The organism is Streptomyces sp. NPDC008150, assembly GCF_042956945.1.
GTDB lineage: Bacteria > Actinomycetota > Actinomycetes > Streptomycetales > Streptomycetaceae > Streptomyces.
Genome location: NZ_JBIBHJ010000021.1, coordinates 57,672 through 114,951, shown reverse-complemented (window position 1 = coordinate 114,951; position 57,280 = coordinate 57,672). Strand labels below are relative to the sequence as shown.

Here is a 57,280-nt window from a genome sequence, read left to right as displayed (position 1 = left end):
CGGTGTGCGGGTCGGGCGGCCGGTGGGGCGCGGGTGGTGATGGTGGTGGTGACGGCGGCCGGTCGCCGTCGGCTCCGGGGTCGGGGTCGCGGTGTCCGCCGCCGGGCCGTGACCGTCGATGGTGACGACGACGCCCGCGGGGGCGATCGCGACGTGGGCGGTCCAGTGGCCGGTGGGTTCGCGCAGCGGGTCGACGCGGATCTGGACGGTGACCGACTCGCCGGGCGCGAGGGTGCCGGAGGAGCGGCTCAGGTAGAGCCAGGACGCGCCCGTGGACGCCGACCAGGCGACCGGCGCGTCCCCGGAGGCGGTGAGCGTGACGAGGGTGGTGTCGCCGCTGGTGGCGGCGGTCACGCCGAGGTCGCCCGCCCCCTTGGTGGCCGCGCCCTTCTTGCCGGTGGCGACACTGGTGACCTTCACCGTCACGTCGTTCTTGGCGGGGCTGCCCGAACGGGACTTCGCGGTACGGGAGTTGCCGGTGTTCTCGTAGCCGCCGCCGTTCTCGCCGTCCAGCGCGCCCGGCCCGTCGGCCTCCCGCGCGGTGGCGGTGCGGCCGTCCTGGCCCTCGCCGGTCGGGGTGGCCCGGTAGGCGGCCCACAGGGCGAGCACCGGGGCGGCGACGACGGTGGCGACGACGGTCGTGGTGACGGCACGCGCGCGCAGCCGGTCCCGGCGGGCGGCGCGGTCCTTGGGGTCCATCGGGAAGCCGCGCCGGTCGAAGCGCGGCGCGGCCCGGCGCGGCCGGGAGCCGGACGCCATGGCCTCCCGCAGCGCGGCGCGCGGCGCGGCGAGCACCGGCAGTTCGGCGGGGGTGACGGCGGCGCCGGGCCAGCGGCCGGGGACCGCGCGCTCGGCGGTGCGGCGGCAGCGGGGGCAGTCGTCGACGTGCCGGACGAGTTCGCGGCGCAGGGCGGTGCTGAGCACGAGGCGGTTGTCGCCGGTGAGCCGGGAGACGCTCGGGCAGGTGCCGGTCTGGACGACGGCGAGCGCGGCGCGGGTGCGCTCCACCTCGCACGCGGCACCGGCGAGCAGCTCCCTCGCCGCGGCGAGTTCGAGGCCGAGGACCGAGCCGATCTCCTGGGCGGAGAGCTGGTGGCGCACGGCGAGTTCGAGGGCCTCGCGCTGCTCGGGCGCGGTGCCTGCGGCCTCCGGCCAGGCGAGCCGGGCGAGTTCGCGGCGCTGCCGGTCGCGCTGTTCGTCGTCGGCGGGGTCCGCCGCCACCGGGTCGCCCCCGGGCCGCTTGCGCAGCCTGACGCCGGAGTCGCCGGCCGCGGGACCGGGCGCGGCGTCGGGCGCGGCCTCGGCCGCCGGGGTCTCGCCGGGCACGGGTGTGGCGCTGACGGGGACCGGGGCGGCCGGGGTGTCGGTGCCGTGGCGGCCGGCCGCGTGCTCCGCCTGCCGCTTGCGCTTCGCCTCCGCGAGGGTGCGCAGGCAGACCCAGCGGGCGAGCGCGTAGAGCCAGGCGCGGAGTGCGGCGGGGGCCTGCGGGACGCGCTGCCCCCGGCGCTCGGCGATGGAGAGGGTGTCCGCGAGGGCCGCGGTCGCCGCGTCGTGGTCGCACAGCACGGACAGGCAGTACGTGAACAGGCCGTCCAGGTACGGCTCGTGGCGTGCGGACGGGCGTCGCGCGAGAGTGTGCGCAGCGGCGCGGTCGCGCGCCTCGCCGTGCGCCCGGTGTGCGCCGGTGGTGCGGTTCGAGGTCTCCGTACTGCTGCTCATCACCCGTGCGACCGTAGGCGGCCGGACGCGGGCACTTCCTCCACCTTGAGCGCTTTTCCTCCGTACGGGTGAAACGATCCCTCATAAGGGGACAACAGGGTTTCGCTGCGTAGTGCTCTCCCGTCAGATACCGACCGGCGCGGGCCCGGCGGCGCGTACGGGCGTACGGGCGCACCCCCGCGGCGGGCGTCCGCGCGGGCGGTCGCGGAGGCGCCGGCGCCGGGCGGTCGCGGGGCCCCGGCGGCCCGGTCGCGGGACGGGGGACCGCGCTGTCGGTGGCGGGGGCTACGGTTTCGGCATGGCTGCCCGTACCAAGACCACCAAGGACCGTCCGTCCTACCGCTGCACGGAGTGCGGCTGGCAGACGGCCAAGTGGCTCGGGCGCTGCCCCGAGTGCCAGGCCTGGGGCACGGTCGAGGAGTACGGCGTGCCCGCGGTGCGCACCACCTCGCCGGGCCGGGTCACCACCTCCGCCGTGCCGATCGGCCAGGTCGACGGCCGGCAGGCCACCGCGCGCTCCACGGGCGTGCCCGAGCTGGACCGGGTCCTCGGCGGCGGTCTCGTGCCCGGCGCGGTCGTGCTGCTGGCGGGCGAGCCGGGCGTCGGCAAGTCCACGCTGCTGCTCGACGTGGCGGCCAAGGCGGCCAGTGACGAGCACCGCACGCTGTACGTGACGGGCGAGGAGTCCGCGAGCCAGGTCCGGCTGCGGGCCGACCGCATCCACGCCATCGACGACCACCTCTACCTCGCCGCCGAGACCGATCTGGCCGCCGTTCTCGGCCACTTGGACGCGGTCAAGCCGTCCCTGCTGGTCCTCGACTCCGTGCAGACGGTCGCCTCCCCGGAGATCGACGGCGCCCCGGGCGGCATGGCCCAGGTGCGCGAGGTCGCGGGCGCCCTCATCCGGGCGTCCAAGGAGCGCGGCATGTCGACGATCCTGGTGGGCCACGTCACCAAGGACGGCGCGATCGCCGGCCCGCGCCTCCTGGAGCACCTGGTGGACGTGGTGCTCCAGTTCGAGGGCGACCGGCACGCGCGCCTGCGGCTCGTACGGGGCGTCAAGAACCGCTACGGCACGACCGACGAGGTCGGCTGCTTCGAACTGCACGACGAGGGCATCACCGGACTCGCCGACCCCAGCGGCCTGTTCCTCACCCGCCGCGCGGAGCCGGTGCCGGGCACCTGCCTGACGGTGACCCTGGAGGGCCGGCGTCCGCTGGTGGCCGAGGTGCAGGCGCTCACCGTGGACTCGCAGATTCCCTCGCCCCGCCGCACCACGTCCGGCCTGGAGACCTCCCGCGTCTCGATGATGCTCGCGGTCCTCGAACAGCGTGGCCGGATCAGCGCCCTGGGGAAACGGGACATCTACTCCGCGACGGTCGGCGGCGTGAAGCTCACCGAGCCGGCCGCGGACCTGGCCATCGCGCTCGCGCTCGCGTCGGCGGCGAGCGACACCCCGCTGCCCAAGAACCTGGTCGCGATCGGCGAGGTGGGCCTCGCGGGCGAGGTCAGACGGGTCACCGGGGTCCAGCGCAGGCTGGCCGAGGCGCACCGGCTCGGCTTCACGCACGCGCTCGTACCGACCGATCCGGGGAAGGTCCCGGCCGGCATGAAGGTGCTGGAAGTCGCCGACATGGGAGACGCCCTGCGCGTCCTTCCGCGCTCCCGTCGCCGAGAGGCCCCACGGGAGGACGAGGACCGCCGGTAGACTTTGCCCTGGTCTCGTCCCTCCGCACACCTTCGCGTGTTCCGTGCGTACGCGGCGGGGACGTCCCAGAACCTGCGACCGGAGGAGTGCAGTGGCAGCCAACGACCGGGCGGCAGCGCCCGGAAAGTCCGGCGGGAGTTCCGCTGCCGACGCCCTGATGCGCGCCTCCCTGAGCGCCGTCGCACCCGGCACGGGCATGCGCGACGGCCTGGAGCGGGTGCTCCGCGGCAACACCGGCGGGCTCATCGTGCTCGGCTCGGACCGGACCGTCGAGGCCATGTGCACCGGCGGGTTCGTCCTCGACGTCGAGTTCTCGGCGACGCGCCTGCGAGAACTGTGCAAGCTGGACGGCGGGATCGTGCTCTCGTCCGACCTCTCGAAGATCCTGCGCGCGGGCGTGCAGCTCGTCCCGGACCCGACGATCCCCACGGAGGAGACGGGCACCCGGCACCGCACCGCGGACCGCGTCAGCAAGCAGGTCGGCTTCCCCGTCGTCTCCGTGTCCCAGTCGATGCGCCTGATCGCCCTGTACGTGGACGGTCAGCGCCGCGTCCTGGAGGACTCGGCCGCGATCCTGTCCCGCGCCAACCAGGCGCTGGCCACCCTGGAGCGCTACAAGCTGCGCCTCGACGAGGTCGCCGGCACGCTGTCCGCGCTGGAGATCGAGGACCTGGTGACGGTCCGCGACGTCTCGGCCGTCTCGCAGCGCCTGGAGATGGTGCGCCGCATCGCGACCGAGATCGCCGAGTATGTCGTCGAGTTGGGCACGGACGGACGTCTTCTGGCGCTCCAGCTCGACGAGTTGATCGCCGGTGTCGAGCCCGAACGCGAACTCGTCGTGCGGGACTACGTGCCCGAGCCCACCGCCAAGCGCTCCCGCACCGTCGACGAGGCGCTCGCCGAACTCGACAAGCTCAGCCACGCCGAGCTGCTCGAACTGCCCACGGTGGCAAGGGCGTTGGGGTACACGGGCTCGCCCGAGGCGCTCGACTCGGCGGTGTCGCCGCGCGGGTTCCGGCTGCTGGCGAAGGTGCCGAGGCTGCCCGGCGCGATCATCGACCGGCTCGTCGAGCACTTCGGCGGTCTCCAGAAGCTGCTCGCCGCGAGCGTCGACGACCTCCAGACGGTGGACGGCGTCGGCGAGGCCCGCGCCCGCAGCGTCCGCGAGGGGCTGTCGCGGCTGGCGGAGTCGTCGATCCTGGAGCGGTACGTCTGACGCGCCCGGAACGCGAAGGAGCCGGGGCGTCCGGCCCCGGCTCCGTTCCCGTCCGGGCGCCCGCGCCCGGGACGCCCCGGCTCAGTCCTTCGCCAGCACGAACGACGTCTGCGCCTTCTCGAACCCGGCGGCCTTGAGCTGCACCAGATACGTGCCCGCCTTCGCCGAACCGGGCGGCGGCGTGGCGCACTGCGGTGAACTCGGCTTGCGGTCCCAGGTGACCGTGGTGCCGGCACTGCTTCCGGCGGACACCCGGTACAGCACGCTCCCGGACGTCTTCGGGCAGTCGGCAGAGGACCAGTAGTCGTCGCTGCTGTCGGCCTTCGTGATGGTCAACACCGCGTGCTTGGGCCCGAGATCGACCTTGCAGTCGCTGCCGGAGGAGTTCTTCGCGGTGATCTCGAACGTGGGCTTCTGGCCGGGCTGGTAGGAGTTGTGGACGCTGCGCAGCGTCAACGAGACGGCGTTCGCGGCGCAGTTCACGAGAGTGGTGCCGGCCGGGAGCGTGCCTCCTCCGCCGCCGCCGCCCTTGGCACCGTCGTCCGAACCGCCCGCCGAACCCGTGGTCGTACCGCCGTCGCCCCCGGCGCCGGAGGTGTCGCCCGAACCGCCCGCCGAGGAACCCGAGCCGGACCCGGACCCGGAACCCGACCCGGCGTCGTCCCCCGAGCCGCCCGTGTCCGATCCGCCCGACTCGCCCCGCCCGCCCGGGTGTTGACTGATCGCCGGGCCGGACCCCGAAGGGCCCGGGGTGATCGTGGGAGCGGGGTTCTTGCCGTTGGAACCCCCCGCGTGGTTCCCGCCACCGCCGCCGTCCCGCGAGACGATCCAGGTGACGAGCAGCGCCAACAGGACGATCACGGACAGCAGTAGGACCCTCCGGCGCCAATAGATGGAGGAGGGAAGCGGCCCGATCGGATTGCGCAGAGATCCCACGGCCCAAACCTTACGAGAGAACCCTGTCTTGTTCCGCGCCACCCGCCGCTCGGACCACAACTTTTCCGGATCATCATCCCGGGAGGGTCCGGAAGGGGGACGCCGGAGGCCGTCCGGGGGTCGCCCGGGAGCCGTCCGGGTGATCCCGCAGCACCCGGGGGGCGCGCGGCCGGATCCACTGCGCCCGGTCCGGCGGGGTGGCGGTGTCCCCGCGGACGGTGCCGCGCGTGGCAGGATCGGAGGGTCATGACTGCGCCCACGAAGCACCCGCACAGCAGCCCTGCCGCCCCCGACGTCCACACCGTCCCCAGCCCGTACGCGGGCGAGGACGCGGTCCCCGGCCGCGAGGCGGCGGCCGGCCGGGCCCTGCACTCCCCCGTCATCGAGTGGTTCGACGAACACGCACGCGACCTGCCCTGGCGCCGCCCCGAGGCGGGCCCGTGGGGCGTGATGGTCAGCGAGTTCATGCTCCAGCAGACGCCGGTGGCCCGTGTGCTGCCCGTCTACGAACAGTGGCTCGCCCGCTGGCCGCGCCCCGCCGACCTGGCGAAGGAACCGCCGGGCGAGGCCGTACGCGCGTGGGGCCGGCTCGGCTATCCGCGCCGTGCGCTGCGGCTGCACGGCGCGGCCGTCGCCATAACGGAACGCCACGGCGGCGACGTACCGGCCGACCACGCCCAGCTCCTCGCGCTGCCCGGCATCGGCGAGTACACGGCCGCCGCGGTCGCGTCGTTCGCCTACGGGCAGCGGCACGCCGTGCTGGACACCAACGTGCGGCGCGTGTTCGCGCGCGCGGTCAACGGTGTGCAGTACCCGCCGAACGCGACCACCGCCGCCGAACGGCGGCTCGCCCGCGCCCTGCTGCCCGAGGACGAGGGGACCGCCGCCCGGTGGGCCGCCGCCTCGATGGAACTCGGGGCGCTGGTGTGCACGGCGAAGAACGAGTCGTGCGCGCGCTGCCCGGTCAGCGCGCAGTGCGCCTGGCAGCAGGCCGGCAAGCCCGAGCACGTGGGGCCGCCGCGCAAGGTCCAGACGTACGCGGGTACCGACCGGCAGGTGCGCGGCAAGCTGCTCGCGGTGCTGCGGGAGGCCCGCATGCCCGTGTCGCAGACCGCGCTCGACCGCGTGTGGCACGAGCCGGTGCAGCGGGCCCGCGCACTGGACGGCCTGGTCGCCGACGGCCTGGTGGAACCCCTGCCGGGCGGTCTGTACCGCCTGCCGCTGGCCTGACGGACGCCACCGGACGCGGCCCGCGGAACGGATCCGCGGGCCGCGTCCTTGCGCGCGCCCCCGTGACGACCGGGAACGGCCCCGGCGCCGAACGTCCGCCGGGCCCGTCCGCGGGCCGTACGCCCGTACCGCACGCAACCCGGACGTTCCCCCCGCGCCCACGGGCGCGCCCCGCGTTCCGTTACACAACCGCCGGACAGCCGCGCGCTTCCCGCAGGCCGGCCCGCACAGCGCCGTGACAAGCCGTCCGTAGCTTCGGTCGTACACCCCGGACGGCACCCGGCGGCCGCGGACCGGCGGACGCGGACGTCCCGGGCGCCGGCGGCGGGACGGAGCCGGCGGTGACACGGCCCCGCGCGGGCGGCCCGGATCGCTCGGCGATCACGACCACGGGCGGCACGGCACGCGCGCGGCCGGGGGCAGGGCGACTCACAGGCGGTCCGGACCGCCGCCGCCGCGACATCGCGGCGGGCGGCCCGGAGACGGGGAATTCGGAGGCGGTTGGGGATGGCGCAGCGCGAGGGGCTCGAATTCGAGGAGTACGTGCGTACCAGGCAGGAGGCGCTGCTGCGCAGCGCGCGCCGCCTGGTCCCGGACCCCCTGGACGCGCAGGACCTGCTCCAGACGGCGCTGGTCAGGACGTACGGGCGCTGGGAGGGCATCGCCGACAAGCGGCTGGCGGACGCCTATCTGCGCCGCGTCATGATCAACACGCGGACGGAGTGGTGGCGGGCCCGCAAGCTGGAGGAGGTGCCGACCGAGCAGCTCCCGGACGCGGCCGTCGACGACTCGACCCAGCAGTACGCGGACCGCGCGCTGCTGATGGAGGTGCTCAAGGTGCTGCCTCCCAAGCAGCGCAGCGTGGTCGTACTGCGACACTGGGAACAGATGTCCACGGAAGAGACCGCCGCGGCCCTCGGCATGTCGGCGGGCACGGTCAAGAGCACGCTGCACCGGGCGCTCGCCCGCCTCCGCGAGGAGCTGGCAAGCCGGGGCGCCGGGGCGCGCGGGCCGGAACACGGGGAGCGGGAGCGTTGCGTGGCCTGAACGGCGCCGAGGCGCAGGCGTCGCCCCGCCCGAGCGGCGCGGGCACGGCCCGGCACGGGCGGCGCGCGGCGGTCCGCGCGGCCGCCCTGTCCGCCGTCCTGTGCACGGCGCTGGCCGCCTGCGGCGCGGACGGCACGGGCGCCCGCGACGAGGGCCCGGCGCACACCGGCTCCGGCGGGAGCACCACGGCACGGCCGTCCCCGTCCGCGTCCGCGTCCGGTGCCGCTCCCTCCGCGACGCCCGGCCGGGCGGACGCCGTGCGGCTCGTGAAGGACGACCCGCGGATCGCGGCGGCCGTGAAGCGGGACCTGAAGCCGTGCGTCGGCGACGAGTACCCGGTGGACGTGTCGTACGGGAACCTGACCGGCGCAGCGGCGGACGACATCGTCGTCAACGTGATGACCTGCGGGGACGCCGTCGGCGTGGGCAGTTACGTGTACCGCGAGGAGAACGGCGCCTACCGGGACGTCTTCCGCGCGGAGGAACCGCCGGTCTACGCGGAGATCGACCGGGGCGACCTCGTGGTGACCAAGCAGGTGTACGAGAGGGGGGACCCGGTCTCCAGCCCCTCGGGTGAGAACGTCATCACGTACCACTGGACGTCGGGCACCTTCGCGGAGGAGTACCGCACGCACAACGACTACAGCAGCGCGGTCGAGGGGGACGTGTCACCGTCGCCGTCGCCCACGAGGACTTGAGAGCACGGGGAACCAGGGGAAACAGGGCATGGCAGACCACACGCACGTACTGTTCGTCGAGGACGACGACGTCATCCGCGAGGCCACCCAACTCGCCCTGGAACGGGACGGATTCACGGTGACCGCGATGCCCGACGGGCTGTCCGGCCTGGAGGCGTTCCGCGCGGACCGGCCCGACATCGCGCTCCTCGACGTGATGGTCCCCGGTCTCGACGGGGTCAGCCTGTGCCGCCGCATCCGCGACGAGTCGACCGTCCCGGTGATCATGGTGTCGGCGCGCGCCGACTCGATCGACGTCGTGCTCGGCCTGGAGGCAGGTGCCGACGACTACGTGACCAAGCCGTTCGACGGCGCGGTGCTGGTCGCCCGCATCCGGGCGGTGCTGCGCCGGTTCGGGCACGCGAGCGGCGCCGGCGGACCGGCCGAGCGGGCGGGCACGGCGGACGACGGCGGTGTCCTCACCTTCGGCGACGGCGACCTGGAGATCGACACGGAGGGCATGGAGGTGCGCCGGGCCGGCCGCACGGTCGCCCTCACGCCCACCGAGATGCGGCTGCTCCTGGAGTTCTCCGGCGCGCCCGGCACCGTCCTGTCCCGCGACAAGCTGCTGGAACGCGTCTGGGAGTACGGCTGGGGCGGCGACACCCGCGTCGTCGACGTCCATGTGCAGCGGCTGCGGACCAAGATCGGCCAGGACCGCATCGAGACCGTGCGCGGCTTCGGCTACAAGCTGCGGGCCTGAGCGCGGTGGGACGCGGCGCAGTGGAGGCGGGACCGGACGGGGTGCGGGACACCGGACCGGGGAGCACGCCGGCGGACGTGCTGGACGCGGGAGCCGGGGACACCGCCGGGGCCGGGCCGGCGGCCCGCACCGGGTCCGGGGCCCGGAACCGGGTCCGGGCCCTGTTCCGTGCCAGGTTCCGCACGGGTCTGCGGTGGAAGCTCAGTGCCGCCATCGCGCTCGTGGGCGCCCTGGTGGTCCTCGCCCTGAGTCTCGTCGTGCACAACGCGGCACGGCTGTCGATGCTGGACAACGCCCGCGACCTCGCCGACGAACGCGTCCAGATAGCCCAGCGCACCTACGAGTTGTCCGGCCGCCCCAACTTCCCCAACATCCGCATCGACGACCCCCAGTTGCCCGCCGCGCTGCGGGAGAAGGTCGAGGAGGGCCGGCGCGCCACGTACGTCAGCGACGACGCGGGCGGTGTCCCGGACATCTGGGCGGCGGTGCCGGTCAAGGACGGGCACGTGCTGTCCCTGCACACCGGGTTCACCGACCGCAGCTCGGACATCCTCTCGGACCTCGACCGGGCCCTGGTCGCCGGTTCGATCGCGGTCGTCCTCGGCGGCAGCGCGCTCGGCGTGCTCATCGGCGGCCGGCTCTCGCGGCGTCTGCGCAAGGCGGCCGCCGCGGCGAACCGGGTCGCGCAGGGCGAGCCGGACGTGCGGGTACGGGACGCCATCGGCGGCGTCTCGCGCGACGAGGTGGACGACCTGGCCCGTGCCGTGGACGGCATGGCGGACGCGTTGCAGCAGCGCCTGGAGGCGGAGCGCCGGGTCACCGCCGACATCGCGCACGAGCTGCGCACCCCCGTGACCGGGCTGCTGACCGCGGCGGAACTGCTGCCGCCGGGCCGCCCCACCGAGCTGGTCCTCGACCGCGCGAAGGCGCTGCGCACGCTGGTGGAGGACGTCCTGGAGGTGGCGCGCCTCGACGGCGCCTCGGAACGGGCCGAGTTGCAGGACATCCTGCTGGGCGGCTTCGTCGAACGGCGGGTGCGGGCCAAGGACCCGTCGGCCGTCGTACGGGTGCTGCGGGAGTCGGAGGTCACCACCGACCCGCGCCGGCTGGAGCGCGTGCTGTTCAACCTGCTGGCGAACGCGGCACGGCACGGCAGGCCGCCGGTCGAGGTCACCGTGGAGGGCCGCCTCGTGCGGGTGCGCGACCACGGGCCCGGCTTCCCCGAGGACCTGCTGGCGGAGGGCCCGAGCCGGTTCCGCACGGGGAGCAGCGACCGCGCGGGGCACGGCCACGGCCTCGGGCTGACCATCGCGGCGGGGCAGGCCCGGGTGCTGGGCGCCCGGCTCACGTTCCGCAACGTGCGGGACGGGCGGGCCGCCCCGGGGCAGGTCCCCGTACCGGGTCACCCGCACGCGCACCTGCCCGCCCAGACGGACGCGCCGTCCGCCGCGGACGCCGGTCCGGGCACCGGTCCGGGCGACGGCGGCGGTGCCGGGCCGGTGCTGGGCGCGGTCGCCCTGCTGTGGCTGCCCGAGCACGCGCCGACCGACACCGGGAGCCATCCCGTACTGCGGCTGCCGGGGGCCTGACCGGGCGCGGCGCGACGGCGGACACGGTGCGGCGGCGGACTCGGTGCGGCGTCCCACGGACGCGGGACGGCCCCCGGGGTGCGAGACACCCGGGGGCCGTCCGGTCGTGAGGCGCGCGGTGCGCGACGTGCGGTGGCCGGCGCTCAGACCGCCCCGGCCACGCGGGAGTCCCTGTCCGGGCCGCCCTCGACGGCACCGGCCCCCCGGGCCCCGTCCGCCGGGTCGCCCGGGGCGGCGTCCGGTCCCGCGCCCCGCAGCGGCGTCTCCCTGACGAACACCGCCGACACCAGCACGAGCACGGCGACCGCGGCACCCAGCAGGAACGCCGCGTGCGTACCGGAGGACACCGCGTGCTGGTACGCCTCCCGTGCCGCCGCCGGCAGCTTGGCCAGGCTCGCCGCGTCGAGCTGCGCGGACCGCTCGGTCACCTTCGAGCCCACGGCGCCGGCCCGCCGGGACATCTCGTCCTGGACGCGGCTGTTGAACAGGGCGCCCATGATCGCGACGCCGAAGGAGGAGCCGAGGGTACGGAACAGGGTGGTGGACGAGGAGGCCACGCCCATGTCCTTCATCTCCACGCTGTTCTGCGCGACCAGCATGGTGATCTGCATCAGGCAGCCCATGCCCGCGCCCAGTACGGCCATGTAGACGCCGGAGGTGAAGCGGCTCGTGTCGGTGTCCATCAGCGACAGCAGGTACAGGCCCGCGGTCACCAGCACCCCGCCGGCGATCGGGAAGATCTTGTACCGGCCGGTGGCGGTGGTGACACGGCCCGCGACCAGCGACATGACCAGCATCGCGAGCAGCATCGGCAGGAGCAGCAGCCCCGAGTTGGTCGCCGAGGCGCCCTGCACGGACTGCTGGTAGAGCGGCAGGAAGAGCACCGCGCCGAACATCACGAACCCGGTGACGAAGCCGATGACCGACATCAGGGTGAAGTTGCGGCTGCGGAAGATGTGCAGCGGCACGATCGGTTCGGCGGCCCTGGTCTGCCAGAACACGAACCCGACCAGGGAGGCCACGCCGATCGCGATCAGTTCCATGATCCGCGCGGAGGTCCAGTCGTACTGCGTGCCGCCCCAGGTGGTGACCAGCACGATCGCGGTGATGCCCACGGTCAGCAGCGCGGCGCCCGGGTAGTCGATGCGGGCGGTCCCGCGCTTCTTCGGCAGGTGCAGCACCACGCTGATCGCGGCGAGCGCGATCACGCCGAGCGGCAGGTTGATGTAGAAGGACCAGCGCCAGCCCCAGTTGTCGGTGATGGTGCCGCCGACCAGCGGTCCGCCGATCATCGCGAGCGCCATGACGCCGGCCATCATGCCCTGGTACTTGCCGCGCTCCCGGGGCGGGACCAGGTCGCCGATGATGGCCATCACGCCCACCATGAGACCGCCGGCGCCCAGGCCCTGGACGGCGCGGAAGCCGATGAGCTGGCCCATGTCCTGGGCCATGCCGCTGAGCGCGGACCCCACCAGGAAGATCACGATCGACGTCATGAAGGCGCCCTTGCGCCCGTACATGTCGCCGAGCTTGCCCCAGATGGGGGTGGAGGCCGCGGTGGCGAGGGTGTAGGCCGTCACGACCCACGACAGGTGTTCGAGGCCGCCCAGCTCGCCGACGATCGTCGGCATCGCGGTGCCCACGATCATGTTGTCGAGCATCGCGAGCAGCATCGCGATCATGAGGGCGAGCAGGACGACCCGCACGCTCCTCGGTTGCTTGCCGGTCTCCGTGTCGACCGCGTCGGCCTTGCCGACGGCGTCGACGGTCCGTGCGTCCGCCATCGTCCACCACTCCCCTGTACCGCTCGTGCCGCCCGAACTGCCCTGTCCCGGCGCGACGGCGCCGTCCCGCACGTGCGCCCGCACCATCACCGTCGCAGACTTACTTGACGACCGGCTAGTTGTTTACACTGGGGAAGGTAGACCCGTAACTAGCCGGGCGTCAAGTAAGTTTCTATGGCGTCCGGCTCATGGCGGATCATGGGACTGCGCAGGGGCACCGGGGGGTGCACAGGGGCACGAGGAGCAAGAGGAGCACGCGAATGGACGGCACGACGGACGACGGCGGCACGAAGCATCAGCGCCGGGGCAACACGCGCCAGCTCATTCAGGACGTGGCACTCGAACTCTTCGCCGACCACGGGTACGAGAAGACCTCACTGCGGGAGATCGCCGAACGCCTGGACGTCACCAAGGCGGCGCTCTACTACCACTTCAAGACCAAGGAAGACATCCTGATCAGCCTCTTCGAGGACCTCACGAGGCCCATGGAGGAACTGATCGAGTGGGGGCGCGACCAGCCGCACACGCTGGCGACCAAGCAGGAGGTGCTGCGCCGCTACAGCGACGCCCTGCACGAGGCCGCGCCGCTGTTCCGCTTCATGCAGGAGAACCAGGCGACGGTGCGGGACCTGAGCATCGGGGAACAGTTCAAGACCCGCATGCTCGGTCTGCGCGAGATCCTCAGGGACCCCGAGTCCTCGCTCACGGCCCAGGTCCGCTGCATCAGCGCGCTGTTCACCATGCACGCCGGGATGTTCGCGCTCCAGGACGTGGAAGGCGACCCGGAGGAGAAGCGGGAAGCCGTCCTCAAGGTCGCGGTGGGTCTGGTCACCCAGGCCCACGAGGAGGCGTGACACGCCTCGCGCGGGGACCTCGGTACCGGGCGGGTTCGGGGGCCGGGACCAGTGGTCCCGGGGGGATCCGGTTCCCGGACGGGCGGCCCGCCTGCCGCCCGTCCGCCGTCTCCGGGGTGGTGCCGTACGGGTCCGGTCGGATCAGACCGTGACGCCGTGCGCACGCAGGAAGGTGACCGGGTTGATCGCCGAGCCGTAGTTCGGGGTCGTACGGATCTCGAAGTGCAGGTGCGGGCCGGTGGAGTTACCGGTGCTGCCGGACAGGGCTATGTGCTGACCGGTGGTGACGACCTGGCCGACCTTCACGTCGATCCGCGACAGGTGCGCGTACTGGGAGTACGTGCCGTTGCCGTGCTTGATCACGATGGCGTTGCCGTAGGCGGGGCCGTCACCGGCGCCGTTGCCGCCGGCCTTGACGACGGTGCCGCCGTGCGCGGCCATCACGTCGGTGCCGGTGGGCACCGCGTAGTCCTGGCCGCTGTGCTTGGCGACCCAGTGGCTGCCCGACTGGTCGAAGCCCGCGGAGAGCGTGTAGTGCTTCACCGGGTCGATCCAGGAGGCGGCCTTCTTCGCGGCGGCGGCCTTGGCGCTCGCGGCCTTCGCCTTCGCGGTGGTCGCGGCCTTGGACTGCGCGGCGGCCTGGGCCTTCACGGCGGTCGCGGCGGTCTTGGTGGTGACAGTGGTGGGGGCATCGGCCGCGGACGCGACCCCGGCGCCGAGTGCGACGGAAGCGCTCAGACCGACGACCATGACGGCCGTGCGGGAGCGGATCGTGGAGAGACGGAACGAACGGGGGGACGTAACGCGCTTGGTCATCAGAACCTCAAGAGACGGGGACAGGAAGTCCACTCGGCGAACAGGCGGCCACCGGGTGGGCCATACCTTGGTAACCCGACCGCCCAGACCGGCTCAAGCACCCCATCTACGGCCAGAGCTAGTAATAGGGCCCCTTACCTTCATCCTCTTGACACTGCGCGCACTGCTCATAAATAGCCTTAAAACGGACAGAGATGACAGCGGATCGGCGGGACTTAAGTCCTTTTTGGACCCATACATCCCGCTCCTATCATCGCTAGTAGTCCCGAAACGGCCTGTGCCGCTTGTCACCGGGCGAGGGATCCGGCACCCCCTTAAATGTGAACGGGGCCACGCGAGTTAGCACCGGCGCACCGGTCCGCCGAGCCCCCCTCGTGTGACCGGGGCCTCAACTCCGAAGCCCCGGTGTGTGGTCCACGTCTCAACCAACCGCCCCGTCCTGTGGTCCAGGTCTCAGGAACCCCTCCTCCCGCTAGGCTCATGGCTGTTCGCGGCGATCACGGGGGTGGCGCACACGATGGAACCGGCTCTGCTCGGCGGGAAACTGACGTCCGCCCTCATCGGCCCGCTGGTCAGGAAGCTCTTCCGGGCGGACGGGCCGGGCGCGGGCCTGGTGGACAGGCCCGTACGGCTCGCGGCCCTGGTCTCCTTCCGGGGCGAGAAGCGCACCCTGACCGACAGGGACGTGCACCGCCTCGCCGCGAAACTGGTCACCCGGGCCGCGGACTCCCCCGGCGAACCGCCCTTCCCCGCCGACGAGACCACCGCCGTCACCGACGCCCTCGCCGCCCGCCTGCTGGCCCTCGGCGACCTGGACATGGACGACGCGCAGGCGGTACGGCTGGGCCACCGCGAACTCGCCTCCCGGCTCGCCCGGTCGGCGCCCACACCGGCCCATCTGGCCGTCGACTCGGCCTACTTCCTCGACTCGGCGACCGAATGGGCCTGCCTGCACATCCTGGAGTTCTTCACACGCCGCTCGACGTTCCTGGCTCGCACGCTGGTGGAACAGAGCCGGACGCAGGCACAACTGATCGCGCGCATCGACGAGTTGATCTCCCGCGTGCCGCGCCCCGATGTCGGCGACACCGCCTTCGAACGCCGCTACCGCGACTACGTCACCGCGCGGCACAAGCACATCACCATCTACGGCATCGACCTGCGCGACTCCCCCGACCGCTGGCCGCTGGAGGTCGCGTACCTGAGCCTGGAGGCGACGGCGCAGTCCCGCCCGGCGGATCCGAGCTGGACCATGACCGGCGGGATCCCGTCCGAGCCCGGCACCACCCAGCTCCCCGCCGAGGACGTGCTGACCGGCGGCCCGCGCCGGGTCCTGCTGCGCGGCGACGCCGGGTCCGGCAAGACCACGCTGGTCCAGTGGCTCGCGGTCACGGCGGCCCGGGACGGCGACCTCGTCCCGTACGTCCTGCCGCTGCGCACCCTCGTCCGCGCCCCCGCGCTGCCCGCGCCGGGCGCCTTCCTCGACGCCGTGGGCTGCCCGCACGCACCGCCGGCCGGCTGGGCGGAACGGGTGCTCACCACCGGGCGGGGGCTGGTCCTCGTCGACGGTCTCGACGAGGTGCCCGCCGCGGACCGCCGCCGTGCCCGCGACTGGCTCACCGCACTGGTCGCCGCCTTCCCGGACAACCGCTGGCTGCTCACGTCCCGCCCGACCGCCGTACGCGCCGACTGGCTGGCCGACGAGGGCTTCGGCGAGACCACCCTCTCGCCCATGCGCCGCGCCGAGGTCGCCACCTTCGTACGGCGCTGGCACGCGGCCGCCGGGGCGGCGGAGTTCGAGGAACGCCTCCTCGACTCCCTGCGCACGAAGCGCGACCTGGCCCGGCTGGCCACCAACCCGCTGATGTGCGGCCTGATCTGCGCACTGCACCGGGAGCGCCGCGGCTATCTCCCCACCGGCCGCAAGGAGTTGTACGACGCAGCCCTGGCGATGCTGCTGACCCGCCGGGACCGGGAACGCGGCATGGGCGCCGTGGACGGCGTGGAACTGGGCGAGGAGGCCCAGGTGGAGATCCTCCAACGCATCGCGTACGCACTGGTGTTGAGCGGCCGCACCGAGATGGACCTCGGCACGGCGGAGGGGATCGTGGAGCGGTGCCTGCCGTCGATCGTCTCGGCGGGCCGGCAGGGCGACGCCCGCACCATCCTGGACACGCTGCTCCTGCGCAGCGGCCTGCTGCGCCAACCTGCCCACGGCGTCATCGACTTCGTCCACCGCACGTTCCAGGACCACCTGGGCGCCCGGTACGCGGTCGAGGAGGGCCACCTGGACGTCCTGGTCTCCCGCGCGGACGACACCCAGTGGGAGGACGTGATCCGCATGGCGGTCGCCCACGCCCGCCCGCGCGAACGGGCCTCGCTGATACGGCGGTTGCTGGACCTGGACACCCCGAGGACGACCCTGCAGGCCCTGGCCTGCCTGGAGCAGGCGGCGACCGTGGATTCGGGGGTACGGCGCGAGGTGGAGGAGCGGGCCGCCGGGCTGATCCCGCCGGCGACGACGCGCGAGGCGTGGGAGCTCGCGAAGGCCGGCCCGCTGGTTCTGGAACTGCTGCCCGGACCGGAGGCGCTCACCGACGAGGAGGCGCACGCCGTCACGGTGTCCGCCTCCCTGCTCGCCGAGGCCGAACCCGACGCCGCCCTCGCGGTCCTGCGCCGTTTCCGGGGACACCCGAGCCTCGACGTACGCCGCCAACTCGTCGGCACCTGGCACCGGTTCGATGCCGGCCCCTACCTGTCCGAGGTACTGTCCCGGGTCAGCCGCGAGGAACTGGTGCTGGACGTCGAGACGGAAGCCCAGCTCGCGGCCCTCACGGCCGGTCCCGCGTGGCCCCTCCTCCACCTCGGCGGCCCCCTCGACCTGCGGGAGATCGCCCGGAGCCCCGAGCACCGCCGGGAGGTGAGCCGCCTGGACATCATCGGGAACGCCCTGCTCACCGACGTGGGGTGGCTCTCCGGCTTCACCGCCCTGCGCAGCCTCTACATCTCGGACTGCCCCAACGTCACGGATCTCTCCGTGCTGCCGCGGCTCTCGCTGGACTCCCTCGGGTACTGCGGCGGCTCGCCTCCCCGGGAGCTCCCGGAGATGGGCGGCCTCAAGGTGCTGCACCTGGAGACCCATCTGCCCGCGGAGGGTGCGGCCGCGGTGCTTCCCCGCCGGGCGCCGCTGAAACTGCTGTCGCTCAGGCAGAGCAACGGCACTGGCCTCTCGCTCACGGGCATCGCCGCATGGCAGACCCTGTGTCACCTGGCCCTCCGCAACCCCCCCAGAACACCCGAGGACTGGCGCGAGCTGGCGCTGCTCCCCCTGCTCGTCTGTCTGAGTCTCTACGGAAATCCGGCGACATCGGTCGCCGGGCTACCGGTCCTGCCCCACGTACAGCACCTCGACCTGAACTTCTGCGCGGACCAGGAGGTGCTGACGCGCTACGCGGAGCGGCTGCCCGGACTGACCAGCATCGCCCTGATGAACGGGGCACCGGCCGGTGCCGAGAAGCAGCAGCACGTCACCGCTCTGCTGAGCGCTCTCTTCCCCCGCCTCGTCAGGATCGACATCAGCTGACCGACGGCCGCCCGCGAAACCCTTGTCCGACGGCACACCGAAAGGGGCCGCCCCCCGACCGAAGTCGGGGTGCGGCCCCTTTCTGGTACCGAGGCGTCGGCCGGAGGCCTACGCCTCCTTGCTCAGGTTCGGGCCGCCGCCCGCCGCCGACTCGATCGGCGGGGCGTCGGGCAGTGCCGACTTCTCCTCGCCGCGGAAGGTGAAGGTCTTGGCCTCGCCCTCGCCCTCCGTGTCGACGACCACGATGTGACCGGGGCGCAGCTCGCCGAAGAGGATCTTCTCCGACAGCGTGTCCTCGATCTCGCGCTGGATGGTGCGACGCAGCGGACGCGCACCCAGCACCGGGTCGTAGCCCTTCTTCGACAGCAGCTCCTTGGCGGACTGGGAGAGCTCGATGCCCATGTCCCGGTCCTTCAGGCGCTCGTCCACCTTGCCGACCATGAGGTCGACGATCCGCAGGATGTCCTCCTGCGTGAGCTGCGGGAAGACGACCACGTCGTCGACGCGGTTGAGGAACTCGGGCCGGAAGTGCTGCTTGAGCTCGTCCGAGACCTTGTTCTTCATGCGCTCGTAGTTGGTCTTCGTGTCACCCGCGGCGGCGAAGCCGAGGTTGAAGCCCTTGGAGATGTCCCGCGTGCCGAGGTTGGTCGTCATGATGATGACCGTGTTCTTGAAGTCCACGACCCGGCCCTGGGAGTCGGTCAGGCGGCCGTCCTCCAGGATCTGCAGCAGCGAGTTGAAGATGTCCGGGTGGGCCTTCTCGACCTCGTCGAACAGCACGACGGAGAACGGCTTGCGGCGGACCTTCTCGGTCAGCTGGCCGCCCTCTTCGTAGCCGACGTAGCCGGGAGGCGAGCCGAACAGCCGCGAGACGGTGTGCTTCTCGCTGAACTCCGACATGTCGAGGGAGATCAGCGCGTCCTCGTCGCCGAAGAGGAACTCCGCGAGCGCCTTGGACAGCTCGGTCTTACCGACACCCGACGGGCCGGCGAAGATGAACGAACCACCGGGACGCTTCGGGTCCTTCAGACCGGCACGCGTACGGCGGATCGCCTTCGAGAGCGCCTTGACGGCGTCCTTCTGGCCGATGACCCGCTTGTGGAGCTCGTCCTCCATGCGCAGCAGACGCGAGGACTCCTCCTCGGTCAGCTTGAAGACCGGGATGCCGGTGGCCGTCGCGAGGACCTCGGCGATCAGCTCGCCGTCGACCTCGGCGACGACGTCCATGTCGCCGGCCTTCCACTCCTTCTCGCGCTTGGCCTTCGCGGCGAGGAGCTGCTTCTCCTTGTCGCGCAGGGACGCGGCCTTCTCGAAGTCCTGCGAGTCGATCGCGGACTCCTTGTCACGGCGCACGCCGGCGATCTTCTCGTCGAACTCGCGCAGGTCCGGCGGCGCGGTCATCCGGCGGATGCGCATCCGGGAACCGGCCTCGTCGATCAGGTCGATCGCCTTGTCCGGGAGGAAGCGGTCCGAGATGTACCGGTCGGCCAGCGTGGCGGCCTGGACCAGCGCCTCGTCGGTGATCGAGACGCGGTGGTGCGCCTCGTACCGGTCGCGCAGACCCTTGAGGATCTCGATCGTGTGCGGCAGCGACGGCTCCGCGACCTGGATGGGCTGGAAGCGACGTTCGAGGGCCGCGTCCTTCTCCAGGTGCTTGCGGTACTCGTCCAGCGTGGTCGCACCGATGGTCTGGAGCTCGCCGCGGGCCAGCATCGGCTTGAGGATGCTCGCCGCGTCGATCGCGCCCTCGGCGGCACCGGCACCGACCAGCGTGTGCAGCTCGTCGATGAACAGGATGATGTCGCCGCGGGTGCGGATCTCCTTGAGCACCTTCTTCAGGCGCTCCTCGAAGTCACCGCGGTAGCGGGAGCCGGCCACCAGCGCACCGAGGTCGAGGGTGTAGAGGTGCTTGTCCTTGAGGGTCTCGGGCACCTCGCCCTTGACGATGGCCTGGGCGAGGCCCTCGACGACGGCGGTCTTGCCGACGCCGGGCTCACCGATCAGGACCGGGTTGTTCTTGGTGCGGCGGGACAGCACCTGCATGACCCGCTCGATCTCCTTCTCGCGCCCGATGACCGGGTCGAGCTTGGACTCGCGGGCGGCCTGCGTGAGGTTGCGGCCGAACTGGTCGAGGACCAGGGACGTGGAGGGCGTGCCCTCCGCAGGACCGCCGGCGGTGGCGGTCTCCTTGCCCTGGTAGCCCGACAGCAGCTGGATGACCTGCTGGCGGACACGGTTGAGATCTGCGCCCAGCTTGACCAGGACCTGGGCGGCGACGCCCTCGCCCTCGCGGATCAGGCCGAGCAGGATGTGCTCCGTGCCGATGTAGTTGTGGCCCAGCTGAAGGGCCTCGCGGAGCGACAGCTCCAGGACCTTCTTGGCACGGGGGGTGAAGGGGATGTGGCCGGACGGGGCCTGCTGCCCCTGCCCGATGATCTCCTCCACCTGCTGGCGGACCGCCTCGAGCGAAATCCCGAGGCTCTCCAGGGCCTTAGCGGCGACACCCTCACCCTCGTGGATGAGACCCAGGAGGATGTGCTCGGTGCCGATGTAGTTGTGGTTGAGCATCCGGGCTTCTTCCTGAGCCAGGACGACAACCCGCCGCGCGCGGTCGGTGAACCTCTCGAACATCGTTAATCGCTCCTCAGAGCGGTCAGGCAGTAAGGGGACGCTCCCCTCTCTGTCCTTCCGCAGCTTAGTCCCGCAAGCGGGGACCGCTCATTCCAACTGCCGACACCGTCCGGATCGCCTCCGCGCTCACGGAGACAAAGGTGCTGCCTGTAGAGCCGAACGCCGACATCTGCTCAACCCGATGGTGCGAGACGATGTTCCCGCAGGCCAGACAGTTACCCCAGTCGCCAGTACGCCGATGGCGAACGTGAGCCGGTCCATTCCTGCGTGTCGCCCCCTCCCACTAGGGATGTCTTACCCGCGCCGACTGACACTCCATGCCGCGCACACCGGTTCCCTCCGCTACGGGCGAACAACCTTGCGCCGCCCCCGTACCCCCGCACGCCGCCGTCGCGCACTCCACGCGTCCGTCGAGCCACCCAGCGTAACCCCACGGGCGATTCGGCGGTTGCGCTGTGCATGGCCGGCATCGCGCACCCCGCGGAGAACTCCGCGCACACCGTCCCCGCCCCGCGCAGGCCGCTGCCGCCGGGGGCCGCGGGCGGGCGCGACTGGTACGAGCGGGTGCTGGGCTGGCCCACGGCGCCGGGCGAGCCCGTACGGCTGGTGACGGGGCGGCGCTTCGACGTCCTGGACGTGCCGGCGGAGGCGGGCCGTGCGGCGCTGCGGCATCTCGGGCCCGCGTCCCCGGTGATGGCACGGGGCGGGCGGACGCTGCTGCTCGTCGCCGAGGGCACGGCGGACGAACTGCCGGGCCTGCTGCGGTGGCTGGAGTGGGGGGACCTCCCGCTCGACCTGCGGGCGCTCGGCGCGGGCGCCCTCGTGGAGGCACCGCCCGCTCCCCCGCCCGGTGCGGGCGCCGTCCTGCCACCCGCCCGGGGGCGGTCCGGTCCACAGGGGGCCGCCGTGTGGCTGCGACCCCCCGATCCGGGGTGCGAGGTCGAGCCCTCGCTGCCGACCCTGTCGGCCGTGGGGGGCGCTGGGGGCTCCCCCGATCTCGTGCGGATCGTGGACACGGTGGCGACGCACTGCCACCGCATCCGGCTGCGGCGTGCGAACGCTCAGCCGTTGGCCTGCTCGTAGGCCTCGCGGATGGCGGCGGGGACGCGGCCGCGGTCGTTGACCTCGTGGCCGTTCTCCTTGGCCCAGGCACGGATCTGCGCGGTGTCCTGGCTGCTGCCGGACGCGGCGCGCGTCTTTCCGCGCGCACCCGCGGAACGGCCGCCGGTACGCCGGCCACCCTTCACATACGGGTCGAGAAGGCCCCGGAGCTTGTCCGCATTCGCCGTGGTGAGGTCGATCTCGTAGGTCTTGCCGTCGAGCGCGAACGTCACGGTCTCGTCCGCCTCGCCACCGTCGAGGTCGTCGACAAGAAGGACCTGAACCTTCTGTGCCACCGGTTTTCCTTTCATCGATAACTTCAGGGACCGGGGCCGCCGACGTCCAGCGATTCGTCGTCCCCTGTTATATGCACTACTGCAGTACGCCGGAAAGCAAACCGCTTTTCCTGGAAAAACACAAACCCCTGGAGGGAACGAACCTGTCCCACGCGCTCCGGAAACGTGCGCGTTTCGGACATAGGGAACCTGGGCAAGGACGACCGGCGGAATACCGGGCGACGATCACAGATGCAGAAGCATCCGGCTGTTGCCCAAGGTGTTCGGTTTCACTCGTTCGAGACCCAGGAACTCCGCCACGCCCTCGTCATAGGAACGCAACAGCTCCGCGTAGACATCCGTGTCGACCGGTGTCTCGCCGATCTCGACGAAGCCGTGCTTCCCGAAGAAGTCGACTTCGAAGGTGAGACAGAAAACGCGGCGAACACCGAGCCAGCGCGCGGTGTGCAGCAACTTCTCCAGCACCTGATGCCCGACACCGGCGCCCTTCAGACCGGGCTTCACGGCGAGAGTGCGGACTTCCGCGAGGTCTTCCCACATCACGTGGAGGGCTCCGCACCCCACGACCTCGGCGTTGTCGTCGCGTTCCGCGACCCAGAACTCCTGGATGTCCTCGTAAAGGGTGACGGTGGCTTTGTCGAGCAGGATGCCGCCGCGGACGTAGGCGTCGAGGAGTCCGCGCACGGCGTTCACATCGCCGGTCCGGGCCCGCCGGACGGTGATGGCTTTCGGGGACGGTTCGGAGCGCTCTGCTGACATGAGCGGACGCTATCGCCCGCCGTCGGCCGGGTCCGCGCCGGGGTTCTCCCCGCCGGTATCCGTGGTAACGGGAGTATCGGCGGCTTCGTCCGCGGCGGGCACTTCGGCGGCGGACGGCACTTCGGGGGCGGCGGCGGCCTCGGGGGTTTGCGGTGTTTCCCGTCCCCGGATGACGCGTACCGCGTCTTCGAGGGCGCCGCGTTGTTCCTCGCTCATCATGCCGAAGAACGCGACGAGAGCCGCCGCGGGGTTGTCGCTCTGGGTCCAGGCTTCGTTCATGAGGGCCGCGGAGTAGGCGGCCCGGGTGGAGACCGCCTCATATCGATAGGCGCGGCCTTCGGCTTCCCGGCGGACCCAGCCCTTCTGATGAAGATTGTCCAGAACGGTCATCACCGTGGTGTAGGCGATGGAGCGCTCCTGCTGAAGGTCTTCCAGGACTTCTCGAACGGTCACCGGGCGGTTCCACTTCCACACCCGGGTCATCACGGCGTCTTCGAGTTCTCCCAAGGGGCGAGGCACCCTCAGGACAATAGTCCGCGAAACGGGATGCGGCCCGCCGGACGTGCGCGTCTACCTCGAACAGCAGCAAATGGGGCGCCGCCGGAGACACGGCCGGGTGTCGCGGGGAGTGTGCCGGGCCTGCCGCGGTGTCAGGCCTCGGACTTGTGGACGCCGGCCTGGCGGGTGTTCTCCGTGCGGGCGAGGACGGCGTCGACCACGGCGTCCTCCTTGGCCTTGTTGGCCCCGCCCTGGGTCTTCACGATCACCCGGACCAGGAACACGAAGAAGATTGCCATGACGACCGGCGGTACGAGCGCGGAGACGTAGTCCATGCGTCCAGAGTAGCCACGGGACGCCGGGCGGACGGCGGGAGGGGGCCGGTGCGCGCGGGCCCGCCCGCCGCACCGGCCCCCTCCTCGCGCGCGTGCCGCTCAGACCGCGGCGAGCTGCCGGGGCGGGGCGGGCGGGGCGGAGGCCGGCCTGCGGCGCGGGAAGACCTCGCCCGGCGTGGGCACCGGGCGGCCCGGCCCGGGGTTCTCCGGGGCGGGCGCGGGGCGCTCGGACGGGCGGGGCGCCGGCTTGCCGTCCGGGTCGCCGGGGGCCTCGCCGGCCGTCCGCACGGCCTGCGGGCCGCCCGTCCGGCCGCCGGGCAGCGCGTGCAGGCGGGAGCGGGAGGCCGGTACGCGCGGGGCCGCCGGACCGCGCTCGTGCGCAGCGCACCGGTCGAGGAGGGCGGCCGCCCGGGGGTTGCCGCGCAGGGCGCCGAGCGCCGCGAGGTCGTCGTGGTCCGGGCGGTGGCCGGCCGCCAGCACCTCCTCCAGGAGCGCCAGGTAGCCCGTGACGCTCCCGGGCAGGGCCGCCCGGTATCTCGCGAGGTCGGCCACCAGGAAGGCGCGCAGCCGGGCGCCCTCGCGCTCGGCCTCGTCGAGGGCGCCGGCGAGGGCCAGGCAGTCCTGGGCGTCCTCGGCGGAGGCGGGACCGGGCTGGAGGGCGAGGGCGAGGGCACGGCGGACCACACGCAGCTCCTGCGTGCCGAACGCCATGCCTCCCCGGGATCCGTAGGGCGTGGGCATGGCGCGACCGTACGCGCTAATCGGACAAACCGGGCGAGGGGAACGGGCGCGGCGCACCGGGACCACCCACGTGGTCCCGGTGCGCCGCGGGGCCGTGTCCCGGTGCGGGGCGCCCGTCCGCCGCGGGCTCAGCCGCGGGAGACGTTCCGCTCGTAGACCAGGCGCAGGCCGATCAGGGTCAGCCACGGTTCGTGCTCGTCGATGACGGACGCCTCGCCGAGGACCATGGGGGCCAGCCCGCCCGTCGCGATGACCGTGACGTCGTCCGGGTCGTCGGCGAGTTCGCGCGCCATGCGCTCGACGACACCGTCGACCTGGCCCGCGAAGCCGTAGATGATGCCGGACTGCATCGCCTCGACGGTGTTCTTGCCGATCACGCTGCGGGGCCTGGCCACCTCGATCTTGCGGAGCTGGGCGCCCTTGACGCCCAGGGCCTCCACCGAGATCTCGATGCCGGGGGCGATGACCCCGCCGACGTACTCGCCGCGGGCGCTCACCGCGTCGAACGTCGTCGCCGTGCCGAAGTCCACGACGATCGCCGGGCCGCCGTACAGGTGGGCGGCCGCCACCGCGTTGATGATGCGGTCCGCGCCGACCTCCTTGGGGTGGTCGGTGAGGATCGGCACGCCCGTCTTGACGCCGGGCTCGACGAGGACGGACGGGACGTCGCCGTAGTAGCGCCGGGTCACCTCCCGCAGTTCGTGCAGCACGGACGGGACGGTCGCGCAGATGGCGATGCCGTCGATGCCCTCGCCCAGTTCCACGCCGAGCAGCGGGTGCATACCCATCAGGCCCTGGAGGAGGACGGCCAGCTCGTCGGCGGTGCGGCGGGCGTCGGTGGAGATCCGCCAGTGCTCGACGATCTCCTCGCCGTCGAACAGGCCCAGCACGGTGTGGGTGTTGCCCACGTCGATGGTCAGCAGCATGGCCCGTCCTACTCCGCCGCGCGCAGGTCGAGACCGATGTCCAGGATCGGCGACGAGTGCGTCAGGGCGCCCACGGCCAGGTAGTCGACGCCGGTGTCCGCGTACGCCTTGGCGTTGTCCAGGGTCAGCCGGCCCGACGCCTCCAGGGCCGCCCGGCCGTCGACGACGCCCACGGCCTCCGCGCACTCCCCGGGCGTGAAGTTGTCCAGCAGGATCAGGTCGGCGCCCGCGTCGAGCACCTCGCGGAGCTGGTGCAGCGTGTCGACCTCGACCTCGATCGCGAGGTCCGGGAAGGCCTCCCGGACGGCTGCGAAGGCCTCGGCGACGCCGCCCGCGGCGACCACGTGGTTGTCCTTGACCAGCGCGGCGTCCGACAGCGACATGCGGTGGTTGACGCCGCCGCCGCAGCGCACCGCGAACTTCTCCAGCGAGCGCAGACCGGCGGTCGTCTTGCGGGTGTCGCGCACCTTCGCGCCCGTGCCGTCCAGGACGTCCGCCCACGCGCGCGTGGCGGTCGCGATGCCCGACAGGCGGCACAGCAGGTTGAGCGCGCTGCGCTCGGCGGTCAGCAGGTCGCGGGTGCGGGTGGTGACCGACAGGAGCTTCTGGCCGGCCTCGACGGCGTCGCCGTCCTCCACGTGCCGCTCGACCTCGAACTCGTCGGCGCAGACCACCGAGATCACCGCCTCGGCGACCCGCAGGCCCGCGACCGTGCCGGCCTCGCGGGCGGTGAAGTCACCGGTGGCCACCGCGTCCTCGGGGATCGTCGCGACGGTCGTCACGTCCTCGCCGCCCGCGAGGTCCTCCTGGATGGCGACGTTCGCGATGTCCTCGACCTCCAGCGGGTCGAGACCCGCGGCGGTCAGCAGGTCGGCGAGCGCGGGGTCGAGACCGCACTCGTCGTAGTGGTCGTGGGCGTCGTCGCCGTACTCGCCGATCCCGTCCGGCTCCGAGCCGCAGGCGCAGCCGTCGCCGCAGCCGCCGGTGGGAACGAGGGGAAGGTCCGGGGTGGTCACGTCTGTCACTGCTCCTGGGGGCGCTGGTCCGCGGGGGTGCCGGGCGCCGAGGGGGCGTCGCCGGGGGCCGCGGAGAGGGTCGGGGGGAAGTCTGCGGTGTCGGTGGTGCCGACGGCCAGGGATCCGTCCGGATTCAGCCGTACGACGATGTGCCGCCGCCAGGCGTCGTCGTCGCGGTCCGCGTGGTCCTCGCGCCAGTGGCAGCCGCGCGTCTCCTCGCGCAGGCGTGCCGCCGCGACCAGGACGCGGGCGACGCCCAGGAGGTTCGTGGCCTCCCAGGTGTCGACGCCGGGCTCGGCCGTCTTGCCGTCGCCGTCGAGCGCCGTGACCGCCTCGTCGTACAGGGCGCGCAGCTCGTCCGCGGCGCCCGCCAGGGACGCGGCGGAGCGCAGCACGCCCGCGCCGCGCGTCATGGCGCGCTGCACGGCGAAGCGGGTCTCCGGCGCGAGCAGCGGGTGCGCGGGCCGGGAGGGGTGCGGGACGGGCTCGGGCACGCGCGCGTGCAGGCCCTGCGCGGCGCGCACCGAGGTGATGTCGGCGGCGATGCGCTCGGCGTAGACCAGGCCCTCCAGGAGGGAGTTGGACGCGAGCCGGTTCGCGCCGTGCACACCGGTGCAGGCGACCTCCCCGCACGCGTACAGGCCCGGGACGGTGGTGCGGCCGTGCTTGTCGGTGCGCACGCCGCCGGACGCGTAGTGGGCGGCGGGGGCGACCGGGACGGGCTCGGTGACCGGGTCGATGCCGTGCGCGCGGCACGCGGCGAGGATCGTCGGGAAGCGCTGCTCCCACATCTCGGCGCCGAAGTGCCGGGCGTCGAGGTACATGTGCTCGGCGTCCTGCTCGCGCATGCGGCGCATGATGCCCTTGGCGACGATGTCGCGGGGCGCCAGCTCGGCCAGCTCGTGCTGCCCCACCATGAACCGCACGCCGTCCGCGTCGACCAGGTGGGCGCCCTCGCCGCGCACCGCCTCGGACACCAGCGGCTGCTGGCCCTCGGCGTCCGCGCCCAGGAACAGCACGGTCGGGTGGAACTGCACGAACTCCAGGTCGCTGACCTCGGCGCCCGCGCGCAGGGCCAGCGCCACGCCGTCGCCGGTGGACACCGCCGGGTTGGTCGTGGCGGAGAACACCTGGCCCATGCCGCCGGTCGCGAGGACCACCGCGGGCGCGTGCACGGCGCCCACGCCGTCGTGCTGGCCCTCGCCCATGACGTGCAGGGTCACACCGGCGGTGCGGCCCTCGGCGTCGGTGAGCAGGTCCAGTACGAGCGCGTTCTCGACGGTGCGCAGGCCGCGCGCGCGGGTCGCCGTCGGGACGGCGTCACCGACCGCCTCGACCAGGGCGCGGGAGATCTCGGCGCCGGTCGCGTCACCGCCCGCGTGCGCGATGCGGCGGCGGTGGTGGCCGCCCTCGCGGGTCAGGGCGAGCGCGCCGTCGGCGGACTCGTCGAAGTGCGCGCCGGTCTCGATCAGCCGGCGCACCGCGTCGGGCCCCTCGGTGACGAGGATCCGCACGGCCTCCTCGTCGCACAGCCCGACGCCGGCGACCAGGGTGTCGGCCAGGTGCTGCTCGGGGGTGTCGCCCTCGCCGAGGGCCGCGGCGATGCCGCCCTGCGCCCAGCGGGTGGAGCCGTCGTCGAGGCGGGCCTTGGTGACGACGACGGTGTCGAGGCCCGCCGCCTCGCAGCGCAGCGCGGCGGTCAGTCCGGCGACGCCGGAACCGACGACCACCACGTCCGCCGAGAGGGACCAGCCGGGGGCGGGGGCGTGCAGTCGTATGCCTGTGGTGCTCACGAGGCGGCTCCGAAGGAGAGAGGGATGTTGTCGATCAGCCGGGTCGTCCCGACCCGGGCGGCGACGGCGAGAACGGCCTCGCCGGTGAAGTCGTCGGCGGCCTCGGTGAAGTCCGCCGGGTCGACGAGGGCCAGGTAGTCGAGGACGAGCGGCGGGTCCAGGCGGGCCGCCTCGTCGAGCACCAGCCCGGCGGCGGCGCGCACGGCCGCCGGAGCCGGGTCGGCCGCCGCGACCGCGTGCGCGTCCGCCGCCGCTCGGGACTCGCCCAGCGCGTCGAGCGCCTTGGCACGCGCGTGCGTGGCGGGCACCTCGCGGGCACGCGCGCGCAGCGCCTGCTGCGCGGCCAGCCGGTCGCGGCCGGCGAACAGCGCGCGGGACAGCGCGAGCGCGGTGCGCCGCTCGGGGGCGGACAGGTAGCGGTTGCGGCTGGAGCGGGCGAGGCCGTCCTCGTCGCGCGCGGTGGGCACGGCGACGATCTCCACGCCGAAGTTCAGGTCGCGCGTCATGCGGCGCACCAGGGCGAGCTGCTGGGCGTCCTTCTGCCCGAACAGCGCCAGGTCGGGCGCGGTGAGGTGGAGCAGCTTGGCGACGACGGTGAGCATCCCGTCGAAGTGCCCGGGGCGCGAACCGCCCTCCAGGCGTTCGCCCATCGCGCCCGCGGTGATCCGCACCTCGGGCTCGCCGCCCGGGTAGACCTCGTCGACGGACGGCGCGAACACCACGTCGGCGCCCGCCCCCGCGGCGATCGCGAGGTCGGCGTCGAGGGTGCGCGGGTAGCGGTCGAGGTCCTCGCCCGCGCCGAACTGGAGCGGGTTCACGAAGACGGTGACGACGACCTCGCCGTCCGGGCCGGCCAGTTCGCGCGCGGTGCGGATCAGGGTGGCGTGGCCCTCGTGCAGGGCGCCCATGGTCATCACCACCGCGCGGCGGCCGGTACGCGTGCGGGCGCGCAGTTCGGCGGCGGTGCGCAGCAGGGCCACCGGGGCGGCGGGGTCCGCGGGGCGCGCGGTGTTCGCCGGGTTCGTCGGTTCCGCGGCGCTCATCGGTCGCCTCCCGCGGTGCCGGTACCGGTGCCGGTGCCGCCGTCCGTGCGGCCGGTGCCGTCGGCGAGCACGCCGAGCAGGTCCTCGGCCAGCTCCGCCTTGAGCAGCCCGTGCGCGAGCGCCCGGTCGGCCGTCGCGCGCGCCATCGCCAGGTATCCGGCGACGGTCTGCGGGGAGTGGCGGCGCAGTTCGTCGATGTGGGCGGCGACCGTGCCCGCGTCGCCGCGCGCGACGGGGCCGGTCAGGGCCGCGTCGCCGGAGCGCAGGGCGTTGTCCAGGGCCGCGCCGAGCAGCGGGCCGAGCATCCGGTCGGGTGCCTCGACGCCGGCCGTGCGCAGCAGTTCCATCGACTGCGCGACCAGGGTGACCAGGTGGTTCGCGCCCAGCGCGAGGGCCGCGTGGTAGAGCGGGCGGTTCTCCTCGGCGATCCACTCGGGCTCGCCGCCCATCTCGATGACGAGCGCCTGCGCGGCCAGCCGCAGCTCCTCGGGCGCGGTCACCCCGAACGAGCAGCCCGCCAGGCGCTGCACGTCCACGGGCGTGCCGGTGAACGTCATCGCCGGGTGCAGGGCCAGCGGCAGCGCGCCCGCGCGGAGCACCGGGTCCAGTACCCGCGTGCCGTACCGGCCGGAGGTGTGCACGAGCATCTGGCCGGGCCGCACGGCGCCGGTCTCGGCCAGGCCCTCGACGAGGCCCACGAGGGCGTCGTCCGGGACCGTGAGCAGGACCAGGTCCGCGCGCGCGAGGACCTCGGTGACGGGTACGAGCGGCACGTCCGGCAGCATCAGCGCGGCACGCCGCCGGGAGGTGTCGGAGACGCCGGAGACCGCGACCGGGCGGTGACCGGCGAGCTGGAGGGACGCGGCGAGGGCGGGGCCCACGCGACCGGCGCCGACGACGCCGACGGTGAGCCGCGCGGGGCGGTCCTTGGGCTCTGGCTGGGGCACTGTACTCACGCGGCGATGGCCTTCCCGTTCCAGTCCGCTCCGGGTACCGGACGATTTCTCGTCATGTTAACGCGATCGGTCCGGGCCCGGTCGGCCGTCCACAGGCTGTGCGTTCCGCCGGGGAGCGGCCGTCGCCGACGGCACGGACCGCGCGCGGGAGACGACCGCAGGTCACGGGTGCCGGCGGCCCGGGACCGCCCCTCCCGCGCACCCGCCGACAACCCGGGTGACCGCCGCCGGGGGCAGGCGGCATGATCCTCGGCATGAGCGATACGACGGAGCACGGGCACGGGCAGGACGAGCCGCGGGCGGCGGGCAGGACGTCCGCGGAGGGCGCGGAGGGCGCGGAGGGCGCCGGGGAGCGGGCGGGCACCGCTCCGGACGAGGACGCGCGCAAGCGGCAGCGGGAACGTCGGCGGCAGCTCGTCCGGGACGCGCGCGTACTGAGCCGTCCCGGCTTCTTCGGCACCGTCCGCGAACGCCTCGCGCTCCTCGGCGAGGAGTCCGGCGCGGACGACCTCGACGGTCCGGGCGACATGTACGGCAACGGCGTCGTCGAGACGCTGGAGGAGAAGGTCGCCGGACTGCTCGGCAAGGAGGCGGCCGCCTTCTTCCCGACGGGCACCATGGCGCAGCAGGTCGCGCTGCGCTGCTGGGCCGGGCGCACCGGCAACCCGGTGGTCGCCCTGCACGCGCTCGGCCACCCCGAGGTGCACGAGCGCGACGCGCTCAGCCAGGTCAGCGGCCTGCGCCCGGTGCACCTGACCGGTGAGGCGCGGCAGCCCACCGCCGACGAGGTGCGCGGCCTCGCGGAGCCGTTCGGCACGCTGATGCTGGAACTGCCGCTGCGCGACGCCGGGTTCGTGCTGCCGACCTGGGAGGAGCTGACGGAGCTCACGGAGGCGGCGCGCGAGCGCGACGCGGTCGTGCACTTCGACGGCGCGCGCCTGTGGGAGTCGACGACCCACTTCGGCCGTCCGCTCGACGAGATCGCCGGCCTCGCGGACAGCGTGTACGTGTCGTTCTACAAGTCGCTCGACGGCTTCGGCGGCGCGGCACTGGCCGGCCCGGCGACGCTGGTCGACGAGGCCAAGGTCTGGCGGCACCGGTACGGCGGCATGGTCTTCCAGCAGTTCCCGACGGCGCTGTCGGCGCTCGCGGGCCTGGAGAACCGGCTGCCCGAGCTGCCCGGGTACGTGCGCCACGCGCGCGTGGTGGCCGCCGCGCTGCGGGAGGGCTTCGCCGCCACCGGTGTGCCCTGGTCGCGGGTCCACCCCGAGGTCCCGCACACCAACGACTTCCAGGTGTGGCTGCCCCACGACGCGGAGACGGTCGCCGAGGCGGCGCTCCGCACCGGCGAGGAGACCGGCGTCCTGCTGTTCTCCGGCGCGTGGGGCGAGGCCGGCCCCGGCCTGGCGCAGACCGAGGTGAGTGTCACCGCGGCCGGCCTGGAGTGGACGGCGGAGGACGTACGGGCGGCCGTGGCGGAGTTCGTACGGCGGCTCGCGGACGCGACGGACGAGGCGGCGGCCCGGCGGGGCTGACCGGGCAGCCGGCCGTCCCGCCTCAGCAGCCCGCGCCCACGCCCCGCCGCGGGGCGTGGTGCCGGCGCAGACCGAGGGCGCGGCGCAGGCGGCCGCCGGCCGGACGGCCGGCCAGCACGGCACGGAACCTGCGGTGGTCGCGCAGGGCGCGCAGGGTGCGCACGTCGTGGGTGCCCGGGGCGGGCGGCGCGGGTTCGCCCAGGGTGCGGGCGCGGTACGTGTCGAGGAGGTACTGCTGTGTGACGCTCATGACGGGTGCCTGTTCGAGAAGGACGGGTGGCTGCTCGGCCGCACTGCGGGTGCGTGCTCGTCGCGCCTGTTTCCGGGGCCCCGCGGTGGCCCGTTCCTTCAGACTGCGCCCGTGCGGGACGCCTGTCGCGCCGATTGGCCGGAGCCGTCAATCGGTGCCGCCGATGTCCCGGACGTCCCGTCCCGCACCCGATGCGCGCCCGCGGGGCGAATGGGACTGTCGGTGGTGAGGTGTGCCGAGGTGCACCATGGACGCATGAGTATGCGCATCGACGTCACCGGGCTGCCGCCGGAACGGGTCACCTTCGCACCGTCCCCGCTGGCCGAGCTCGGCATGTCGCTGCACGTGCTCAGCGACCCCGACCACCACCCGGGGCTGCGGGGCTGGGCGGCCTCCGTCTCCGCCGCGCTGGACCGGGACCTGGCCGACCGGCTGTCGCAGGCGGACTTCCTGTGGCGCACGACCTTCTCCGACGTCTTCGCCCCGTTCGCCGGGCTGCCCGGCAGGCGCGCGGTGCCCGGCGAGACGCTCGCCGACGAGATGGAGCTGCTGGACAAGCTCTCCGACGAGCAGTTCGTGCACGTGGCGCTGGAGTTCACCTGCCGCCTCGACTACGACATGCTGCACCCCGGCCCGCTCGACAGCCCCGAGATGCGCGCCCGCTCCCTGGAACTCGCGGCCGCCCGCGGCAGCGTCCAGGAGGCCTTCGCCCGGCGCCTGCTGGAGGACCCGCCCGCCGTCCGCGCCTGGTTCCGCGAGCTGATCCGCGACTGCGACGAGGCGTTCTTCGCCGACATCTGGGACCGCGTCGGGCCCCAACTGGCCGCCGACGCACGGGAGAAGAACGAGCTGCTGCGCCGCAGGGGGCTCGCCCGCGCGCTGGCCGCCGTGTCCACGGCGGTGTCGCTGGACGAGCGCACGGGCGTCGTCACGGTCGACAAGCTCCTCGCGGGCCGGGCCACCACGGGGGAGGGCAACCTGGCCCTGGTGCCGACCAGCCTCGGCCGCCCCCATCTGATGGTCCTGTCCCGCTACGGCTGGCAGGTCACGCTGACCTACCCGGTCACGGCGCCCGCGCCCGGCTCGCCCACCGTCGAGCAGCTCACCCTGCGGATGACCGCGCTCGCGCACCCGGTGCGGATGAAGCTCTGCCGCCACCTGGCGCGCACGCCGCACACCACGAGCGAGCTGGCGCAGGCCCTCGGGATGACACCGCCGGAGATATCCCGGCACCTCGGGGTGCTGAAGAAGGCGGGCGTGATCGTCACCCGGCGCCACGGGCGGTACGTGCAGCACCAGATGGACCTGACGACCGTGGCCCGCCTCGGCACCGACTTCATCGAGGGCGTACTGCGCTGAGCGGGGCGGGGCCCAACTCCCTTGCCGGTCGGCCCCGTTGATCAGTCGAAGCGTATGTGCCGCAGCGCGACGCGGATCTGCCGCAGCCTGGTGCGCGGCGCGCCCTCCCTGTTGGGGCGCAGCGTCAGCCCCGCCAGGACGGCGATCCGGTCGGCGGTCTTCGGCACCGTCGAACCGTCCGTCCACAGGTGCTCGGCGAACTCCGGCCCCCGCAGCCGCTCCAGGCAGTGGTCGAGCCGCTCGACCGCCCAACTGTCGCGCCGCGGAACCGATGTGCGGCGCAGCGGCCGGGGCACGAGGAACCCGAGGCCACGCTCCCGCAGCCGCCGCAGTACGGTCTCGCGCTGCGCGAGGAGGGTGAAGTGCCGTACGTCGTGGCCGAGTTCGCGCAGCCGGCCGACGGTCTGCGCGAAGCAGTCCGGATCGGTGACGGTCATCGGCACGATCACCACACCGTCCTGCCCGGTGAGGGCCAGGTCGAGGACCTCCACCACACCCTGCCGCCACGACGCCAAGTCCTGGAAGTCGCCGCGCAGTTCGGGCGGCAGCATCCGGCGCAGACCGAACCCGGCGTGCTCGGGGTCGCAGACGACACTGCCGGGCAGCCGCCGCCGGAGCTCGTACGCGGTCTGTGTCTTGCCGCCGCCGAAGGGGCCGTTGATCCACAGGAGCATGCGCAGGACCCTAGTGGGCCCCGGTCACGCCCGTGTCACGTCCGGGGGCGCGCACGGGGACCGCGGACCGCCCGGCCCGGCCACCGGGTCCGGCCGCCCCGCTTCTCAGCCGTGGCCGCCGGCCCGCACCAGGCCCGTCTCGTAGGCGAGGACCACCACCTGCACCCGGTCGCGCAGACCCAGCTTGGTCAGGATGCGGCCCACGTGCGTCTTCACGGTCGCCTCGGACAGCACCAGCCGGGCCGCGATCTCGCCGTTGGACAGCCCCTGCGCCACCAGGATCATGACCTCGCCCTCGCGGCCGGTCAGCCGCTCCAGCTCCTTGTGCCGGGGCTCCTTCCCGCTGCTGGGCAGCAGCGGGGCGAAACGGTCCAGCAGACGGCGGGTGGTGGAGGGCGCGACCACCGCGTCGCCGCTGTGCACGGAACGGATCGCGGACAGCAGCTCGGCGGGCGGCACGTCCTTGAGCATGAACCCGGAGGCCCCCGCCTTCAGCCCGGAGAACGCGTACTCGTCCAGGTCGAAGGTGGTCAGGATCAGCACCTTGGGCGGGTCCGGCTGCGCGCAGACGCGCCGCGTGGTCTCGACGCCGTCCAGCTTCGGCATGCGGACGTCCATCAGCACGACGTCGACCTCGGTCGAGCGCAGCACCTCCAGGGCCTCGACGCCGTCACCGGCCTCGGCGACGACCTCCATGTCCGGCTGGGCGGCGAGCACCATCCGGAACCCGGTGCGCAGCAGCACCTGGTCGTCGACGAGCATCACGCGGATCGTCATCGGGTCCTCTTCCTCGTCTGCAACTTCGTCGGTCACGGTTCGCGGATCGCGTCCCGCACCCCGGAACCGCACGGTACGCGGGCGCGTGCCGGACGCCGGAGCGCCCCTGCCCCCGTGCCGGGCGGCTACTGCGCCGGACGCAGCGGCAGCAGCGCGCTGATGCGGAAGCCGCCGCCGGGACGCGGGCCCGCGTCGAGGGTGCCGCCGACCATGCCGACGCGCTCCCGCATGCCGATCAGACCGTGCCCGCGGCCGTCGGCGCCGCCCTCCTCGTACAGCTCGTGCGGGGCGCCCTTGCCGTCGTCCTCGACGAGCAGGCCGAGACCGTCGTCGAAGTAGACGAGCCGCACGCTCGCACCGGCCCGGGGGCCGCCGTGCTTGCGGGTGTTGGTGAGCGCCTCCTGCACGATCCGGTACGCGGTGAGCTCGACGCCGCTGGGCAGCGGACGCGGAGTGCCCTCGACCTTGAAGTCGACGGCCAGGCCCGCGCCCCGGCACTGCCCGACGAGGTCGTTGATCTGCTCCACGTCGGGCTGCGGGACGTACTCGCCGCCCTCCTGGTGCTCGCCGGTGCGCAGCACGCCGAGCAGGCGGCGCATCTCGGCGAGCGCCTGGCGGCCGGTGGAGGAGATCGTCTCCAGAGCCTTCTTCGCCTGGTCGGGGGACGAGTCGAGGACGTAGGCGGCACCGTCGGCCTGCACGACCATCACCGACACGTTGTGCGCGACGACGTCGTGCAGTTCGCGCGCGATGCGGGCACGTTCCGCGGCGACCGCGACCTTGGCCTGCGCCTCGCGCTCCTTCTCCAGGCGGGCGGCGCGCTCCTCCAGCTGCGCGAAGTACGCACGGCGGGTGCGCATCGAGTCGCCGAGCACCCACGCCAGCGCGAACGGGACCGTCTGGAACACCGCTATCGCCACGTGCCCCAGACCGCTGGTGCTCTGCTCGGGCCAGCGCAGCTCCCCGACCGTCGCCGCGCACAGCCCGGCGGTGAGGGCGAACCGGGACGCCCAGCGGGCGCCGACGGCGGCCACCGTGTAGACGATCACCAGCATCGCGAAGTTCGCGGCGACCGGCTCGATGCCGAAGGCGAGCTGCGCGAGGCCCGTGAAGGCGGCCAGCAGCAGCATCTTCTCCGGCATCCGGCGGCGCAGCGCGACCACGACCGGCAGCACCAGCGACACGACGACCGCCCCGGCGAGCGGGCCGCTGCGCGTGCCCCGGTCGCTGAAGCTGGAGGCGCTCACGACGGAAATGCCGAGCAGGACGACGGCCCAGAAGGCGTCCACCCACGTCGGGTGCCTGCGGAGGAAGTCGTAGAGGCGCTGCACACAACCCAGCGTAGGTACGCGCCGTGCCCACCGAGGTCAACCGGAGGGCCGATCCGACCGGCACGCGCGTACTCCGCAAGGTGGAGGCGCGCCGCGGCGACCCGCATAGCCTTGCCCCGTGGCAGAGGGCACCCGGAACGGCACGCAGGGCGCGGCGGACGGCGGCGCGCCGGAGCAGGGCGGTGCGTGGCGCGGCTGGCGCGAGGCCGCGCACGCCGCGCTGTACGGGCCGGACGGCTTCTACCGCCGGGCCGCGGGTCCCGCCGCGCACTTCCGTACGTCCGTGCACGCGTCCCCGCTGTTCGCGGGCGCCGTCGCCCGCCTGCTCCGCCGGGTCGACGACGCGCTCGGCCGGCCCGCCGTGCTGGACTTCGTCGACATGGCGGCCGGGCACGGCGAACTCGCCGCCGGGGTCCTCGCGGCGCTGCCCGAGGACGTCGCGGCACGCACGCGCGCGTACGCCGTGGAGATCGCGGACCGGCCCGCCGGACTCGACCCCCGGATCGCCTGGTGCCCGCGACCGCCGGAGGGGACCCGCGGGCTGCTGTTCGCCAACGAGTGGCTCGACAACGTGCCGGTCGACGTCGCCGAGACGGACGCCGCGGGCCGCGTACGGCGGGTCCTCGTGCGCGACGACGGCACCGAGCGCCCCGGCGGCCCGGTCACCGGCGAGGACGCCGCCTGGCTGGCCCGGTGGTGGCCGCTGCCGGCCGCCCCGGGCGCACGGGCGGAGATCGGACTCCCCCGGGACACCGCGTGGGCCGCCGCGGTCGCGACGCTCGACAGGGGTCTCGCCGTCGCCGTCGACTACGCCCACACCGCGGCGGCGCGCCCCCGGTTCGGCACCCTCACCGGCTTCCGCGACGGCCGGGAGACCCGGGCGGTGCCGGACGGGTCGTGCGACATCACGGCGCACGTCGCGCTCGACGCGTGCGCGCTGCCCGGTGCGCGCCTGCTCCCCCAGCGGGCGGCACTGCGCGCCCTGGGTGTCTCCGGCGCGCGTCCTCCGCTCGCGCTCGCCTCGACGCGGCCCGCCGCGTACGTACGCGCCCTGGCGAGCGCGGGCGAGGCCGCCGAACTCACCGCGCCGGGCGGTCTCGGCGACTTCGGCTGGCTGCTCCAGCCGGTGGGCGTCCCGGACCCCCTCGCGGACACCGACGGCTGACCGCCGCCGGCCGCGCGCCTTACCCGCTGTCCGCGGCCCGGCGTCGTCCCGAACTCCGCGTCGGCGACCGCCTGTCGACCACTGTCCGCCGACGACCGCCTGTCGACCACTGTCCGCCGACGACTGCCTGTCGACCACTGCCTGTCGACCGCTGCCTGTCAACGACTGCCTGTCGACCACTGCCTGTCAACGACTGCCTGTCGACCACTGCCTGTCAACGACTGTCTGTCGCCGACTACTTGTCGATGTCGCCGACCACGAAGAACAGCGACCCGAGGATGGCCACCATGTCGGCGACGAGCGTCCCGGGCAGCAGTTCGGACAGCACCTGGACGTTGTTGTACGAGGCCGAGCGCAGCTTCAGCCGGTACGGGGTCTTCTCGCCCTTGCTCACCAGGTAGTAGCCGTTGATGCCGAGCGGGTTCTCGGTCCAGGCGTACGTGTGGCCCTCGGGCGCCTTCAGGACCTTCGGCAGGCGCTGGTTGACCGGGCCGGGCGGCAGGTCGGCGAGCCGGTCGAGGCAAGCGTCGGCCAGCGCGAGCGCGTTGTGCGTCTGCTCGAGCAGGACCTCGAACCGGGCCAGGCAGTCGCCCTCCTGACGGGTGATCACCTCCAGGGTGTCCCCGAGTTCCCCGTATGCCAGGTAGGGCTCGTCGCGCCGCAGGTCGAGGTCGACCCCGGACGCGCGCGCGATGGGACCGCTCACGCCGTACGCGTGGACGGCCTCCGGCGAGAGGGCGCCGACCCCGCGCGTACGGCCGCGGAAGATCTCGTTGCCGAGCACCAGGTCGTCGTACACGTCCATGCGGGCGCGCACCGCCGCGACGGCCTCCCGCGCGCGTCCCGTCCACCCGGCCGGCATGTCCTCCTTGAGGCCGCCGACGCGGTTGAACATGTAGTGCATGCGCCCGCCGGAGATCTCCTCCATGACGTTCTGCAGCGTCTCGCGCTCGCGGAACGCGTAGAAGACCGGTGTGATGCCGCCGAGTTCCAGAGGGTAGGAGCCGAGGAACATCAGGTGGCTGAGCACCCGGTTCAGCTCGGCGAGCAGGGTCCGCGTCCACACCGCGCGCTCGGGGACCTCCATGCCGAGCATCCGCTCGACGGCCAGGACCACGCCCAGTTCGTTCGAGAACGCCGACAGCCAGTCGTGGCGGTTGGCGAGCATGATGATCTGGCGGTAGTCGCGGGCCTCGAAGAGCTTCTCCGCGCCGCGGTGCATGTAGCCGATCACCGGCTCCGCGTGCGTGATGCGCTCGCCGTCCAGCACCAGCCGCAGGCGCAGCACACCGTGCGTCGAGGGGTGCTGGGGGCCGATGTTGAGCACCATGTCGGTGCTCTCGGCGGCGCCGCCGATCCCGACCGTGGTCCGGGTCCCTGGAGTCATGCGGACAGTCTCCCCCACCGGCCGCCGACGCCGGCCGCCCGTGGCGGCCGGGCGGCCGGACCGTTTCCGGGCCGCGGTGCGGCGGGCGTCAGGACGCCGCGCTCCGCAGCCGCTGCACGTCGATGTGCTCGGTCTCGTCGTGGGCGGTCAGGTCGATGACGTGGCTCTCGGCGGCGTCCTCGTCGTTCTCGGTGTCGTCGGCGGCGCTCTCGGCCCCGGCGGCGTTCTCGGCGTCCGGCGCGGGCTCGGGGGCCGTCGCGGACCGCTCCGCCAGCGCCTCCTGGCCGACGACGTCCGCCAGGTCCTCGTCGCGCACGGCGTCCAGCGCCCCCGCGGCCGCCTCCGCCTGCGTGCCGAAGAAGTCGAAGCTGCCCCCGGACACCGGGCGGCGGGCGGCCGGAGCCGGCGGCACGACGGCCACCGCCGTCGGCACGGTGAAGTGCCCGGTGGCCGACGCGGACGGGGCGGGCGCGGACTCGGGCCGGGCCGCGTGCCTGCCCGCGGGGGCGGACGGTACGGGCGCGGTCGGGGCCGGGGAGGCGGCCTTCGGCGCGGGGGCGGCGGAACCGTCCCCGCCCGGCGTGGGGTTCGCGGCGGTCGCGCGCTGGTGCCCGTCGACCGCCTGGGACTGCCCCTCGGCCTCGTCCTCCGCTGCGGCCTCCGTACCGGCGGCGCCGTGCGGGCGCGCGGTGCCGGCGTCCGGGGACTCCTCCGCCGCGGCACCGTCGTGGCCGCCGTCGAGCCGGGAGAGCGCCTGGCCCGCCTTGCGGTAGAGGTGGCGGCCCTCGGGCGAGAACGCGGCGGGCCGGGCCGGGCGTCCGCCGTCGGCACGCGCCTCGTCGGCGTCGTCGTCGGAGCCGGAGCCGGTGCCGTCGGTGCCGGTGTCCGTCGCGGCACGCCCGCCGTCCGCGTTCTCCGCGCGCGGGGCGCCGGACTGCGCGGGGACGGCCGGCGTCGCGGCGTCCTCCGTGCGCGCCTGGGCGGCACCCGGGGGCAGCGCCCGCGACGGGGCCGTGGCCTCGATCTCCAGCAGCCTGCGCCCCTCCAGGGCGCTGGCGCGCTCGGTCTCCGCCGTGGCGTAGCGGCGCAGCAGCGACGCGTGCTCGTTGCGCAGGCCCGCCAGTTCCGACCGCTTCGCGCGCAGCCGCTGTTCGAGCTTCGCGCGCAGTTCGCGGGACTCCTCGAGATCGGTCTCCAGTTCGGCGACACGTTCTTCGAAACGCCACTCGTCGCCCGCACGCGCGCGCGTGAGGTCGGCGACCTGCCTGCCCGCCTGGACGTCCCAGCGCCGCATGACCACCGCGCCCCCCACGGCCGTCACCGCGGCGGCCGCGGCCAGCACCCGGAGCACCGCGGTCTGGGTGAACAACCAGGGGCCGAAGGCGCAGACGAGGGAGACGCCGGCGATCGCCGAGGGAGGCAGCAGCCTGTGCAGAGGCGGGGAATGGCGGTGACGTCCACGTGGCATGGCCAGAAACTTACCGCGCGTAGGCGAATTGCGGTGCCCCGCCCGGCAAAAACACAGCTCCGCCGAAACGTTCACAGGCGTTGGGGCGCCCGGCGGACACGCCTCTCGCGCGGTGTCCGGGCCGGGCACCGCCCCGGACACCGCGCCCGGCGGCCCGGCGGCCGCTCAGCGGGCGGCGAGCCGGCCGCTGAGCCACTGGAGCGTGGCCGGGATCTCCCGCCGCCAGGTGTTGAAGTTGTGGCCGCCGCTGTCCAGCACGATCGACGCCACACCGGTGCGGTGCGTGGCCCGTACGCGCGCGACGAAGTCGAGGGTGTCCCGGTAGTTGGCCTCGCCGTGCCGGCTCGTCGTCACGAGCAGCGAGGTGTCGGGCGCCGGCATGTGGTCGACGTACCAGCGCAGATCGGCGCGGTCGCGCAGTGCGTCGTCGCCCTGGAAGAGATCGCCGGTGGTGGGGTCGGACGGCGCCTCGTAGTACGCGGACAGGCCCGCACCCGCCGCGTACACGCGCGGGTGGTGCAGCGCGAGCTTCAGCGCGCAGTAGCCGCCCGTGGAGTCGCCGACGATGCCCCAGCCCACGGGCCTGGGCGCCACCCGGTAGTGCGCCGCCACCGCGTCGGGCAGGTCCTTCGCGAAGAACGTCTCGGTCCGCGGGCCGCCCGGCACGTCCACGCACTCCGTGTCGCGCGGCGGCGCCACGGTCGGCCGCAGCATCACGAGGATCATGGGCTGCATACGTCCGGTCTCGGCCAGTTTCCGCGCTGTACGCGGGTAGTGAAGTTTGTCCACCAGCGCGCGGGCCGTGCCCGGGTAGCCCGTGAGGACGACGGACACCGGGAACGTGCGCGTGCGGTACCGGGACTGGAAGTACTCCGGCGGCAGGTACACGTACGCGGACGAGGCGATGCGGCTCGCCCGCCCGGCGATGTCGACCCGCTGGACCCGCCCGCCCGCCGGGGCGGCGGAACCGCCCCCGACGCCCTTCACCCGCCCCGCGTCCAGCACCTGGAGCGGGCCCGCCGCCCCGGCGCCGCCCTCCGTCCGCCCGGCGACGACGCCCGGGGCGTTCTCCAGGCCCAGCAGGTCCGACCAGTCGGAGTAGAAGCCGAAGGCCCGGTTGGCCCCCAGGCCCACCGACAGGAACAGCGCCAGCTGGGTCGCCAGCAGCAGCCCCACCCTCGCGCCCACCGGACGCACCCCCGGCCCCGCCAGCCGGGGCCAGCACCACACCGTCGCGACGAACAGCAGCACGGCGGCTGCCACCGCCGGCACCAGCACCGCGTAGCTCGTAAGACCCATGGGCTTCCCTGCCTGCGCTCTCCGCCCGGTCCGCCGCCACGCGTGCGGGGCCGGTGCCCGTCCTGGTCCGCCTCGGCCGGTCGGTTCCCCGCCGGTCCGCTCCCGTCCATTGCGCCCGCCGCCGGGGCCGCCCGCGCGTTCCCTTGGCGAGGGCTTGGTGCCGCCTTTCCCTGGTCTTCGACGGAGCTTTCCCCGGAGGGACGAACCTCTCCTCCCGAGACGCCGTCCTAGAGAGGGCAGTGCCGACGGCCGCCCGAACGGGCGGCGGTCCAGGAGCCCTTCGTGAAATTGCGGGTACCGATGCCTATCAGGACAGAAGCGGACGCACCGGCCCGCCTCGCCGCCCGGCCGAACCGCCCGGTACGCGCGCTGCGGGGCCCGCGCCCCGAGGCCGTCCCGGCACTCGTCGGCCGGGCCTGCGTCCTCGTCGGCCTGCTGGACGTCGCCGCCGGTGTCTTCCCCACGTTCCGGCGCAGCCGGGTGCACGCCCTCGCGGAGGTCCTCCCGGGCGCGCTCGGTCCGTTCGCGGCGGCCCTGTCGCTCAGCACGGGCGTGCTGTTGCTGCTGCTCGCGCACGGCCTCAAGCGCCGCAAGCGGCGGGCCTGGCGCGCGGCGGCCGTGCTGCTGCCGGCCGGCGCGGTCGCGCAGTTCACGTACCGGCACTCCGTCGTCGGGGCCGTCGTCTCGCTCGCGCTCCTCGTGCCCCTGCTGCGGCACCGCGACGAGTTCGCCGCACTGCCCGACCCGCGCAGCCGGTGGCGCGCGCTGGCCAACGTCGTCTCCATGGGCGCCGGTTCCCTCGTCCTCGGAATGATCATCGTCAGCGTCCACCCCGGACGCACCGTCGGCGACCCGGGCCCGGCCGAACGACTGACCCACGTCGTCTACGGCCTGTTCGGCTTCGAGGGCCCCGTCGACTACCGCGGCTCCACCTCCTGGACGGTCGCCTTCTCCCTCGGCGCCCTCGGCCTGCTCACCGCGGTCACCACGATCTACCTGGCCCTGCGCCCCGAACACCCGGCGGCCGGCCTGACCCCCGACGACGAGGCACGGCTGCGCGCGCTGATCGGCCGGCACGGCCACCGCGACTCCCTCGCCCGCTTCGCGCTGCGCCGCGACAAGGCGGTCGTCTTCTCGCCCAGCGGCAAGGCGGCCGTCACCTACCGCGTCGTGTCCGGCGTGATGCTCGCGAGCGGCGACCCGATCGGCGACGTCGAGGCGTGGCCGGGCGCCATCGAGCGGTTCATGGACGAGGCACGGGCGCACTCCTGGAGCCCGGCGGTCATGGGCTGCTCGGAGACCGGCGGCGGGGTGTGGACCCGCGAGACCGGCCTCGACGCCCTCGAACTCGGCGACGAGGCCGTGGTCGACGTGGCGGACTTCTCCCTCGCCGGACGGCCCATGCGCAACGTCCGCCAGATGGTCGGCCGCATCGAACGGGCCGGCTACGAGACCCGGGTGCGGCGCGTGCGCGACATCGGCCAGGAGGAACTCGCCCGCATCCGCCGCGCCGCCGACGACTGGCGGGGCACCGACACGGAACGCGGCTTCTCCATGGCACTCGGCCGGATCGGCGACCCGGACGACGGCGACTGCCTGGTGGCGACGGCCCACCTGCGGACGGACCCCGCCGCGGCGCGCGGCGCCCAGGGGCACTTCCCCCACGGCGACCTCGGGGCCGTCCTGCACTTCGTGCCGTGGGGCGACGACGGCGTCTCCCTGGACCTGATGCGACGGGACCGCGCCGCGGACCCCGGCATGAACGAACTGCTCATCGTCGCCGCCCTGCGCGAGGCGCCCCGGCTCGGCATCACCCGCGTCTCGCTGAACTTCGCCATGTTCCGCTCCGCCCTGGCGCGCGGCGAACGGCTGGGCGCGGGGCCGGTGCTGCGCGTCTGGCGCGGCCTGCTGGTGTTCCTGTCGCGCTGGTTCCAGATCGAGTCGCTGTACCGGTTCAACGCGAAGTTCCGCCCGCGCTGGGAACCGCGCTTCCTCGTCTACCGGTCCTCGGGCGACCTGCCCCGCATCGGCCTCGCGGCCCTGCGCGCGGAGGGCTTCGTCAACCTGGCCCTGCCCCTGCCGCGCCTCCTGCGCCGCACTCCGCACACCGCACGCCCCTGCGCCCACACGTCGCCGGGCACCGCCCGCCGGTGCGCCCCGGACGCCGGCGCCCCCGCCACCACGGCACCGGGAGCGGCCCCCGGACCGGACCACCGGGGACCGGCGCCGGAGCCCGCCCGCGGGGGCACCGCGCGGTAGCCCGCGCAGGGCGCCACCGGGGAGGCGACGGCGCGGGACGGCAGGGCTCGGCCCCCGGCGGCGACGCCCGGCCCGGCACCCCGGGGCTCGGCGGCGGCGCCCCGCCCCGCACCCCTGCGCAACGACCGCCGGTCGGCGCGCGGCCCCGCTCCCGCCCGCGTCGGCCGGGCCCACCCCCGGGGGCCTACGCTGAACGTATGAGCAAGCAGAGCGGACGCGGGCGCGTCGCGGGCCTTCCGGTCTGGGACCGTTGTGCGGTCATGGGGGTCGTGAACGTGACCCCCGATTCCTTCTCGGACGGCGGCCGCTGGTTCGACACGACGGCGGCCGTCAAGCACGGCCTCGACCTGGTTTCCGAGGGCGCCGACCTCGTCGACGTCGGCGGTGAGTCCACCCGCCCGGGAGCCACCCGCGTGGACGAGGCAGAGGAACTGCGGCGGGTCGTCCCCGTCGTGCGCGGCCTCGCCTCCGAGGGCGTCACCGTGTCCGTCGACACCATGCGGGCCAGCGTCGCCGAACAGGCGCTCGCGGCCGGTGCCGCCCTGGTCAACGACGTGAGCGGCGGCCTCGCCGACCCGGCGATGATCCCCGCCGTGGCCGCCGCGGGCGCCCCCTTCGTCGTCATGCACTGGCGCGGCCTCCTGGCCGGCGGCAACATCCGGGGCGTGTACACCGACGTCGTCCGGGAGGTCGTCGACGAGCTCCACGCGCGCGTGGAGGCGGTGCTCGCGGGCGGTGTGGCGCCCGACCGGATCGTCGTGGACCCGGGCCTCGGCTTCTCCAAGGGCACCGACGACGACCTCGTCCTGCTCGCCCACCTCGAACGACTGCTCGACCTCGGTCACCCCCTGCTGGTGGCCGCCTCCCGCAAGCGGTTCCTGGGCCGGGTACTGGCCGGCCCCGAGGGCGCCCCGCCGCCGGCCCGCGAGCGGGACGCCGCCACCGCGGCGGTCTCCGCCCTCGCCGCGCACGCGGGCGCGTGGGCGGTACGCGTGCACGAGGTGCGCGCCACGGCCGACGCGGTACGCGTCGCGCACGCCGTCGAGTCCGCGCGCACCGCGCCGCACACCACCACGACGCCCGGCACGGACACGGCGCCCTCCGCCGCCCCGGTCCCGCCCGGCACGGACGCCGAGGGAGCCCGGTGAGCCAGGCCCACACCGACGTCGAGGAAGCCGAACGCGCCAACGCCGCCTTCTACGAGGCGGTGGAGCAGGGCGACTTCGACACGCTGTCCGCGCTCTGGCTGACCCCGTCGGACCTCGGCGTGGACGAGGAGTACCACGACCCCGCCGACACCGGCGTGGTCTCCTGCGTGCACCCCGGCTGGCCGGTGCTCACCGGCCGCGGCGAGATCCTCCGCTCGTACGCGCTGATCATGGCGAACACCGAGTACATCCAGTTCTTCCTCACCGACGTGCACGTCTCCGTCACCGGCGACACCGCGCTGGTGACCTGCACCGAGAACATCCTCAGCGGCGGACCGGCGCCCGAGGGCGACGAACTCGGCCCGCTCATCGGCCAGCTCGTGGTCGCCACCAACGTGTTCCGGCGCACCTCCGACGGCTGGAAGCTGTGGTCCCACCACGGCTCCCCCGTCCTGTCGGAGTCCGACGAGGACGCCGACGACGAGGACAAGCCGACCGCCTGAGCCGCGGCCACCGCCGGACGTGGTTGGGATCACGGCCCCGTGGGTAGGGGCGGCTACCGACCCATGAGCCACCGGGTTCTCGCGGGGAAACGGGCGACGGGATCCCGCCCGGCCGCCCCGGCCCGCCACCCCGTGGCCCGGGACTGACAGTGTCCGCAGGTAGATTCGTTCGAGGCCGGGCCGCCGTCCGCACGCGGCGGGAGCCGGCCGTCACCGACGATTGCAGGAGTGATTCGCGTGGATCGTGTCGCGCTGCGCGGCCTCAAGGCCCGCGGGCACCACGGCGTCTTCCCCCGGGAACGGGAGGAGGGCCAGACCTTCATCGTGGATCTCGTGCTCGGGCTGGACACCGCCGCGGCGGCGGCCACCGACGACCTGACGAAGACCGTGCACTACGGCGTCGTGGCCGAGGAGGTCGTGGCGGTCGTCGTGGGCGAGCCCGTCAACCTCATCGAGACGCTGGCCGAGCGCATCGCCCAGGTCTGTCTCAAGCACGAGGGGGTCCAGGAGGTCGAGGTCTGCGTCCACAAGCCGGACGCGCCGATCACGGTCCCCTTCGACGACGTGACCGTCACCATCATCCGGAGCCGAGCATGACCGCGTCCTTCACCGAGGGTCACGACCCGACCGTCCAGCCGGTGCCCGCGTCCGTCGTCGAGAAGATCGACGCCGCCGACACCACCCTCCACAACCCGCGCCGCGCCGTGCTGTCCCTCGGCTCCAACCTGGGCAACCGCCTGGAGACACTCCAGGGCGCCGTCGACGCCCTGGAGGACACCCCCGGGGTGCGCGTGAAGGCGGTCTCCCCGGTGTACGAGACGCAGCCGTGGGGCGTCGAGCCGGGCAGCCAGCCCGCGTACTTCAACGCGGTGATCGTCCTGAAGACGACGCTGCCGCCGTCGTCCCTGCTGGAGCGGGCGCACGCGGTCGAGGAGGCCTTCAACCGGGTCCGCGAGGAGCGCTGGGGGCCGCGCACGATCGACGTGGACATCGTCGCGTACGCCGACGACGTCTCCGACGACCCGGTGCTGACGCTCCCGCACCCCCGCGCGCACGAGCGGGCGTTCGTGCTCGCCCCGTGGCTGGACGTGGAGCCCGAGGCGCAGTTGGCGGGGCACGGCCCGGTGGCCGGTCTGCTCGCGGCCGTCTCGCGGGACGGTGTGACACCCCGCGCCGATCTGGAACTCTGGCTGCCCGAGTAGTCGTTAAGGTCGACAGGACCGCCGGGGCGACCCGACCGGGCGGGCCGTCGGGTGAACAGTCGGGGGGAGCTGAAGGGACACCGTGAGAGAGCTGCGCGTCAGGGTGCTGGTCGGCGTGTTCGTCGTCGCCGGAGTGCTGTCCTGGGCAGGCGCCCGCCTGTGGAACTCGGTGGGGACCCTCCCCAGCGTTCCCCTGGCCGCCCCCATCGTGCTGGCGCTGATCGCCGTGGTCCTGCTGGCCACCGCGCTGTCCCTGCGGTCCCGGCTGCGGGCGCAGCGGGAGCGCGAGCCCGGCGCCAAGGGCGTCGACCCGATGATGGCCGCGCGTGCCGTCGTCTTCGGGCAGGCCAGCGCGCTGGTGGCCGCCCTCGTGTCCGGCATGTACGGCGGCACGGGTGTCTTCCTGCTGGAGTCCCTGGACCTGCCCACCCGCCGCGACCAGGCGATCTACGCCGGAGCCTCCGTCGTCGCGGGCATCGCCGTCATAGCGGCGGCCCTGTTCCTGGAGCGCGTGTGCCGGCTCCCGGAGGACGACGACGAGAACACCCCGGGCGGCGGCGCGGCCCCGGCGGCGTAACCGCCCCGCGAAGCTCCGCATCCGCCGGCCGTCGCCGCGGGCGCGGTCCCGTACCCACCCGCCGGGCCCTCGGCACACGGGACCGCACCGCGCCCGGCGCTCACCGCGCCAGTATCAGGCTCATCGCCTCGGCGCGGGTCGTGGAGTCGCGCAGCTGCCCGCGCACCGCGGACGTCGTGGTCTTCGCGCCCGGCTTGCGCACACCGCGCACCGACATGCACATGTGCTCGGCCTCGATGACGACGATGGCACCCCGTGCTTCGAGGATGCGCATCAGGGAGTCGGCGATCTGCGTGGTGAGTCGTTCCTGCACCTGGGGGCGGCGCGCGAAGACCTCGACGAGACGGGCCAGCTTCGACAGTCCGGTGATCTTGCCGCTCACCGCCGGGATGTAGCCGACGTGGGCCACGCCGTGGAACGGCAGCAGGTGGTGCTCGCACAGGCTGACGATCTCGATGTCCTTCACCAGGACCATCTCGTCGTGCCCCAGGTCGAACGTCGTCGTGAGGACGTCCTCCGGCTCCTGCCGCAGGCCGGCCAGCAGCTCCCGGTAGGCCCGCGCGACGCGCGCCGGGGTCTCCAGCAGTCCCTCGCGGTCCGGGTCCTCGCCGACCGCGATCAGCAGTTCGCGCACGGCGTTCTCGGCACGCTTCTCGTCGAACTCGCCGATCGAACCCTCGCCGTCCAGCGTCACGGGGTCAGTCATCTCGTGCCTCGTTCCTGTGCGTTCCACGTGCGGACATACGAAAATGCCGCGCCCCCAGGCTAGAACCCGGGGGACGCGGCCTGCATTCCGGGCCGGACGGGACCAAAGCGACGAGAGGGCCGCCCGTGGCGGCGGTGCCCGGCCGGGCCCCGTGAACCCCGACGGCCCCCGGGATACCCGGGGGCCGTCGGACGCGTAGGACGCGGTACTGCTTCGGAGCCTGCCTGTCAGCTCTCGGGGCGGTCCTCAGGAGCCGCCTCGGGGGCCGGGGCAGGGTCCACCGGGGCCTTGGTGGTGCTGATCGAGGCCGTCGTGCCGTTCGCCCCGTTCGTCAGTGCCAGCTCCCGGGGGGAGAGCACCGGCGGGCGGGTGGACGGCGTACGCCGCGAGGAACCGGTCCACGCGGGACGCGGGGGACGCCGGACGATGGTGGAGAAGATCTCGGCGATCTCCTCCTTGCCCAGCGTCTCGCGCTCCAGCAGGGCGAGGACGAGGTTGTCGAGGACGTCGCGGTTCTCGACCAGGATCTCCCAGGCCTCGTTGTGCGCCGTCTCGATGAGCTTCTTGACCTCTTCGTCGACGAGCGCCGCGACCTCTTCCGAGTAGTCGCGCTGGTGGCCCATCTCCCGGCCGAGGAACGGCTCGGTGTTGTCGCCGCCGAACTTGATCGCGCCGAGCCGCTCGGTCATGCCGTACTGCGTGACCATGGCGCGGGCGGTCGAGGTCGCCTTCTCGATGTCGTTCGCCGCGCCCGTCGTCGGGTCGTGGAAGACGAGCTCCTCGGCAGCGCGGCCGCCCAGCATGTACGCGAGCTGGTCCAGCATCTCGTTGCGCGTGGTCGAGTACTTGTCCTCGTCCGGCAGCACCATGGTGTAGCCGAGCGCACGGCCCCGGGACAGGATCGTGATCTTGTGGACCGGGTCGGAGTTCGGTGAGGCCGCCGCGACCAGGGCGTGTCCGCCCTCGTGGTACGCGGTGATCTTCTTCTCCTTGTCCGACATGATCCGGGTCCGCTTCTGCGGGCCCGCGACCACACGGTCGATCGCCTCGTCGAGCATGTGGTTGTCGATCAGCTTCAGGTCGCTGCGCGCCGTGAGGAGCGCCGCTTCGTTCAGCACGTTCGACAGGTCCGCACCGGTGAAGCCGGGGGTGCGGCGGGCCACGGCGGCCAGGTCGACGTTGGGCGCGACCGGCTTGCCCTTCTGGTGGACCTTGAGGATCTCCAGACGGCCCTGCATGTCCGGACGGTCGACCGCGATCTGCCGGTCGAAACGGCCCGGACGCAGCAGCGCCGGGTCGAGGATGTCCGGGCGGTTGGTGGCGGCGATCAGGATGACGCCGCCCTTGACGTCGAATCCGTCCATCTCGACGAGCAGCTGGTTCAGCGTCTGCTCGCGCTCGTCGTGCCCGCCGCCGAGGCCGGCGCCGCGGTGGCGGCCGACCGCGTCGATCTCGTCGACGAAGACGATGGCCGGCGCGTTCGCCTTGGCCTGCTCGAAGAGGTCACGCACCCGGGAGGCACCGACACCGACGAACATCTCGACGAAGTCGGAACCGGAGATCGAGTAGAACGGGACGCCCGCCTCGCCGGCCACGGCCCGCGCGAGGAGCGTCTTGCCCGTACCGGGAGGACCGTAGAGCAGGACGCCCTTGGGGATCTTCGCCCCGACGGCCTGGAACTTGGCCGGCTCCTGGAGGAACTCCTTGATCTCGTGGAGTTCCTCGACCGCCTCGTCGGCACCCGCGACGTCCGCGAACGTCGTCTTCGGGGTGTCCTTGGTGATGAGCTTCGCCTTCGACTTCCCGAAGTTCATCACCCGGGAGCCGCCGCCCTGCATCTGATTCATCAGGAACAGGAAGACGACCACGATGAGGACGAAGGGCAGGAACGAGAGCAGAACGCTGAGGAATGGGTTCTGCCTCGACGGGGAGACGGTGTAACCGTCCGGGATCTGCTTGTCCTGGAACTTGGTCTGCAGGGTGTTGGCGAGGCTCACGCCCTGGTTGCCGATGTAGCTCGCCTGGATGCGGGAGCTGCCCTCGACCTTCTGACCGTCCTTGAGCTGGACCTTGATGGTCTGGTCGTCGCCGGTGAGGATCTTGGCCGACTCGACCTTGTTGGTGTTGATCGCCTGGACGACCTGGCCCGTGTCAACCGTCTTGTAGCCGCCGGACGAGCCGACAACCTGCATCAACACGACCACGGCAAGGACGGCCAGCACGATCCACATGACCGGCCCACGGAAGTATCGCTTCACGTCCATCCATACGGAGCGGTGTCGCCCCGTCCCTCCTGCCATAGTGAGTTTGATAAAGACAGTTCTTCTGACGGTACCCCAGCATTGTCACCCGAAGTCTCACGGGATGGCTGGCGATCCGCCCACGCATGCTCCAACGGCGCGCGGGCCCCTGGGGTTCCCGTGTCTGCCGCGGGGCCGGGGTGCCGTTGGGCCGTCCGGGCCGCCGACGGGCACCGCCGCCGCCGTACGGGTGCCGTTCAGCCGCCGTAGACGTGCGGCGCGAGCGTCCCGACGAAGGGCAGGTTGCGGTACTTCTCGGCGTAGTCGAGGCCGTAGCCGATGACGAACTCGTTGGGGATGTCGAAGCCGACCCACTCCACGTCGATGGCGACCTTCGCGGCCTCCGGCTTGCGCAGCAGCGTGCACACCTTGAGGGAGGCGGGCTCGCGCGAGCCGAGGTTGGAGATCAGCCAGGACAGGGTCAGCCCGGAGTCGATGATGTCCTCGACGATCAGGACGTGCCGTCCCTTGATGTCGGTGTCCAGGTCCTTGAGGATCCGCACGACACCGGAGGACTGGGTGCCGGCCCCGTACGAGGACACCGCCATCCAGTCCATGGTGACGGGGGTGGACAGCGCCCGCGCGAGGTCCGCCATGACCATCACCGCGCCCTTGAGCACACCGACGATCAGCAGGTCCTTGCCCGCGTACTCCGCGTCGATCTTCGCGGCCAGCTCGGCCAGCTTCGCGTCGATCTCTTCCTTGGTGATGAGCACCGACTGAAGGTCGGCACCCATGTCTTTCGCGTCCACCCGCATCACTTTCGGTCGTCCCGCACTGCTTCGGCTCGTTTCCCTCCGGGGTGCCGGCGCCCTGAAGGCGCCGGCCGTGCCCGGCCACGCGTACCCACGGCGTCCGCGCGCGCCCGGCGGTCCGGGCGCGCGGCGTCGGCCGGTTCGTCGGGCCGACCGGTTCCTCCGGGGCGGAGGAACCGGGTGCCCACGAGGGGCGTGTGGTCAGCCGTGCCGGATGACCAGTCTGCCACCCTGCCGACGGGCGACGACCTTGCCCGGCAGATTGATGGCCCGCTGGCCGCGCCAGCCGGTGATCAGCCGGTCGATCTCCTCGATGTGACGGGCGAACAGCGAGCCCGCGGGAGCGCCCGCCTCGATGGCGGCGCGCCGCAGGATGCGACGGCGCACCGCGGGCGGCAGGGCGAACAGCTTGGCGCAGTCCAGCAGGCCGGCGGCGTCGCGCACGCCCGCCTCGGCCTGGCTGGCCCAGGCGTCGAGGGCGTCCGCGTCGTCGCGGGAGAGCTGGGCCGTGCGCGCGAGGGCCTCGACGACGCCCTTGCCCAGCGCCTTCTCCAGCGCGGGCAGGCCCTCGTGGCGCAGCCGGGAGCGGGTGTAGGTGGGGTCGGCGTTGTGCGGGTCGTCCCAGACGGGGAGCGACTGGACCATGCAGGCGCGGCGCGCGGTCTGCCGGTCGATCTGCAGGAAGGGGCGCCGGTAACGGCCGCCGGCCCCCGAGACCGCGGCCATGCCCGACAGGGACCGCACGCCGGAGCCGCGGGCGAGCCCGAGCAGCACCGTCTCGGCCTGGTCGTCGCGGGTGTGGCCGAGCAGGACGGCGGCGGCGCCGAGGCGGCCCGCGGCCTCGTCGAGCGCGGCGTACCGGGCGTCCCGGGCGGCGGCCTCGGGGCCGCCCTCGCGGCCGACGTGCACGGCGGCCGACTCGACGGGATCCAGGCCGAGTTCGCGCAGTCGCTGGACGACCTCGGCGGCGCGTTCGTCGGAGCCGGTCTGCAGTCCGTGGTCGACGGTGACACCGCCGGCGCGGATGCCGAGCTTGCGCGCCTCGAAGGCGAGCGCGGAGGCCAGCGCCATGGAGTCCGCGCCGCCGGAGCAGGCCACCAGCACGAGCGGAGCCTCGGCGCGGCCGGGCACGGACTGCTCGGCCGCCGGGGCGGCCGGAGAGGTCTGGGGGGTGCGGGACGGGGGCGGGATGCGGGAGGCGTCCGCCGCCGGGGCGGGCTGCGCGATCCGGTCGGCCGGGACGCCCGGTCCGGCCGGGCCGCCGGGTCCGCTGCGATCGGCCCGGTCGAACTGGTCGATCTGCGCGGTCGATCCGGTGCGTCCGTCGTACGCGGGCTGCGTCGCGCGGACCGTCATGGCCGCCTGCGCGGTCGCGCGTGCGGCCCGGGACGCGCGGGCGGCCGGGGAGGAGGGTGAGGCGGGGGCGGTGTGTTCGGTGAGGATGTCGTGGAGTACGCGGCGGACCGCCAGGCGTATCGCCGCGACCGCAGGATGGGGACCCATGTCCGGTTCCCTTCATGAAGTTTTCGGGAGGTTAACCCGAGGCCGGTCACTCAGAGTGTGTAGATGGTGACAGAGCCGGGCCGTTCCCCGAGCATTGCACGCCTACCCATCGCTCACGGTCCCTCAGACGGGTGATTGCGAGGGCGTTCTCCTGCCGTAGACGCGACCAATCACCCTCGGTTCGCCGGGCTTTCGTGCCTCACGCCTCCGGCCGGCTGTGGACGCGGGCGATCCAGTCCGCGGGCTTCGCGATCTCCGACTTCGTCGGGAGGGTGTTCGGCGAGGTCCACACCCGGTTGAAGCCGTCCATCCCCACCTCGCCGACGACGGCCCGCACGAACCGCTCCCCGTCGCGGTACTGGCGCATCTTGGCGTCCAGGCCCAGGAGTTTGCGCAGCGCCATGTCGAGACGCGAGGCGCCGTTGGCCCGCCGCTGCTGGAACTTCTCGCGGATCTCGGCGACGGACGGCACGACCGAGGGGCCCACGCCGTCCATGACGTAGTCGGCGTGGCCCTCCAGGAGCGACATCACGGCGGTGAGCCGGCCGAGGATCTCGCGCTGCGCCGGGCTCTGCACCAGTTCGACCAGGGACCGGCCGCCGTCGTCCTCCTCGCCCTCGGGGCGGGAACCGGCCAGCGACTGGGCGGCCTCGCGGATGCGCTCCAGGAAGGCGGCCGGCTCGACGTCGGTCTCCGCGAGGAACGACTGGACCTCGCCCTCCAGGTGCGCGCGCAGCCACGGCACGCCGGTGAACTGCGTGCGGTGCGTCTCCTCGTGCAGGCACACCCAGAGCCTGAAGTCGTGCGGCCGCACGTCGAGTTCGCGTTCCACGTGGACGATGTTGGGCGCGACCAGGAGCAGTCGCCCGCCGCCGTTCTGACCGGCCGGCAGGTCGCGCGTGGAGGGGGCGAACGTCTCGTACTGGCCGAGGACCCGCGACGACAGGAAGGAGAGCAGCATGCCCAGTTCGACGCCGGTGACCTTGCCGCCGACCGCGCCGAACACGGCGCCGCCCGCACTGCCCGAGCGCCGCTCCTGCATCTTGTCGAGCAGGGGCTTGAGCACCTCCCGGAACCCGGCGACGTTCGCCCGCACCCAGCCCGGCCGGTCGACGACCAGGACGGGGGTGTCGTCGGCGCCGTCGGCAGCCATCCGGGTGAAGCCGCGGACGTGCTCCTCCGACGCCTTGGCGTGCCGCCGCAGTTCCGCGACGACGGCGCGTGCCTCGTCGCGGCCCACTTCGGGGCCCGGCCGCGCGAGCCGGGTCGCGGTCGCCACCGCGAGATTCCAGTCGACCATCTCCGCACCACCGATGCTCGTCATGCGTCAACGGTACGTGAGGCCCGCCCCTTGGGGCAGGGCCGAGCGCCACGAGGGGTCACCGTGACCGACGGGGCACCCGGGACCCCGCCGCGCACGGCCCGGCGCCCCGGGCCCGGCGCCGGCCACGCGCGAGACGGCCGTACGGGGGACGCGGGCCGGCCGGCCGGGGGTCACGGCCTCCCGCGCGCGGGGCGCCCCGCCCCTCAGCGGCAGCCGCAGCCCGCCAGGGCCGTCGCCGTGCGGTCCAGGGCCGAGATCGCGGCCGTCGGGTCGGTGGTGCCGGAGGTGAGGAACGCGAAGGCGAGCATCCGGCCGTCCTTGTCGACGACCGTGCCGGCCAGCGCGTTGACGCCGGTCAGCGTGCCCGTCTTGGCCCGGACGACCCCCGCCGCGCCGTCCCCGGCGTAGCGGCCGCTCAGGGTGCCCGTGAAGCCGGCCACCGGCAGGCCCGTCAGGACCGGGCGCAGTTCGGGGTGGTCGGCGGCGCCCGCCTTCACCAGGAGCGCGGTGAGCAGGTTCGCGGTGAGCCGGTCGTCGCGGTCCAGGCCGCTGCCGTCGTGGAACCGGGCCCCGGCCACCGGCAGGCCCAGCAGCTTCAGCCGGGCCCCGACGGCCGCCGCGCCGCCCGCGAAGTCCGCGCGCGTACCGGCCGCCACGGCGGTCTGCCGGGCGAGCGCCTCCGCGATGTCGTTGTCGCTGTTGGTCAGCATCCGCTCGACCACGTCGGACAGCGGCGGCGAGGAGACCGAGGCGAGAGTGGCCGCGCGGCCCGTCGCCTTGGAGGGGCCGGGCGACGTCGTCGTGACGCCGTGCCGCTTCAGGAACCCGGCGAAGGTGCGCGCCGCGGACACCGCCGGGTCGCTCACGCGCGCCGTCGGACCGCTCGTCGAGTCGTCGGTGCGCCCCTCGTCCGCGACGAGGGCGCTCACCGGGGCGAGGTTGTCGTTGACCCCGATGGGGTGAAGCGCGGTGCCCGCGTACAGGGTGGTGTCGTACGACAGCGTCACCTTCTTGATGCCGCGCTTCTTCAGCGCGGCGGCCGTGCTGTCGGCGAGCGTGCGCAGGCTGGCCCAGCCGTCGGCGTCCGCGTGCGCGGTGAGCGTCGGGTCGCCGCCGCCGACCAGGACGAGTTCCTTCGTGTCGGGCTCCAGCGCGGCCCGGGTGGTGAACCGGTGGTCGGTGCCCAGCGCGGACAGCGCGGCCACGGCCGTGGCGATCTTGGTGGTGGACGCGGGCGTCAGCGCCCGGCCCGCGTCCTTCGTGTAGAGCGCCCGCCCCGAGGAGACGTCGACCACGGCGGCCGTGTGCGCGGTACCGAGGGCGGCGTCGCCGAGGAGCGGCCCGAGCAGCCCGGTGAGCGCCCGGCCGGTGGGCGCCGTCCCGACGGATCCCGCCACCGCCCCGGTACCGCCCAGGCCGGCCAGCACGGTGGCCGCGCTCGGCGCCGGCAACGCGGCGCTGTCCGCCTGCCGCTTCGAACGGGTGCCGTGATCTGTGCCACCCGCCCCGGCCCCGGCGACCGCCCGGTCCCGCTCGGCCGTACGCTGACCCGTGGAGTCCCAGGGACCCGCGGCGGTCACCACGCCGGCCGCCAGTACCGCACCCGCGGTGCCGGCGATCGCCGTGAACTGCCAGGTCGCGAGCTTCGCGCCCCGCGCGAGACGCGGTCGCGCGGACCCCGCGGACGACGGCCGCACGGATCGCGCGGCCCCCGCCAGACGTGACCGTGCGCCCCGCGCGAGGCGCGCGAGACGGGGGCGCGCGGCCCGCCAAGCCCTCAGCTCCGGCACGACCACCAGCCCCTTTCGCGATCACACACGTGCGTGAGGGACACTTAACCACCAGAACTATGTGCTGATCATGGAGGAGCCACCGGTGGAGTTCGACGTCACGATCGAGATTCCGAAGGGTTCGCGGAACAAGTACGAGGTGGACCACGAGACCGGTCGCATTCGCCTGGACCGCCGCCTCTTCACCTCGACCAGTTACCCCGCGGACTACGGATTCGTCGAGAACACCCTCGGCGAGGACGGCGACCCGCTGGACGCCCTGGTCATCCTGGACGAGCCGACCTTCCCCGGCTGCCTCATCAAGTGCCGCGCCATCGGCATGTTCCGCATGACCGACGAGGCCGGCGGCGACGACAAGGTGCTGTGCGTCCCGGCGTCCGACCCGCGGGTCGAGCACCTGCGCGACATCCACCACGTGTCGGAGTTCGACCGCCTGGAAATCCAGCACTTCTTCGAGGTCTACAAGGACCTGGAGCCCGGCAAGTCCGTCGAGGGCGCCGACTGGGTCGGCCGCAGCGACGCCGAGGCCGAGATCGAGCGTTCCATCAAGCGCGCCCAGGACCACGGCGGCCACTGAGCCGCACGGGTCACGGGGCTCCGGCCCCGGGCCGCGCAGCGTCCGCGCGAACGGGCCGTGTCACTCCCCGAGGGGGGTGGCGCGGCCCGTTCGCGTTTCTGTGCGCATACTGAGTCTTGATCGTCGTCGTCGTGCAGGGAGCGTTGCGCAAGTGACGGACGCGGAGGACCGCAGGCCTCAGTCGGAGCGGGCGCGGAGCATGTACGCGCATCCCGCCGGCGGTGGCACGGCGGTCGACACCGAGTCGTCGACGACGTCAGAGTTCACCCTCCCGGAGGGTCTCGCGATGGGCCGGCCGGCCGTGCCGGAGTCGGAGACCACCTCCGAGTTCGCCCTCCCCGACGGTCTCGACACACCGCCCGCGCCCGCCCCGGAGACCGAGGGATCGGCGTTCAGCCTGCCCAGCGGCTTCGGCCTGGAGACCCTGCACGCCTTCACCCCGGCCACCGGGCTCCCCGCGGTCGACCTCGTCAAGGACGCGCCCTGGCAGGACCGCATGCGTACCGTGCTGCGGCTGCCGGTGGCCGAACGGCCCGCCCCCGAGTCCGCGCAGCGCACCGCCGACGAGACCGGGCCCGCGGTCCCCCGCGTCCTCGACCTGACCCTTCGCATCGGCGAACTGCTGCTCGCGGGCGGCGAGGGCGCGGAGGACGTCGAGGCCGCCATGCTGTCGGTGTGCCGCTCGTACGGCCTCGACCGCTGCGAGCCGAACGTCACCTTCACGCTGCTGTCGATCTCGCACCAGCCCTCCCTGGTGGACGACCCGGTGACCGCGTCCCGCACGGTGCGCCGCCGCGGCACCGACTACACGCGTCTCGCCGCCGTCTTCCAGCTCGTCGACGACCTCGCCGACCCGGAGACGGTCGTCTCGCTGGAGGAGGCGTACCGGCGCCTCGCGGAGATCCGCCGCAACCGCCACCCCTACCCCGGCTGGGCCCTGACCCTGGCCAACGGGCTGCTCGCCGGCGCGGCCTCCGTCCTCGTCGGCGGTGGCCCCCTGGTGTTCCTGTGCGCGGCCCTCGGCGCCATGCTCGGCGACCGGCTCGCGTGGCTGTGCGCCGGGCGCGGGCTGCCGGAGTTCTACCAGTTCACCGTCGCCGCGACCCCGCCCGCCGCGATCGGCATCGCGCTGACCCTCGCCAACGTCGACGTCCGCGCGTCCGCCGTGATCACCGGTGGGCTGTTCGCGCTGCTGCCCGGAAGGGCGCTGGTGGCGGGTGTGCAGGACGGCCTGACCGGCTTCTACATCACGGCCGCCGCGCGGCTCCTGGAAGTCATGTATTTCTTCACCGGCATCGTCATCGGCGTGCTGGTGGTCCTCTACTTCGGGGTGAAGTTCGGCGCGCCCCTCAACCCCGACACCGCGCTGGGCAC

48 protein-coding genes and 1 pseudogene (2 of these 49 only partly in view) are annotated in these 57,280 nt (G+C 73.6%); 21 read left to right on the top strand and 28 right to left on the bottom strand.

Annotated elements, in window-relative coordinates; translation table 11 throughout:
• Positions 1-1,722: the 5' portion of a hypothetical protein gene (locus tag ACFZA0_RS35110; protein ID WP_391024515.1), read on the bottom strand. 126 nt of this gene lie to the left of the window's left edge; the window shows 1,722 of its 1,848 coding nt (coding positions 1-1,722); the start codon lies at positions 1,720-1,722; its stop codon lies beyond the left edge, outside the window.
• A 295-nt stretch (positions 1,723-2,017) separates the two neighbouring features.
• Here ACFZA0_RS35110 and radA point away from each other — a divergent pair, with 295 nt between their 5' ends.
• Positions 2,018-3,427, top strand: coding sequence for a DNA repair protein RadA (gene radA / locus ACFZA0_RS35105; RefSeq protein ID WP_391024513.1), 1,410 nt, complete (start codon positions 2,018-2,020; stop codon positions 3,425-3,427).
• A 91-nt stretch (positions 3,428-3,518) separates the two neighbouring features.
• Positions 3,519-4,643, top strand: coding sequence for a DNA integrity scanning diadenylate cyclase DisA (gene disA / locus ACFZA0_RS35100; protein WP_391024511.1), 1,125 nt, complete (start codon positions 3,519-3,521; stop codon positions 4,641-4,643).
• An 81-nt stretch (positions 4,644-4,724) separates the two neighbouring features.
• Here disA and ACFZA0_RS35095 read toward each other — a convergent pair whose 3' ends face one another.
• Complete coding sequence (locus tag ACFZA0_RS35095; RefSeq protein WP_391024509.1) at positions 4,725-5,579, bottom strand: hypothetical protein; 855 nt, start codon at positions 5,577-5,579, stop codon at positions 4,725-4,727.
• Positions 5,580-5,825: 246 nt separating this feature from the next.
• Here ACFZA0_RS35095 and ACFZA0_RS35090 point away from each other — a divergent pair, with 246 nt between their 5' ends.
• From ACFZA0_RS35090 to cseC, 5 genes are all read left to right on the top strand, one after another.
• Positions 5,826-6,809 (top strand): A/G-specific adenine glycosylase, encoded by a 984-nt coding sequence (locus tag ACFZA0_RS35090; RefSeq protein ID WP_391024507.1) that lies wholly within the window; start codon positions 5,826-5,828, stop codon positions 6,807-6,809.
• A gap of 507 nt (positions 6,810-7,316) precedes the next feature.
• A complete protein-coding gene (locus tag ACFZA0_RS35085; RefSeq protein ID WP_391024506.1) occupies positions 7,317-7,856 on the top strand; it encodes a SigE family RNA polymerase sigma factor in 540 nt (179 codons plus the stop codon).
• A complete protein-coding gene (locus tag ACFZA0_RS35080; protein ID WP_391024504.1) occupies positions 7,844-8,554 on the top strand; it encodes a hypothetical protein in 711 nt (236 codons plus the stop codon). Before ACFZA0_RS35085 ends, ACFZA0_RS35080 begins: the two co-directional genes overlap by 13 nt.
• A gap of 28 nt (positions 8,555-8,582) precedes the next feature.
• Positions 8,583-9,296, top strand: a complete 714-nt coding sequence (gene cseB, locus ACFZA0_RS35075) for a two-component system response regulator CseB (RefSeq protein ID WP_391024502.1) — start codon at positions 8,583-8,585, stop codon at positions 9,294-9,296.
• Entirely contained in the window at positions 9,185-10,885 is a 1,701-nt protein-coding gene (gene cseC, locus ACFZA0_RS35070; protein WP_391024542.1) for a two-component system sensor histidine kinase CseC, read from the top strand. Before cseB ends, cseC begins: the two co-directional genes overlap by 112 nt.
• A gap of 143 nt (positions 10,886-11,028) precedes the next feature.
• Here the strand turns inward: cseC and ACFZA0_RS35065 are convergent, their stop codons facing one another.
• Positions 11,029-12,669, bottom strand: coding sequence for a DHA2 family efflux MFS transporter permease subunit (locus ACFZA0_RS35065; RefSeq protein ID WP_391024501.1), 1,641 nt, complete (start codon positions 12,667-12,669; stop codon positions 11,029-11,031).
• A gap of 260 nt (positions 12,670-12,929) precedes the next feature.
• Between ACFZA0_RS35065 and ACFZA0_RS35060 the strand changes: the two genes are divergently transcribed.
• Positions 12,930-13,523 carry a TetR family transcriptional regulator gene (locus ACFZA0_RS35060; RefSeq protein ID WP_391024499.1) on the top strand — a complete coding sequence of 198 codons (594 nt, stop codon included), beginning with the start codon at positions 12,930-12,932 and terminating at the stop codon, positions 13,521-13,523.
• A gap of 141 nt (positions 13,524-13,664) precedes the next feature.
• Here the strand turns inward: ACFZA0_RS35060 and ACFZA0_RS35055 are convergent, their stop codons facing one another.
• Positions 13,665-14,339, bottom strand: a complete 675-nt coding sequence (locus ACFZA0_RS35055; RefSeq protein ID WP_391024497.1) for a peptidoglycan DD-metalloendopeptidase family protein — start codon at positions 14,337-14,339, stop codon at positions 13,665-13,667.
• A gap of 517 nt (positions 14,340-14,856) precedes the next feature.
• Here ACFZA0_RS35055 and ACFZA0_RS35050 point away from each other — a divergent pair.
• Positions 14,857-17,922 carry an NACHT domain-containing protein gene (locus ACFZA0_RS35050; RefSeq protein ID WP_391024496.1) on the top strand — a complete coding sequence of 1,022 codons (3,066 nt, stop codon included), beginning with the start codon at positions 14,857-14,859 and terminating at the stop codon, positions 17,920-17,922.
• A 108-nt stretch (positions 17,923-18,030) separates the two neighbouring features.
• Here ACFZA0_RS35050 and ACFZA0_RS35045 read toward each other — a convergent pair whose 3' ends face one another.
• Positions 18,031-20,553 carry an AAA family ATPase gene (locus ACFZA0_RS35045; protein ID WP_391024494.1) on the bottom strand — a complete coding sequence of 841 codons (2,523 nt, stop codon included), beginning with the start codon at positions 20,551-20,553 and terminating at the stop codon, positions 18,031-18,033.
• A 459-nt stretch (positions 20,554-21,012) separates the two neighbouring features.
• On the opposite strand from ACFZA0_RS35045, the gene ACFZA0_RS35040 reads away from it, so the two are divergent.
• Positions 21,013-21,636, top strand: coding sequence for an SCO3374 family protein (locus ACFZA0_RS35040; protein ID WP_391024493.1), 624 nt, complete (start codon positions 21,013-21,015; stop codon positions 21,634-21,636).
• Here the strand turns inward: ACFZA0_RS35040 and ACFZA0_RS35035 are convergent.
• From ACFZA0_RS35035 to ACFZA0_RS34990, 10 genes are all read right to left on the bottom strand, one after another.
• Positions 21,615-21,950, bottom strand: coding sequence for a histone-like nucleoid-structuring protein Lsr2 (locus tag ACFZA0_RS35035; RefSeq protein ID WP_391024492.1), 336 nt, complete (start codon positions 21,948-21,950; stop codon positions 21,615-21,617). The two genes, ACFZA0_RS35040 and ACFZA0_RS35035, sit on opposite strands and share 22 nt — an antisense overlap.
• 225 nt (positions 21,951-22,175) lie before the next feature.
• The gene (locus ACFZA0_RS35030) at positions 22,176-22,709 is read right to left on the bottom strand and encodes an amino-acid N-acetyltransferase (RefSeq protein ID WP_391024490.1); all 534 of its coding nucleotides are present in this window, start codon (positions 22,707-22,709) and stop codon (positions 22,176-22,178) included.
• 9 nt (positions 22,710-22,718) lie between these two features.
• Positions 22,719-23,228 (bottom strand): BlaI/MecI/CopY family transcriptional regulator, encoded by a 510-nt coding sequence (locus ACFZA0_RS35025; protein WP_391024488.1) that lies wholly within the window; start codon positions 23,226-23,228, stop codon positions 22,719-22,721.
• Between the two features lie 131 nt (positions 23,229-23,359).
• Positions 23,360-23,542: a hypothetical protein gene (locus tag ACFZA0_RS35020; protein WP_391024486.1), complete on the bottom strand. Its 183-nt coding sequence runs from the start codon at positions 23,540-23,542 to the stop codon at positions 23,360-23,362.
• Between the two features lie 99 nt (positions 23,543-23,641).
• Complete coding sequence (locus ACFZA0_RS35015) at positions 23,642-24,253, bottom strand: hypothetical protein (protein WP_391024540.1); 612 nt, start codon at positions 24,251-24,253, stop codon at positions 23,642-23,644.
• Positions 24,254-24,411: 158 nt separating this feature from the next.
• Positions 24,412-25,209, bottom strand: coding sequence for a type III pantothenate kinase (locus ACFZA0_RS35010; protein ID WP_391024485.1), 798 nt, complete (start codon positions 25,207-25,209; stop codon positions 24,412-24,414).
• Positions 25,210-25,217: 8 nt separating this feature from the next.
• Positions 25,218-26,225 (bottom strand): carboxylating nicotinate-nucleotide diphosphorylase, encoded by a 1,008-nt coding sequence (gene nadC / locus ACFZA0_RS35005; protein ID WP_391024484.1) that lies wholly within the window; start codon positions 26,223-26,225, stop codon positions 25,218-25,220.
• A gap of 5 nt (positions 26,226-26,230) precedes the next feature.
• A complete protein-coding gene (locus tag ACFZA0_RS35000) occupies positions 26,231-28,018 on the bottom strand; it encodes an L-aspartate oxidase (RefSeq protein WP_391024482.1) in 1,788 nt (595 codons plus the stop codon).
• The gene (panC, locus tag ACFZA0_RS34995) at positions 28,015-29,061 is read right to left on the bottom strand and encodes a pantoate--beta-alanine ligase (RefSeq protein WP_391024480.1); all 1,047 of its coding nucleotides are present in this window, start codon (positions 29,059-29,061) and stop codon (positions 28,015-28,017) included. Before panC ends, ACFZA0_RS35000 begins: the two co-directional genes overlap by 4 nt.
• Entirely contained in the window at positions 29,058-30,017 is a 960-nt protein-coding gene (locus tag ACFZA0_RS34990; RefSeq protein WP_391024478.1) for a DUF2520 domain-containing protein, read from the bottom strand. The genes panC and ACFZA0_RS34990 overlap by 4 nt, the downstream gene beginning before the upstream one ends.
• 254 nt (positions 30,018-30,271) lie before the next feature.
• Between ACFZA0_RS34990 and ACFZA0_RS34985 the strand changes: the two genes are divergently transcribed.
• Positions 30,272-31,552, top strand: coding sequence for a beta-eliminating lyase-related protein (locus ACFZA0_RS34985; protein WP_391024476.1), 1,281 nt, complete (start codon positions 30,272-30,274; stop codon positions 31,550-31,552).
• A 22-nt stretch (positions 31,553-31,574) separates the two neighbouring features.
• Here ACFZA0_RS34985 and ACFZA0_RS34980 read toward each other — a convergent pair whose 3' ends face one another.
• Positions 31,575-31,802 carry a hypothetical protein gene (locus tag ACFZA0_RS34980; RefSeq protein WP_391024474.1) on the bottom strand — a complete coding sequence of 76 codons (228 nt, stop codon included), beginning with the start codon at positions 31,800-31,802 and terminating at the stop codon, positions 31,575-31,577.
• 255 nt (positions 31,803-32,057) lie between these two features.
• Here ACFZA0_RS34980 and ACFZA0_RS34975 point away from each other — a divergent pair, with 255 nt between their 5' ends.
• The gene (locus tag ACFZA0_RS34975; RefSeq protein ID WP_391024473.1) at positions 32,058-33,161 is read left to right on the top strand and encodes a DUF5937 family protein; all 1,104 of its coding nucleotides are present in this window, start codon (positions 32,058-32,060) and stop codon (positions 33,159-33,161) included.
• A gap of 41 nt (positions 33,162-33,202) precedes the next feature.
• On the opposite strand, the gene ACFZA0_RS34970 is transcribed toward ACFZA0_RS34975, so the two are convergent.
• The 3 genes from ACFZA0_RS34970 to ACFZA0_RS34960 all read right to left on the bottom strand — a co-directional run bounded on the left by ACFZA0_RS34970 (position 33,203) and on the right by ACFZA0_RS34960 (position 35,943).
• Entirely contained in the window at positions 33,203-33,835 is a 633-nt protein-coding gene (locus tag ACFZA0_RS34970; protein ID WP_391024471.1) for an AAA family ATPase, read from the bottom strand.
• Positions 33,836-33,940: 105 nt separating this feature from the next.
• Complete coding sequence (locus ACFZA0_RS34965; RefSeq protein ID WP_391024538.1) at positions 33,941-34,612, bottom strand: response regulator; 672 nt, start codon at positions 34,610-34,612, stop codon at positions 33,941-33,943.
• Between the two features lie 125 nt (positions 34,613-34,737).
• A complete protein-coding gene (locus ACFZA0_RS34960; RefSeq protein WP_391024470.1) occupies positions 34,738-35,943 on the bottom strand; it encodes a histidine kinase in 1,206 nt (401 codons plus the stop codon).
• A gap of 118 nt (positions 35,944-36,061) precedes the next feature.
• Here ACFZA0_RS34960 and ACFZA0_RS34955 point away from each other — a divergent pair, with 118 nt between their 5' ends.
• Positions 36,062-37,108 (top strand): SAM-dependent methyltransferase, encoded by a 1,047-nt coding sequence (locus ACFZA0_RS34955; protein WP_391024468.1) that lies wholly within the window; start codon positions 36,062-36,064, stop codon positions 37,106-37,108.
• Between the two features lie 235 nt (positions 37,109-37,343).
• On the opposite strand, the gene ACFZA0_RS34950 is transcribed toward ACFZA0_RS34955, so the two are convergent.
• The 3 genes from ACFZA0_RS34950 to ACFZA0_RS34940 form a co-directional block, all read right to left on the bottom strand.
• Positions 37,344-38,495 (bottom strand): NADH-quinone oxidoreductase subunit D, encoded by a 1,152-nt coding sequence (locus ACFZA0_RS34950; RefSeq protein ID WP_391024466.1) that lies wholly within the window; start codon positions 38,493-38,495, stop codon positions 37,344-37,346.
• A gap of 88 nt (positions 38,496-38,583) precedes the next feature.
• Positions 38,584-39,963, bottom strand: a complete 1,380-nt coding sequence (locus ACFZA0_RS34945) for a hypothetical protein (RefSeq protein WP_391024464.1) — start codon at positions 39,961-39,963, stop codon at positions 38,584-38,586.
• Between the two features lie 165 nt (positions 39,964-40,128).
• Positions 40,129-41,262, bottom strand: coding sequence for an alpha/beta hydrolase-fold protein (locus tag ACFZA0_RS34940; protein WP_391024462.1), 1,134 nt, complete (start codon positions 41,260-41,262; stop codon positions 40,129-40,131).
• Between the two features lie 300 nt (positions 41,263-41,562).
• On the opposite strand from ACFZA0_RS34940, the pseudogene ACFZA0_RS34935 reads away from it, so the two are divergent.
• From ACFZA0_RS34935 to ACFZA0_RS34910, 6 genes and pseudogenes are all read left to right on the top strand, one after another.
• Positions 41,563-43,389: pseudogene (locus ACFZA0_RS34935) on the top strand (phosphatidylglycerol lysyltransferase domain-containing protein); the annotation flags it as partial.
• Between the two features lie 329 nt (positions 43,390-43,718).
• A complete protein-coding gene (gene folP, locus ACFZA0_RS34930) occupies positions 43,719-44,669 on the top strand; it encodes a dihydropteroate synthase (protein WP_391024460.1) in 951 nt (316 codons plus the stop codon).
• Positions 44,666-45,172, top strand: coding sequence for a nuclear transport factor 2 family protein (locus ACFZA0_RS34925; RefSeq protein WP_391024459.1), 507 nt, complete (start codon positions 44,666-44,668; stop codon positions 45,170-45,172). Before folP ends, ACFZA0_RS34925 begins: the two co-directional genes overlap by 4 nt.
• A 237-nt stretch (positions 45,173-45,409) precedes the next feature.
• Complete coding sequence (gene folB / locus ACFZA0_RS34920; protein ID WP_391024457.1) at positions 45,410-45,769, top strand: dihydroneopterin aldolase; 360 nt, start codon at positions 45,410-45,412, stop codon at positions 45,767-45,769.
• Positions 45,766-46,374 carry a 2-amino-4-hydroxy-6-hydroxymethyldihydropteridine diphosphokinase gene (gene folK / locus ACFZA0_RS34915; RefSeq protein WP_391024455.1) on the top strand — a complete coding sequence of 203 codons (609 nt, stop codon included), beginning with the start codon at positions 45,766-45,768 and terminating at the stop codon, positions 46,372-46,374. Before folB ends, folK begins: the two co-directional genes overlap by 4 nt.
• A gap of 82 nt (positions 46,375-46,456) precedes the next feature.
• Positions 46,457-46,951: a DUF3180 family protein gene (locus tag ACFZA0_RS34910; protein ID WP_391024454.1), complete on the top strand. Its 495-nt coding sequence runs from the start codon at positions 46,457-46,459 to the stop codon at positions 46,949-46,951.
• Between the two features lie 100 nt (positions 46,952-47,051).
• Here the strand turns inward: ACFZA0_RS34910 and folE are convergent, their stop codons facing one another.
• The 6 genes from folE to dacB form a co-directional block, all read right to left on the bottom strand.
• Positions 47,052-47,657, bottom strand: a complete 606-nt coding sequence (folE, locus tag ACFZA0_RS34905; protein WP_391024452.1) for a GTP cyclohydrolase I FolE — start codon at positions 47,655-47,657, stop codon at positions 47,052-47,054.
• 227 nt (positions 47,658-47,884) lie between these two features.
• Positions 47,885-49,921, bottom strand: a complete 2,037-nt coding sequence (gene ftsH / locus ACFZA0_RS34900; protein WP_391024450.1) for an ATP-dependent zinc metalloprotease FtsH — start codon at positions 49,919-49,921, stop codon at positions 47,885-47,887.
• Between the two features lie 233 nt (positions 49,922-50,154).
• On the bottom strand, positions 50,155-50,715 hold the full coding sequence (hpt, locus tag ACFZA0_RS34895; protein WP_391024448.1) for a hypoxanthine phosphoribosyltransferase: 561 nt from the start codon (positions 50,713-50,715) through the stop codon (positions 50,155-50,157).
• Between the two features lie 198 nt (positions 50,716-50,913).
• Positions 50,914-52,215: a tRNA lysidine(34) synthetase TilS gene (gene tilS, locus ACFZA0_RS34890; RefSeq protein ID WP_391024446.1), complete on the bottom strand. Its 1,302-nt coding sequence runs from the start codon at positions 52,213-52,215 to the stop codon at positions 50,914-50,916.
• 199 nt (positions 52,216-52,414) lie between these two features.
• Positions 52,415-53,539 (bottom strand): zinc-dependent metalloprotease, encoded by a 1,125-nt coding sequence (locus tag ACFZA0_RS34885; RefSeq protein WP_391024444.1) that lies wholly within the window; start codon positions 53,537-53,539, stop codon positions 52,415-52,417.
• Positions 53,540-53,742: 203 nt separating this feature from the next.
• A complete protein-coding gene (gene dacB / locus ACFZA0_RS34880; RefSeq protein ID WP_391024442.1) occupies positions 53,743-55,335 on the bottom strand; it encodes a D-alanyl-D-alanine carboxypeptidase/D-alanyl-D-alanine-endopeptidase in 1,593 nt (530 codons plus the stop codon).
• Between the two features lie 79 nt (positions 55,336-55,414).
• Between dacB and ACFZA0_RS34875 the strand changes: the two genes are divergently transcribed.
• Positions 55,415-55,906 (top strand): inorganic diphosphatase, encoded by a 492-nt coding sequence (locus tag ACFZA0_RS34875; protein ID WP_391024537.1) that lies wholly within the window; start codon positions 55,415-55,417, stop codon positions 55,904-55,906.
• Positions 55,907-56,057: 151 nt separating this feature from the next.
• Positions 56,058-57,280: the 5' portion of a threonine/serine exporter family protein gene (locus tag ACFZA0_RS34870; protein WP_391024441.1), read on the top strand. Its footprint extends 487 nt past the window's final position; only the first 1,223 of its 1,710 coding nucleotides appear in the window; the start codon lies at positions 56,058-56,060; its stop codon lies off the right edge, out of view.

Coding starts and splice junctions, on each gene's coding strand:
- ACFZA0_RS34965 (WP_391024538.1), bottom strand. CDS start 34,612: ATGACGATCCGCGTGATGCTCGTCGACGACCAGGTGCTGCTGCGCACC.
- ACFZA0_RS35015 (WP_391024540.1), bottom strand. CDS start 24,253: ATGGCGTTCGGCACGCAGGAGCTGCGTGTGGTCCGCCGTGCCCTCGCC.
- tilS (WP_391024446.1), bottom strand. CDS start 52,215: ATGGGTCCCCATCCTGCGGTCGCGGCGATACGCCTGGCGGTCCGCCGC.
- ACFZA0_RS34980 (WP_391024474.1), bottom strand. CDS start 31,802: ATGAGCGTCACACAGCAGTACCTCCTCGACACGTACCGCGCCCGCACC.
- ACFZA0_RS34885 (WP_391024444.1), bottom strand. CDS start 53,539: ATGACGAGCATCGGTGGTGCGGAGATGGTCGACTGGAATCTCGCGGTG.
- ACFZA0_RS35050 (WP_391024496.1), top strand. CDS start 14,857: ATGGAACCGGCTCTGCTCGGCGGGAAACTGACGTCCGCCCTCATCGGC.
- ftsH (WP_391024450.1), bottom strand. CDS start 49,921: ATGGACGTGAAGCGATACTTCCGTGGGCCGGTCATGTGGATCGTGCTG.
- folE (WP_391024452.1), bottom strand. CDS start 47,657: ATGACTGACCCCGTGACGCTGGACGGCGAGGGTTCGATCGGCGAGTTC.
- ACFZA0_RS35060 (WP_391024499.1), top strand. CDS start 12,930: ATGGACGGCACGACGGACGACGGCGGCACGAAGCATCAGCGCCGGGGC.
- ACFZA0_RS35020 (WP_391024486.1), bottom strand. CDS start 23,542: ATGGACTACGTCTCCGCGCTCGTACCGCCGGTCGTCATGGCAATCTTC.
- folP (WP_391024460.1), top strand. CDS start 43,719: ATGAGCAAGCAGAGCGGACGCGGGCGCGTCGCGGGCCTTCCGGTCTGG.
- ACFZA0_RS35010 (WP_391024485.1), bottom strand. CDS start 25,209: ATGCTGCTGACCATCGACGTGGGCAACACCCACACCGTGCTGGGCCTG.
- ACFZA0_RS34945 (WP_391024464.1), bottom strand. CDS start 39,963: ATGCCACGTGGACGTCACCGCCATTCCCCGCCTCTGCACAGGCTGCTG.
- ACFZA0_RS34975 (WP_391024473.1), top strand. CDS start 32,058: ATGAGTATGCGCATCGACGTCACCGGGCTGCCGCCGGAACGGGTCACC.
- panC (WP_391024480.1), bottom strand. CDS start 29,061: ATGAGCGCCGCGGAACCGACGAACCCGGCGAACACCGCGCGCCCCGCG.
- ACFZA0_RS35040 (WP_391024493.1), top strand. CDS start 21,013: ATGGCCGGCATCGCGCACCCCGCGGAGAACTCCGCGCACACCGTCCCC.
- ACFZA0_RS35030 (WP_391024490.1), bottom strand. CDS start 22,709: ATGTCAGCAGAGCGCTCCGAACCGTCCCCGAAAGCCATCACCGTCCGG.
- cseB (WP_391024502.1), top strand. CDS start 8,583: ATGGCAGACCACACGCACGTACTGTTCGTCGAGGACGACGACGTCATC.
- ACFZA0_RS34985 (WP_391024476.1), top strand. CDS start 30,272: ATGAGCGATACGACGGAGCACGGGCACGGGCAGGACGAGCCGCGGGCG.
- ACFZA0_RS34940 (WP_391024462.1), bottom strand. CDS start 41,262: ATGGGTCTTACGAGCTACGCGGTGCTGGTGCCGGCGGTGGCAGCCGCC.
- ACFZA0_RS35090 (WP_391024507.1), top strand. CDS start 5,826: ATGACTGCGCCCACGAAGCACCCGCACAGCAGCCCTGCCGCCCCCGAC.
- ACFZA0_RS35085 (WP_391024506.1), top strand. CDS start 7,317: ATGGCGCAGCGCGAGGGGCTCGAATTCGAGGAGTACGTGCGTACCAGG.
- ACFZA0_RS35045 (WP_391024494.1), bottom strand. CDS start 20,553: ATGTTCGAGAGGTTCACCGACCGCGCGCGGCGGGTTGTCGTCCTGGCT.
- radA (WP_391024513.1), top strand. CDS start 2,018: ATGGCTGCCCGTACCAAGACCACCAAGGACCGTCCGTCCTACCGCTGC.
- ACFZA0_RS35055 (WP_391024497.1), bottom strand. CDS start 14,339: ATGACCAAGCGCGTTACGTCCCCCCGTTCGTTCCGTCTCTCCACGATC.
- hpt (WP_391024448.1), bottom strand. CDS start 50,715: ATGCGGGTGGACGCGAAAGACATGGGTGCCGACCTTCAGTCGGTGCTC.
- ACFZA0_RS34950 (WP_391024466.1), bottom strand. CDS start 38,495: ATGACTCCAGGGACCCGGACCACGGTCGGGATCGGCGGCGCCGCCGAG.
- ACFZA0_RS34970 (WP_391024471.1), bottom strand. CDS start 33,835: ATGCTCCTGTGGATCAACGGCCCCTTCGGCGGCGGCAAGACACAGACC.
- folK (WP_391024455.1), top strand. CDS start 45,766: ATGACCGCGTCCTTCACCGAGGGTCACGACCCGACCGTCCAGCCGGTG.
- ACFZA0_RS35065 (WP_391024501.1), bottom strand. CDS start 12,669: ATGGCGGACGCACGGACCGTCGACGCCGTCGGCAAGGCCGACGCGGTC.